Consider the following 57,671-nt stretch of genomic DNA (forward strand, 5'->3'; position numbering starts at 1 on the left):
TTTCAATACGGAGATGGTATTTAAATATAATTTAAATTAAAACTCCTGCTTTTTATTAAAAACATAATTTATATGTTATTATTATTTATTACAGAAGTTTTATTTTTTGACTATTTGATTGTAATATATAACATTAATCATCTAAAAAACTACGCAATACTTCTGATCTACTTGGATGACGTAGTTTTCTTAAGGCTTTTGCTTCTATCTGTCTTATTCTTTCACGAGTAACGTCAAATTGTTTTCCTACTTCCTCTAAAGTATGATCAGTATTCATATCAATACCAAAACGCATGCGAAGTACCTTAGCTTCACGAGCAGTTAGACCTGATAAAACGTCATGTGTTGCTGATCTTAAACTTTCTGATGTAGCTGAATCAAGTGGAAGTTCTAATGTGGTATCTTCTATAAAATCACCTAAATGAGAATCATCATCATCACCTATAGGAGTTTCCATAGATATAGGTTCTTTAGCTATTTTTAAAACCTTTCTAATTTTATCTTCAGGAATTAACATTTTTTCAGAAAGTTCTTCAGGTGTGGGTTCACGACCTGTTTCTTGAAGTATTTGTCTAGAAATACGATTTAATTTGTTAATAGTTTCTATCATATGAACAGGAATTCGAATTGTTCGTGCCTGATCTGCAATAGATCGAGTAATTGCTTGTCTGATCCACCAAGTTGCATAAGTTGAAAATTTATATCCTCTGCGATATTCAAATTTATCAACTGCTTTCATCAAGCCAATATTACCTTCTTGAATTAAATCTAAAAATTGTAATCCTCTATTAGTATATTTTTTAGCAATAGAAATAACTAGTCGTAAATTTGCTTCAACCATTTCTTTTTTTGCTCTTTTAGCTTTTGCCTCACCAATAGACATTCTTTTATTAATATCTTTTACTTCTTCAATTGTTAAACCTGTTTCTTTTTCGATTTTAATTAATTTTTTTATACTTATAAAAATTTTTTCTTCAATTTCTTTTAATTTTTTAGACCAAGGCTGATTTAAATTTTTTTCTTTTATAAACCAATCTATATCTGTTTCATTCCCAGAAAAAATTTTTATAAAATTTTTTTTAGGCATTTGACATTCTTCGACACATAATTGCATTATAATTCTTTCTTGTTTTCTAACTCGCTCCATCATATAACGCATATTATTAACTAAATGATCAAATTGTTTTGGAACTAATCTAAATTGTTTAAAAATCTCTGAAAGATTATAAATTTCTAATATTGAATCTTTATGATTTCTATTTTTAATTTTAATTGTATTACTTGTGTTAGTATATTGCGCACGTAAAGCAGAAAATTTTTCGTTTGCTAATTCTGGATCAATGCTATTTTCTTCATCATCTTCTTGATTATCTTCATCTTCACTCTCCTCATCTTGATCAAGTACTGCGTTAGTAGAAATTTCATCTAAAATTTCAGATCCGATATGAATATTGTTAATAGGTAAAACTTCTTCTATATTAGGATCAACAAATCCTGTTACTATGTCAGATAATCTTATTTGACCAGTTTTAATTTTATCATATTGTTCTAAAAGATAAGTAATAGCTTCAGGATATTCTGATACTGAAGATTGAACTTGATTAATTCCCTCCTCGATTCTTTTTGCTATATCGATTTCACCTTCTCTTGTGAGTAGTTCAACAGTTCCCATCTCCCGCATATACATACGAACAGGATCAGTTGTTCTTCCTAATTCAGATTCAACACTTGATAAAACTTGTGCAGCTTCTTCTACTGCATCTTCATCTGTATCTGTATTTATTTCATTTAAAATCAAATCATCTGCATCAGGTGCTTCTTCAACGACTTGAATTCCCATATCATTAATCATCTGAATAATGTCATCGATTTGTTCGGAATCAATAATGTCTTCTGGAAGATGATCATTAACTTCGGCATAGGTTAAATACCCTTGCTCCTTACCATGTGTAACAAGCAGCTTAAGTTGTGACTTTGGGTTTTGCTCCATAAGAAAATATCCAAATTTTGTTGATATAATAAATATTAATTGACTTTTTAGTCAAAAATGAATGAATAGAATTTTTTTAGTTTTAAGATGTACTATAAGATAATGTTCATGAATAATATAAAATATTATGAAATATTTTTTAACCTTTTGTTAATAGACCAAATTTCTTTTTTTTCATTTATTGTAAGTCCATTAATTTTTTCTTTAGAAATAAGATATTCTTGTCTTTTTTCAAGATCTTTCCTATATATATTGTTTAACAAATCTAAAAACATATTTTGAGTTTTTTCTTCAATTATCATGTGATCTAATGTAGATAGAGTTTTTAAAATATTAATTATTTTGCTGTTTCTATAAAATTCTAATAATTGACCAGTATTAAAATGTGGATTTTCTGAACATGTTTTTAAAATTTCTAAAAAAATAGTAATTCCTTTAATTTTAGAGTTTTTAAATTTCTTTATTGAAGTTACTAAATTTGATAAATTCGGATTTTGAATAAGTAAACTTATAAGAATTCGCATTGTAGTTTGTTTGTTTTTATATTTTATATTTTTATTTTTTTCTTTATTTTGATATAAAAATTTTTCGAATTGATAATCATCTACAATGCCTATTGTTCTTGCTAATATTTGTCTTAAATAAATTCGTATTGTATCACTAGATATACAGTTTATTAAAGGTAAAGCACGTGCACTTAAGTAAAATTTATCCTCATTAGACGATAAATCTACTCCTTTTAAAATATTTTTAAAAAAAAATTTAGACATTGCAAGAGCATTTTTAATACGTAATTGAAATTTTTTAGCTCCTTCTTTTTTGATGATAGTATCTGGATCTTCATTATCAGGTAATATAATAAATTTTACAGTTTTTTTATCCGAAATATATGGTAATGTAATTTTTAAAGTTCTCCAAGCAGCATTTTTACCTGCGTTATCACCATCATAACAATATATAACTGTATCAGTATTTTGGAAAAGTATTTCTACATGTTCTTTTGTAATTGATGTGCCTAAAGATGAAACTACATAATCAATTTTATTTTGTGTTAGCATAATAACATCAATATATCCTTCTACTACTAATAAATATTTTGGATGTAAGTTTTGTTGTTTTACTTGATATAATCCATAAATTTGTTTACTTTTAAAAAAAATACTTGTTTCAGTAGAATTTATATATTTTGGAAAAGTATTATTTATATTTCTACCACCAAATCCAACAATTCTTCCATGTTTATCATGTATAGGAAATATTATTCTACCTTGAAATGGATCATAAATTTTGTTATATTTGTTAATATAAATAATTTTATAAATCAATAATTCTTTTTCAAGTTCTTTTTTTATATTTAATTTTTTAGAGAATCCCTCCCAATCAAAATTTGAAAATCCAATATAAAAAAGTTGCATCATATCTCTACTAATTCCTCTGTTATTTAAATATTCAAGTGCGGAATTAGTTGATATTATATTTTTTTGATATAATTTAGACATTTGATCTGTTAAAAAATATAATTTTTGTTTTTTAAAATAATTATTTTTTTCAGATATTGTATTTTTTTTGAAAGGTATTGAAAGTCCATGTATTAGAGAAAGTTCTTCAATACTTTCCACAAAAGTTAAATTTTCATAGTTTATTAAAAAATCAATTGCATTTCCATGTATATTACATCCAAAACAATAATAAAATTGTTTTTCATAGCTAACTGTAAATGATGGTGTTTTATCATCATGAAAAGGGCAATTAGTTTGATAATTTTTACCGTTTTTTTTTAATTTTATTCTTGTATTAATAAGATCAACAATATTAGTTCGAAATAATAAATCGTTAATAAAATATTTAGGTATTTTCCCAGACATATATTTTTTTATTGATATAATGCCGTTCTTGTAACAGAACGGTTTTTAGTTTTTTATATGTTTAACACATTTTAATACATTCGTATTCGTTTTGCATTTTCTCGTGTTAGTTTTTTTGCTAAACGTTTTATAGCAGATGCCTTTGCACGTTTTCGTTCTGTTGTTGGTTTTTCGTAAAATTCCCTTCTTCGTATTTCTGCTAAAATACCAGCTTTTTCGCAAGATCTTTTAAAACGACGCAATGCAACATCAAATGGTTCATTTTCACGTACTTTTATTATTGGCATTAAATATTTACCTCAATTGTTTAATTATGTTATATATTGTGAATATATAATTTAGATATATTATTTTTTCAATAGTTTATCTAATTATATAAAATAGATTTTATCTTAAATTAAGATTATTTTGTAAAAAAGTTACTTTGTAAAGTATCATTTTTAAATTTAATTATTTTTTAAAAAATAATTATAATTATATTATTTAACTTTGAGTAGTAAGTAGGTGTTCAAATGAAAGTATTAGGTATTGAAACATCATGTGATGATACTGGAGTTGCTATTTATGATAGTATGCAAGGTTTATTGATAAACGAATTATATAATCAAAAAAAAATACACGTTCGTTACGGAGGAATTGTTCCTGAATTAGCATCACGAGAACATGCAAAAAAAATTATTTTTTTAATAAATAAAATTCTAAAAAAAATAAATATAAAAAAAGAAATTGATCTTATTGCATATACCGCAGGTCCTGGTTTAGTTGGTTCTTTATTAGTCGGTTCTACATTAGCATGTTCTTTAGGTTTTTCTTTAGATGTTCCTGTATTACCTATAAATCATATGGAGGCACATTTATTATCACCAATGATTGAGAATAAGTCAATGAAATTTCCATTTATTGGATTGCTAGTATCTGGCAAGCATACTCAAATTATTGCAGCTTATAAATTAGGAAAATACGAAATTCTTGGAAATTCATTAGATGATGCTGCAGGTGAAGCATTTGATAAAATATCGAAATTATTAGGATTAAAATATCCAAATGGTAGAGAATTATCTAAATTAGCAATGAAAGGTGTAGAAAGTAATTTGTATTTTCCTCGCCCTATGAAAAATCATCCTAATTTAAATTTTAGTTTTTCAGGTTTAAAAACTTTCACTTCTAACATTATTAAAAATAATGTTTTAGATATTCAACAAAAGGCAAATATTGCAAAAGCTTTTGAAGATGCAGTAGTTGATATATTATTAATTAAAACTAAAAAAGCTCTATTTCAAAAAGGATGGAATAATTTAGTTATAGCTGGTGGTGTAAGTGCAAATAAATTATTACGTAAGAATGCGTCAATAATGATGAAAAAAATTTTTAATGGCGACGTATTTTATGCTTCATCACATTTTTGTACAGATAATGGTGCGATGATTGCTTATTTAGGATCATTATATTATAAAAAATCATATATTTCTTCATTGGAAATTTTAATAAAACCAAAATGGTCCTTAGAAGATGTGTGTAAAAGATAAAAAATTTTATATATTTTATTTTTTATTTCAAAATATATTGAATTAAATCTCTTATAGTTAAAACAGTTATATTTTTTTCTTTTGAAAATCTAACAATTTCGGGTATACGAGACATTGAACCATCTTCATTGGTTAATTCACAAATTACTCCTGCTGGTTTAAATCCTGCAAGAGATACTATTTCAATAGCTGCTTCTGTATGACCAGATCTAGCTAAAATTCCGTCTATGTTTCCTATTAAAGGAAAAACATGACCTGGTCGATTTAGATCGTTAGGTTTGACATTATCCGCTATAGCTGTCTTAATAGTTGTTAATCTATCTTGAGCTGATACACCAGTAGAAACACCTTTAGATGCTTCTATTGTGACTGTAAAAGCTGTTTGATACCTACTTGTATTATTTTTTACCATCATTGGTAAATTTAATTTTTTTCGTTGATCCTCTGTTATACATAGACATACGATACCACTTCCGTAACGAATTGTTAAAGCCATTTGTTCTACTGTCATTTGTTCACAGGAGAAAACAAGATCTCCTTCATTTTCTCTGTTTTCGTCATCTATTATAATAACACCTTGTCCAGATTTTAAAGCTGCTATTCCTTTTTCTACACGTTCTATAGGGTTTCCAAATTCATAAAGTAGTATTTGATTCATTTTGAAAACCTTAATTAGTTTAGATTAAATAAAAATTTTACATATAAAAAAAATATTTTTATATATTATATCTCGAGTAAAAATTAAGAGCAATCTTAAAATATATAGCTAATATTATTTATATTTAAATATTACATATAAAATTTATTTTAATTTATTTAATAAATAATATGAATATTTTTTTAAATATTTCTTTATATATTTAAAATTGTATTTAGTTCATTTATATTTAAAGTTTCAGTGCCTATTTTTTTTATTACTATACTTGCTCCAATGTTTGCATAAAAACACGATTCTTCTAAAGAATATCCGTTAGATAAAGCCGCTGCTATAATAGAAATGACTGTATCACCTGCACCTGTTACATCTGATGCTATTTTAGATATTGCCGGAAAATGTATTGGTTTTTTTTTATTTTGAAATAATGTCATGCCATTTTTAGATCGAGTGACTAATAATGCTGATAAGTTTAGTTGAGATATTAATTGTATTCCTTTTTTTAATATTTCTTTTTCTTCATGACATTGTCCAACTATCTTTTCAAATTCAGAAAGATTAGGTGTTAATAAAGTAGCTCCAGAATATTTTTCGAAATCTATGCCTTTTGGGTCTATAAGTGTAATAATAGACATTTCATTGGCTAATCTAATAATTTTTTTAATATGACATAGTGTTCCTTTTGCATAATCTGATAATACTAAAATTTTATAACTTTTTAATGAATTAATAATTTTTTTATATAATAAATTGAAATTATTTAAACTATATTTTTCTTCAAAATCTAATCGCATTAATTGTTTTTTGTTTGATATGATTCTAATTTTCGTAATTGTTTTAGTATTTTTAATATTAATTAAATCAGAAGAGATTTTTTCATGTTTAAGTAATTTTTTTAATATTTCACCTTCATTATCATCACCAATTATACTAATTATTTTACATTTTCCACCTATTTCAGCAATATTTTTAGCTACATTACCTGCACCACCTGGTTGATTTTTAATTTTTTTAATTGATGCGACAGGTATTGATTGTTCTGATAGCATATAATAATTTTTACTGTACCAGTAACAATCTAGTATTAAATCTCCAACTACAAGAACAATTGCATTGTTAAAATCAATATTTTTTTTTTTCATTGTGAACCTCTTTAAGATATGGTTAAAATAATTATTATTTTTTAATATATTAATTTTATTTTTAAAATGATAATAATACCTAATTATTACAAATAATTTTTAAATATTTAAGTATTTTGTATTTTTATTTAAAATAAAATTTCATTTTTTTAAGTATGAGAAAATTTTTTATGAAAATTTATTTAGTTGGCGGCGCAGTTCGTGATCAATTATTAAAATTACCAATTAAAGATAGAGATTGGGTGGTAGTAGGTGCTACTAAAAAAGAATTATTAAAGAAAAATTTTCAACAAGTTGGTAAAGATTTTCCAGTTTTTTTGCATCCAGAAACACATGAAGAATATGCTTTGGCAAGAAAAGAAAGAAAATTAGGAAAAGGTTATAGTGGTTTTTATACTAATTTTAGTTCTAATATAACTTTAGAAGAAGATTTAATTAGACGTGACTTAACAATTAATGCTATTGCTCAAGATGAATTTGGAAATTATATTGATCCATATCAAGGTAAGAAAGATTTAGAAAATTGTCTATTACGTCATATTTCTGATGCGTTTATCGAAGATCCATTACGTGTTTTAAGAACAGCTAGGTTTGCTGCTCAATTAATGCATTTAGGATTTCGTATTGCAAATGAAACTATTCTTTTAATGCGGAAAATAGTGAAAAGTAAAGAACTATTATATTTAACTATAAATAGAATTTGGATTGAAACTGAAAAAGCATTTAAAACTAGAAATCCACATGTTTATTTTCAAGTTTTATATGACTGTAAAGCACTTCATTTAATATTTCCAGAAATACATTTTTTATATCAAAAAGAACTACTTTTTCCTAACGTATTAAATAAATTAAATAATTTTTTTTTATCAATTGGTTTGTCTAAGATATCCATGTTAACTGAAGACATTTCTATACGTTTTTCTTTTTTATTTCAATTTTTTTCTTTGCATGTTAATTATATGTCCGGAAAAAAGTTTTATGATGAAATTTCTGCATCTATTGTTAAAAATTTTTGTAATCGTTTTAATATTCCTATATATGTTAAAGAAATAGCTATATTGAGTGTTGGTTTTTATAAATTTCTAAATTTAATACAATATCAATCTTCTGAAGATATTATCAATTTTTTTTGTAAAATAGATGCTTGGAGAAAACCAGAACGTGTTAAAAAATTTTCATTTTTAAGCAATTTTAATTTTTTAAATAATCAAGGAAATAATATCTTAAATATTGATAATACACCTGGTTTTTTTCTTGAAACATCTTTTCATATTACAAAAAATATATCTATCAAATTAATTTTACAAAAAGGTTTTAAAGGAAAAGAAATAAAAAATGAGTTAAATCGATTAAGAGTTAAAAAATTAAATTTATGGAGAATAAATAAATTTTAAAATTATTTTTAATAAATTAGGTAAGTATTATTCATTAGTTTATAAAATAAATTAAACCAGCTAGTATAAAACGGTACAATCCAAAAATATTTAATGGAATTTTATTAAGTATTTGAATTAATTTTTTTATTGAAAATAAAGAAATTATTAAAGATATAAAAAATCCACTTAGGTAATAAGGTATATGGTGAATATTAATTTGATTTATATTTTTAAGTAAATCTAAAAAAGATGCTCCTATTGTTAAAGGTATCGAAATAATAAAAGAGAAGTCTATTGCGACAGAACGTTTGATACCCAATAATATTGCAGTTCCTATTGTAGCACCTGATCTTGAGAAACCTGGGTATAAACACAACGATTCAAAGCATCCAATAATTAGTGATTGTAATATATTTATGTCATTAATAGAATTTATTGTTGATTTTTTAGGTTTGAAAATTTCGCTAATAATAAGGAAAATACCTCCGAAAATTAATGCATACATTATATTCTTAGGATTAAATAATAATTTGATACTATCATAAAATATAAAACCTAAAGATACCGTAGGTATCAGAGATATTAAAATATGTATATTTTTATTTCTTTTTTTCTTTTTAAAATTTATTAAATTTATTATTTCTTTAAAAAAAAATATGAATATTGCTATTGATGATCCAAATTGAACAAATATTTTTAATATATCTATATTTTTGTTTGATATACCTAACCAGTGACTAATAACGACTATATGTCCGGTTGATGAAATAGGAAAGAATTCTGTTATTCCTTCTATGATTCCAATTACTATAGAAATAATTATTTTATAGATATAAAACATTTATTTTATCTCTTTAAGTAAAACGGCACTAAATAATAGCACCGTTTTTATTTTTCTAGGAATTAATTATATAAAGACATAATTATTGTTTCACCGGCAATAATAGAACCTGATGATTTTTCTATTTTTTTAAATTTTTCCATATTAGATATTACTACAGGTGTCAAAATAGAACGTGCTTTTTTTTCTAATATATTTAAATCGAATAAGATAATAGTATCTCCTATTTTTACTTTTTGATCATCTTTAGCTATTTGTTTAAAACCTTCTCCTTTTAATTGTATTGTATCAATACCAAAATGTACGAATAATTCCACACCATCTTCTGAAAAAATTGAAAAAGCATGTTTACTATTGAGTATTTTACTAATAGTTCCATTTACTGGTGATATTATTTTATTGCCTGATGGTTTAATTGCAATTCCATCACCTACAATTTTTTTAGAAAAAACAACATCTGGCACATCTTCAATATTTATTATTTCGCCTGATACAGGTGCAAAAATTTCTATTTTGTTTGAAAAATGAGATTTTTTGACATTAAAAAAATCTGATAAGAAACCCATTTTATTCTCCTAAGCACTTCTATTATTATTTCTTATTTTAAAAAATTAAATGACTCCTTAATTAAATTTATTTAATAAATTAAATATTTCTTTTGTCGTAGGTAAATCTAATATTTTTTTAGCTAAATTTTGAGCCTTTGAGAAAGAAGTTTTTCGAATTTTTTCTTTGATTTTAGGAATACTTGTTGAACTCATACTAAACTCATCTAAACCCATACCTAATAAAAGAGCAGTAATACGTTCGTCTCCTGCTAATTCTCCACACATACCAGTCCATTTTTTATTTTTATGAGAAACATCAATTACATTTTTAATTAATTTTAATATAGCTGGACTAATTGGATTATACAAATGTGAAATTAAATCATTACCTCGATCAACAGCCAAAGTGTATTGTGTTAAATCATTAGTTCCAATACTAAAAAAATCTACTTCTTTGATTAAATGTTCTGCTATTATGGCTGATGCAGGAGTTTCTATCATAATTCCAATTTTAATATTTTCATCAAACTTTATATTATTCTTACTTAATTGCTGTTTTAGTTTATTAATTTCTATTTTTAATATTCGAATTTCCTCTACTGATATGATCATAGGAAATAAAATATATATTTTACCAAAATCAGAAGCTCTTAGTATAGCTTTTAATTGAGTGTGTAAGATTTCTTTTCTATCCATTGAAATACGTATAGCTCTCCATCCAAGAAATGGATTTTCTTCTTTTGGTAAGTTCATATACGGAAGATCTTTATCACCTCCAATATCCATAGTTCTGATAATAACTGATTTATTTCCCATAGTTTCTGCAATTTCTTTATATGCTTGAAATTGTTCTTGTTCTGTCGGCAATGTATTTCGTCCCATAAATAAGAATTCTGTTCGATAAAGACCAATACATTCAGCTCCATTTTTTTTTGCTGATTCAACATCTTGAATGTTGCCAATATTAGAACCAATTTTAATGTTATGTCCATCAATTGTAGTTGCTGGTAAGTTTTTTAGTTTTATAAAACTATTTTTTTTAAGAAAATATTTTTTTTCTACTTCTTTTTTTTTATTTATTAATTCAATAGAAGGATTAATAAAAATTTGATTATTGATTGAGTCTAAAATAACATAATCGTTGTTTTTTACTGTGTTTGTAATATTACCAGTACCTACAATTGCAGGTATTTCCAGTGATCTTGCCATAATTGAAGTATGCGATGTTGGACCACCTAAATCTGTAATGAATCCTAAGATATATTTTAAATTAATTTGCGCAGTTTCTGAAGGAGTGAGATCTTTTGAAATTAAAATTACTTGATTTTTTATATTGTTTAAATCAACAATATTAATATTAAGTATATTTTTTAATAAACGTAATCCAATATCTCTTACATCAATTGCTCTGTTTTTTAAATATTCATCTTTTATTTTTTCTAATGATTTAGCTTGTTCTTCAATAACATATTCAGTTGCTTCTGCTGCGGATATTTTTTTTTCTTGAATTAAGTCTATTATTTCTTTTTCTAATTCTTCATCTTCAAGAAGCATAATATGACCTTCAAAAATGCCTTCTTGTTTTGTACCAAATTTTTTCCCTGTAATTAATTTGATTTCTGTTAATTGATTAATTGATTTTTTTCTTCCGTTAAAAAATTTATTGATTTCTGTTTTAATATTTTGAACAGAAATTGTTTTACGGTTAATAACAATATCTTCATTTTTTAATAAAAGAGCATGACCAAATGCGATACCCGGTGATGCCAAAATGCCTGAAATCATAACATTACCTTTAACTATAAATTTTATATTTGTTGTAGATAGGAGAACATTGAATGTCAGGCGAATATATTTTTTTTATAAAAGAAATCCGGAAGTAGGATTAAACCTCCGGTGTTTTATAAAAATTCATAAATTATTTTTTAATTATGATTTATTCTAATTCTGTCATTATTTTAGATAAATATTCAATTGCTTTTTTTTCGTCTTGTCCTTCTGCAGATAATGTAATTAAACTTCCGTGTACTAAACCAAGTGTTTGAATTTTAAATAAACTTTTTGCATTAACAGATTTTCCATTATAAATTATGTTAATATCAGAAATAAACTTTTTCGCTTCTTTTACAAATTCAGCTGCAGGTCGAGTGTGTAAACCATGCAATGCAGTGATTTTTATTTTATTTTGAAACATTTTTTTTTCCTTATTAATTCGAAATTTCAGAGAATATTTTCTATTTTAAATATTAAAATACAACTTCTATAATAAAATTTTTATTGTTTTTTATTAAAGAAGTTGTATTTTTTAATATTTATTTCTACTTTGAAATGATTTAGAAAATAATTCTGTACTTAGATAACGTTCTCCAGAAGAAGGAAGTATAACTACTATTTTTTTATTCATAAATTTTTTTTGATTCTGTATTTTTAAAGCTGCTGCAATAGCAGCACCTGAAGAAATGCCAGCCAGTATTCCTTCTTTTTTCATTATGTTTTGAGCATGTAATATTGATTCTTCACTTGATATTGTAATAACTTTATCAATCAAATTTAAATCTAAATTTTTAGGAATAAATCCAGCTCCGATACCTTGTATTTTATGTAATCCAGGCTCTATTTTTTTACCTGATAAAAATTGAGTAATTACAGGTGATTCTAAAGGTTCTACAGCAATGCTAATAAAGTCTTTTTTTCCTCTGATTTTTTTTATATATTTTGTGATTCCTGTAATTGTTCCTCCTGTTCCAACTCCTGCAACTAATATATCTATATCTCCATTTGTATCATTCCAAATTTCTGGTCCAGTAGTTTTTTCGTGTATTTCTGGATTAGCAGGATTCTCAAATTGTTTTAATAGAAAATAATCTTTTTTATTTAAAGATATAATTTCATTTGCTTTAGAAATAGCTCCTTTCATCCCTTTTTTAGCATCTGTTAAAATTAATTTTGCACCTAAATATTTTAATAATTTTTTTCTTTCAGTAGACATCGATTCAGGCATTGTAAGAACTAATTCATAATTTCTAGCAGCTGCAACATATGCTAAAGCTATTCCTGTATTTCCACTTGTTGCTTCAATTAATTTAATTTTTTTATTTAAATTTCCGTTTTTTTCTGCATTCCATATCATATTAGCACCGATTCTGCATTTAACACTAAAACTTGGATTTCTGGATTCTATTTTTGCTAAAATATTTCCATTTCCTATTCTATTTAAACGAACAATCGGTGTATTTCCAATAGTTAATGAATTATCTTTATATATTTTATTCATTTTGTTCCATTTTTAAAATTAATAGTTGTAATATAAATATTATTTGTTATTAAAAATTTTTATTTTATAAAATTTGTTAATTTTATATTTTTTTTATTATACTTTGTTAAATGATTATTAGAAAAATCTATTTTTATTAATTAATAAAATTTGATTTTCTATTTTTTTGTATTTTTTTATAGCCATCAATAAACATTATATTTTAATTTAAATATTTAATTTTTATTTTATCTTTTATATATATTTAGTGTATAAAATAATATTCTTTTAACCCATTAATATAATAAAACTTTTATTTTTTTATAATCTATTATTTTCTCAAAATAAAATATTTTTTATATCTCCTTAATTATATAATAAAAAATATTAATATTTTTGATTAAACTTTTTAATAAAATTTTTATTTTTTATATTAATCTTTTATTTAACATTTATGAAAAAAATTAAATATCAAATTAACGAACTACGAAAAAAAATTTCTAAATATAATTACTTTTATCATACTTTAGATAATCCAATTGTTTCTGATACTGAATATGATTATTTATTAAATCAATTGTATAATTTAGAATCAAAATATAAAGAATTTATTACTCCTGATTCTCCTACTCAAAAAATAGGCGCAAATTTACTTGATAGGTTTAAAAAAGTAACACATTTTTTTCCTATGCTTTCTTTAGAAAATACATTTGATTTACATGGATATTTAAAATTTGAAAATAGAATTAAAAAGTTTTTTATTACTAATGCTATAATAGAATTTTGTTGCGAATTAAAAATTGATGGAATAGCAGTTAGTTTAATTTATGAAGAAGGTATTTTAATTCGAGCTGCTACTAGAGGCGACGGTTATTTTGGAGAAAATATTACAAGTAATGTAAAAACAATTAAATCTATTCCAACAAAATTAAAAGGATCTAATATACCAAAAAGATTAGAAATACGAGGTGAGATTTTTATGTTAAAATCTGATTTTTCAAATTTAAATTTTCAATCTTTTCAAGGGAAAAAAAAATATTTTTCTAATCCTAGAAATGCAGCTGCTGGATCATTACGACAAATTGATTCAAAAATTACTGCTAAAAGAAAATTACAATTTGTTTGTCATGGATTTCATTTTTTTGAAAAAACAAAAATTTTTAAAACTCATTATGATGTACTTATTCAATGTAAAAATTGGGGCATACCTATTAATGCAGAAATATCAATTTTTTCTAATTATTCAGAAATATTAAAATTTTATAAGAAATTTGAAAAAAAACGTTTATTATTTGATTTTGATATAGATGGTATTGTAATTAAAGTTAATTCACTGTATTTTCAAAAAAAGTTAGGATCTAATAATAAATCACCAAAATGGGCTATTGCTTTTAAGTATTTTACTAAAGAAGAAATAACAAAGTTAAATGATATAAAATTTGAAGTAGGAAGGACAGGAATTATTACCCCAGTAGCTTATTTTAATCCTGTTTATATTTCAGGAGTAATGATTAAAAAAGCTTCTTTGTATAACAAAAATGAAATTGATAGATTAAATTTACATTTTAATGATTACATTACTATACAACGTTCTGGAGACGTGATACCGAAAATTATAAATGTGATTAACAATAAACGTTTACAGAATGCAAAGAAAATAATTTTTCCAGTTTGTTGTCCAATTTGCAATTCAGAATTATTAAAAAATCGAAAAGATAAAATAATACGTTGTCCTTCTGGACTAAGATGTAATGCTCAGAAAAAAAAAATATTTTGTCATTTTTTTTCAAAAAATGCATTAAATGCTACTGGATTAGGACCTGAAATTATTAATGAACTAATTCAAAAAAAAATCGTTTCAAATTTAGTAGATTTTTTCTATTTAACACAAGATCATTTTAAGAACATAGAAAATATAAGAGAAAAAAAAAGTATTAAAATTATTAAAACTATTTATGAATCTAAAAAAACTACTATGCATCGTTTTATTTATGCTCTAGGCATTCTTTCTGTTGGTGAAGTTATAGCAGAAAAATTGTCTAATTATTTTAATACTGTAAACAATTTAATAAATGCTTCTACAAAAGAATTAGAATCAATAGATGGTATAGGAAAAGTAGTTGCTAATAACATATTTACTTATTTTAATATTCTTGAAAATAGACAATTAGTAGAAAAATTAACACAAATATTAAATATTAAAAAATATAATCAAGTCTCATATTATTTAAATAGTATTTCTAATAAAAATGTTGTTATAACAGGTATATTTCAAAAATACTCTAGGAATCAATTAAAAGAAGTCTTAATTAAATTAGGCGCTCGCGTTAGTAGTAAAGTTTCTAAAAAAACAGAATTATTAATATTTGGAGAAAAATTTGGTAATAAGTTTTTTGAAGCAAATAAATTAAATATAAAAATGATTGATGAAAAAGAATTTAATTTTTTAATTAATAATATAAATTAAAATGTTTTTATTTGGGTCGTGCAGGATTTGAACCTGCGACCAATTGATTAAAAGTCAACTGCTCTACCAACTGAGCTAACGACCCCAAATATTTTTTGGGTGATGACGGACTCGAACCGCCGACTTCCTCCGTGTAAAGGAGGAGCTCTACCAACTGAGCTAATCACCCTTTTATTCATGTATCTATTTCATTTTATAGATCAAAAAAATCTTAGTCAATCTTTTTTTGAAAAATTATTTATTTTTTATATTTTAATCATTTTGATCAATAATTATCTGTTTTTTATTATATAAAATTTATTTTAAACTTTTCATACAAATTTTTAAAATATTTTAAGGAATATATGAAAGTAAAAACTCGTTTTGCTCCTAGTCCTACTGGAGATTTGCATATTGGTAGTATTCGTACAGCATTATATTCTTGGTTATTTGCACGTCGTTATAATGGAAAATTTGTACTTCGTATAGAAGACACTGATGTTGAAAGGTCTCAAGAATTATCAGTAAAATCTATTTTACAAGGACTAAAATGGTTAGGATTAAATTGGGATGAGGGTCCTTATTTTCAGAGTCAAAGATTAGAAAGATATAAAGAAGTAATTGAAATAATGTTACAAACAGGAAATGCATATAAATGTTTTTGTTCTGCAAAAGAAATAGAAGAAGAACGTCTTAAACAGCTTTCTGAAGGTAAAAAACCGCGTTATAATAGATTTTGTAGAAATTTAAAAAAAAAATATAGTTCTAATAAAAAATATGTAATCCGATTTAAAAACCCTACTTTTGGAAAGGTATCATTTGAAGATAAGATTCGAGGAAAAATCACTTTTAACAATTTTGAATTAGATGATCTTGTGATTCAACGTTCGAATGGAATTCCAACATATAATTTTTGTGTTGTAATAGATGATTTGGATATGAATATTACACACGTTATTCGTGGTGAAGATCATATCAATAATACACCTCGTCAAATTAATATTTTAAAATCTTTAAAAGCAGAAATACCTATTTATGCTCACGTTTCTATGATACTTGATGAAAATAAAAAAAAATTTTCTAAAAGGAATAATTCTGAAAATATTATTGAATACTATAAAAAAGGTTTTTTACCAGAAGCGTTAATTAATTATATCATAAGACTAGGTTGGTCCCATGGTGATCAAGAAATTTTTAACATTTCAGAATTAAAAAAATTGTTTAACTTAGATACTATCAGTAAATCTTCTAGCGCTTTTAGTATGAAAAAACTTTTATGGTTAAATAAATATTATATTAATACTTTACCATCGAGTTATATTACCAATTTGTTACAAGATTATATGAAAAATGAAAATATTAATATAGCAAATGGTCCTAATTTAAAATGTTTATTAAAACTATATAAAAATCGTTATCATACTTTAAAAGAAATTGCATGTTCCTTTAGATTTTTTTATGAAGAATTTGAACTTTTTAATATTAAAGAAGTTAATAAATATTTAATTTCAAAAAATTTATATATTTTAAAAAATATTTATACTCAATTAAATGAATTATCTTCTTGGACAATTAAAATATTGTCTGAATTTTTTAATAATCAATCTATAGTATTAAATCTCGAAATAAGAGAAATAAATGTATTATTACGAGTGGTATTAACTGGAAATGTACATTCACCAAATATACATTCTATAATATTATTACTTGGAAAAGAAAAAACTTTATTAAGAATAAAAAAAGCAATTTTTTTTATACAAGCAAAAAAATAATATGAAATTTTAGTTTAAATATTTTTGCACTTTATTAAATTCATTTAAATTCATTAGTTTTTAATATAAAAAGCATTTTACAGAAAAATAAATTGACAGAATTCATGTGTTTTTATATTGTAATAATTTTGGGGCTATAGCTCAGAAGGTAGAGCATTTGCATGGCATGCAAAATGTCAGCGGTTCGATTCCGCTTAGCTCCAGAAAAATTAATTAATTTTTAATTAAATAAATTTAAGATTTTTTTAAATTTTACTTAAAATGCTGTGCGAAATATGATTCAGCACAGCATTTTAAGTTAGATTTGTTGACTCATTATTTCTTTGTAAGCTGACATAACTTTATTTCTAATTTGAATAGCTAATTCTATAGAAATAGAAGATTTTTGTAAATTTATCATTACGTCATTTAAAGACATAGAAGATGGATTTAATTCAAATTTTTCAATATTTTTTTTTGCATTATTTTGAATACTACTGACTTCTCCTAATGCTTTTTGAAAAAATTGAATAAAGTTATTAGATTCTTTAATATTTTTTGTATTTTCATCTAAAAAATTAATCTTGGTATAAATATTTTGATTATGAATGTTATCAATAAACATATTTTCCTCTAAATTTTTTACTAAGAATTTTTTAATAATATCATATCTTTTATAAACATGAACATTTTATGTTATAGGTAAATTTATCAGGAAATATTTTTATTTCAAGTGAAATTTAATTGTTGTTCAATTATAGTTAAGATTATCTACTAGATCAGGAATATGTCATGAATTTTAGTACTATAGAAGAATCAAATTCAGAAGAGAAAAAAAAATTTAGTAATTTTCTACCTTATTTTTTTAAAAATGCACGTATTTTAATAATTTTATTAGTATTGGCAGTAATTACTACAATTTCAATTTCTGTATGGAGAAAATCTTCTGATTATCAAGTTTTATATAACAATTTATCTACCGAAGATGGAGCATTTATTATTGATTATTTAAATCAAATGAAAATTCCTTATCAGTTTTCTGAAGATTCTGGGAAATTATTAGTACCGAAAAACAAAATTTATGATCTACGTTTATATTTATCAGAAAAAAAATTGCCTAGTAGTGGAATAGGTTTTGAAATTTTAGACAAAGAAAAATTTGGACTTAGTCAGTTTAATGAGCAAGTGAATTATCAACGTGCTTTAGAAGGTGAATTGGCACGCACTATAGAAAGAATTAATATTGTAAAAAGCGCGAGAATACATATAGCAATGCCAAAAAATTCTTTATTTTTACAAGATAAAAAAAAACCATCAGCTTCAGTAATTTTAAGTTTAAAACTTGGAACTCAGTTAAATTCAAGCCAAACAAATGCTATATTACATTTACTTTCTAATAGTGTATCTGATTTATCTGTAGATAATATAACTATAGTTGATGAATTTGGTAAATTATTAAATAATTCTGCATTCACGTCAGAGCAAATAAATGATGCTAAATTAAAATATTCTGAACAAATTGAATTAAGATATACCAATAAAATTCAAAGTATTCTAGAACCATTATTTGGTTTTGGAAATGTACACGCTCAAGTAACTGCACAAATTGATTTTAATTCACAAGAGAAAACAAGAGAGCAATATGAACCTAATACTAATCGTAAAAATCAGTCAATACGTTCATATCAAACCGCTATTAATGATAAAATAAAAAGTAAAAAAGAAAACGATCACAACAGTAATACTTTAACTAAAAATAATAGTAATTATAATGTAAAAAACAAACAACCTAATATAATAGACAATCATAAATCATTCAAGGATAGTTTTATTATCTCTGATTCAAATATTAATCATGACAATACGATAAATTATGAATTAAATCATACTTTATCACATATAAAAATGAATATGGGAGAAGTAAAAAGATTATCTGCTGCAGTAGTTATCAATTTGATTAAAGATACAAATGGAAAAGCAGTTCCATTGAGTAAAAAACAAATAAAAAATATCAAAAATTTAGTTTGTGAATCAATAGGTTATTCTAAAATTAGAGGTGATAGTGTACATATAATTAATGAGTCCTTTTCTCAAAATAAAAATACTTTTATTCCATTTAATAAATTTAATCAATCTAATGTTTTTAATACTTATTCAATTTTAATTCCATGGTGTATTTCTGCATTATTTATTTTATATTTTTTAAAAAAATATATTTGTTCTTTTATAAAAAATGTTTTAAAAAATAAAATATTAGATAAAAACATTGTAAAAAAAGAAACTAAAAATTCAAATATTCATGAAAAAGAAATAGTTGATGATATTGAATCCAAAATTGTGAGTACTTCGAACATAGAAAATACAGATAATTTAATTCATCAAATTTGTAATATATCTAATCAGAATCCGCGTGTTATAGCGTCGATTATTCGTCAATGGATGAGTGATAAAAAATGACTTTAAATGGTACCAATAAAAGTGCACTTTTATTAATGTCTATAGGAGCTGATCAAGCATCAGAGGTATTGAAATACTTAACTCCTTTTGAAGTTCAAGAATTAGTTACTTCTATGGTTAATATTAAGCAGATATCTAACACATTATTAAATAATGTATTGACTGAATGTTATGATCTTTTTATGAAAAATAATAATTTAGTGTATAATAACAATGATGAATATATATCTCATATGTTAAATAAAGCATTGGGTGACAAAAAGGGAAATATTTTATTCAATGATGCATTAGAAGTAAGAAATATTAAAATGTGTATTGAATCTCTTAATTCTATGGAACCAGAAAAACTAGCTGATTTATTAAAAAAAGAACATTCTCAAATTATTACAACAATACTTATATATTTAGATAAAAATCAAGCAGCTAAAATTTTATCTTATTTAAATATAGAAAAACGTTCTGAAATTATAATAAAAATCTCTGAATTTAATGGTTTAGAAGAAAATAAATTTCTTGAATTAAAAAATATTATTAATAATTTAATAAAAAATAAAAAGTTAATCTTTTCAAATAAAGGAGGTATAAAAACTGTTGCTAATATTTTAAGTTCTATGAAAATAGAAAATCAAAAAGATTTGCTAAAAAAACTTGAAGTCTCTAATAACAATTTATCTAAAAAACTTATTAAGGAAATTTTTTTATTTGAAAATATAGTTAATGTTAATGATAACGTTATTAAATGTTTAATGAATGATTTAGAAGAAGAAAAATTATATATTGCACTTCAAAACAGTAGTGAAACTATAAAAAATAAATTTTTTAATAATATGACTGAATCAAAATTAACAAAGTTATTATTTTATTTAGAAAAGAAATCTTATATTTCTAATATTTCTATAGAAAACGAACAAAAATTAATTTTAATGATGATTAAAAATATTTTAGATTATGGTGTTTTTTCATTAGAAAATTTAGGAAAATATTATGTCTAATTTAGACGTTAAAAAAGACTGGAAAAAGTGGTATCCAGAAGAAATTTCTTTAAATCATCCTAAAAAAAATTATAATGTTTTTTGGAACATAAGTACTTTAAAAGAATCAGACTTTTATGTTATAAAAAAACCTAAATTAAATCATAAATTTAAAGAATCAAATCAAATTAAAGATAATTTTTTTAAAAATGAATCATATCTTTTAAATATAAAAAAAAATCTTATAGAAAAAGAAAAAAAATATGTTCTTTTAAATAAAAATTTAAAAGATTTATGTGTTAATTTTGAATCTACAATCACTTTATTTGAAAAAACATTATTTTCACGTTTGTTAAAAACCACTTTAATAATTTGTTCTTATATCATTGGAGAAAAAATTTCAATTAATGAATCAAGTTTATTAAAAAAAGTTAATAAAATTGTTAAAAATGATGATTTTTTTTTAAAAAAACCTAAATTAGTTATACATCCTAGTAATAAAAAAATATTTGAAAAAATTTTAAAACAATCCATAAATAATAAATGGGAATTCATTTATAGTGAGAATATTGATATTAATGGTTTTAAAATTCAATCTGAAAATAGTAATATAGATTCGACTATTAATGCTAGATGGAAAGAAGTATATCGTATGATTCTTGAAGAAGAGAAGAATTAATGAAATTAAAATATTCTAAATTATTGAATCAAATTACTTCTTTTGAAAATAAATTTAATGATCTTTCCGATATTATTATATACGGTCGTGTAGTTAGTATAAACGGTTTAATACTAGAAGTATTAGGTTTAAAGGTTCCTATTGGATCTGAATGTATTATTGAAAGGAGAATAGGTAATAAATTATCAAACGTGTTAGCTGAAGTTATTAAATTTGATGAAGAAAAAACATTGTTATTTTCTTTACAGGAAACTTATGGTATTTTGCCTGGTGCAAAAGTTTTTTTAAAAATACCTAAAAATATTAATAAATTTACAAAAAAAATTCCATTAGGATTCAATTTATTAGGTAGAGTATTAAATAGTAAAGGAGAACCATTAGACGGACTACCGAAGCTAGATTTAGAATGTTTTACTACAATTACAAAAAAATATATTAATCCATTACAAAGAAAACCAATTAGTGAAATATTAGATACAGGAATATGTGCTATAAATGGATTATTAACTATTGGTAGAGGACAAAGAATAGGAATTTTTTCAAGCTCAGGAATTGGTAAAAGTATTCTTCTTGGTATGATGGCAAAATATACGAAAGCAGATGTGGTAGTGATAGGATTAATTGGAGAGAGAGGTAGAGAAGTAAAAGATTTTATAGAAAATATATTAGGAGTAGATGGATTGTTAAAATCAGTAGTAATAGCTGCTCCAGCAGATGTATCTCCTTTAATACAAATTGAAGCGGCATCATATGCTACAAGTATAGCTGAATATTTTCGAGATAAAAATAAAAATGTATTGTTAATTATGGATTCTTTAACTCGCTACGCGATGGCTCAGAGAGAAATATCATTATCTTTAGGTGAATTACCAGTTTCTAGAGGATATCCATCTTCTGTTTTTTCAAAAATTCCTATTTTAGTAGAGCGCTCAGGAAATATAGACAATCAAGGATCTATTACTTCTTTTTATACTGTTTTAACTGAAGATCAAGAAGAACAAGATCCTATTTCACAAATTTGTCGTTCTATACTTGATGGTCATATTATATTATCTCGATATTATGCAGATTTAGGACATTACCCTGCTATTGATATTGAATCTTCTATAAGTCGTGTTATGCCAGAAATTGTTAGTAAAGAACAATATTTACAAGCTTGTTATTTTAAAAAATTATTCGCATCTTATCAAAGAAATAAAGATTTGATTAATATTGGCGCTTATGTTAAAGGTAATGATCAGATTTTAGATGATGCAATTAAAAAATGGATAAATTTAGAAAAATTTTTACAACAACAACCGTCAGAACAAAGTGATTATTTAGTTTCTTGTGAAAAATTAAATAAAATATTCATTTAAATTATTTTTATTTTTTAGTTTAATTAATACTCAATAGGATATTTTATGAAAAATAAAAAAAATTTATTTTTTATTTTAGAAAATATAGAAAAACAAAAAATAAAACAAGAAACAATTAATATCAAAAATTTATATATACAAAAAAAAGAACATATTAAACAATTAAAATTATTAATAAAATTTCGTAATGAATATATTACAAAATTAAATATTAAACTTAAATCAGGAATATCTATAGATTGTTGGAAAGTATATAATAATTTTATTTTTATGTTATATGTTGCAATTAAAGAAAATAATAATATAGTTAAAAAACATGAATATATCATTAAAAAAAACATAGATCAATGGTTAAAAAATCATGTTAAACTAAAAACTTGGAATTTTTTGAATCAAAAAAATAAAATATTATTTAAAAATCGTCAAATTTTAAAAGAGAATATTGTTAGTGATCAATTTTCTCAATTTGAATTTTTTAAAAAAAGGCAATTATTATAATGTTAAATCATCTTAATAATATAGAATTTAAAAAAAATGTTACAGTAAGTTTAGATAATCGTATTTCTTCTAATTTTGATGAACTAAATTTATATCAATCTATTTTCAATGAATGTAAAAAAAAATTGTTAAACAAAGAAATTAAATTTGATAATATTTCTACGAAAGAAAAGAAAAAAGATGATGAAAATAATATATCTACTAATTTTGTAGTAAATAACTTACTAAATATTTTAAATTCAAAAAATATACAACAAGATTTTTATATTCAAAAAAATAATAATTTAAAACAAGAAAAAAAAAAATTAGATCAGAATATTAAATTAAGATCTAATATTTATTTAAAAAATAAAGATAATGTTAATATAGAAAAAAATGAAAAAAAACATAAAATTTTTCAAAATCATGAAATATACAAAAATTTAACATTTCTTAAAAATAAACATTTTTTATTTTATAATTATAATACTATTGATTTATCTAAAAAATCCCATAATCAACATATCTTCAATAAATTTAATAATTTAAATATTGTAAAAAATAAAAAAAATTGTATTAAATGCAGTAAGAATTTTATATATTTTAAAAATCATAAAAATAATGCATCTAGTATATTTTCTTCTAAAAATATACAAAAAAACCAAAATTCTATTTATGAACTAAATTATTTTAAAAAAATAAATGAAAATAATTCTTTTAAATCAAATAAAAAATCAATATTTTTTTCAAATCTTAAAGAAAATATTCAATGGAAAAAAGCAATTAGTCAACAAGTTTTATTATCTATTTCTAATAAAAATAACCGAGCTGAGATTCGTTTAAAACCAGAATATCTTGGTTCAGTATATATAACAATTAATATGAAAGATGATCAAGCAAAATTGAAGTTTATTTCTGATAATAAGGAAGTAAAAAATTTTTTAAATAATTGTGTTCCATTTTTAAAAGATTCTTTAATTAAGAATGGTATTTTTTTAAAAAAAATTAATATTTGCAGCTCTTTTAATTCGGGTAAAAGTACAAAATTATTTATTTCACAAAATAAAATAAGATCATCTAATTCAATTAAACAATTTTATAAAAATATAACACAGAAAAAAGTAGTTGATATGTATATTTAATTGTTTTTTTTAATATATTTAAAATGCTGATTCTTTTTAAAACTAGAATAATAAGTTTTAAAATAATCTTTAATCACTTTTACCTATAAGGTATATAATAAATGGGCGAAAGTAATCGTGTAAATATTATAAGTCAAAATTCTAGTAATAAAAAAGAAGAGATATATAATATTTTAAGTTCTAGTGAAATTAAAATATTAGAAAAAATTAATAAAAAATTCATAGATAAGACAATTAAATATTTTGCAGACTTTATTAAAAGTAATATAAAATTGAATTTTTTTACTATTAAATTAAATTCTTATACAGATAATGATAAATATATAAAATATTTGTTTTCCAATGAAATAAAAATATTAGATTCAAAAAATCAGTGTTTTATATTTTTTTCAGACAATTTTTTACCTGTTTTTATAGATTTATTATTTGGAGGAAAAGGAACATATATAAAAAAAATTAGTAAAGAAAGAAATATTACGTATACTGAAGAAGTTATTTCTCAAAAAGTTTTAAAAATAATTTTTAGTGCTTATTGTAAGTCTTTTCAAAAAGTTTTTTTTATTGATACAAAAACTATCAATATAAAAATTATTGATATTCAAAAAAAAGATTTTTTAAAAGAAAATTTTATAACTAATTGTTTTAATTTAAGTTTAAATAATGTAAATATTTTTTTAAGTATTTTATTTCCTATTTCAATAATTAAAAAAAATTTAAACGAATTAATATCTTTAGAAATGAATAAAAAATCTTTTATAAACAATGTAGATACTAAAAAAAATATTTCTATTAATAATTTATATGATATTGAATTAAATATTATTATGAAATTGATAATGTTAAAGGAAGTAAATTATAAAAGTTTAGCTATAGGAGATATTTTAACCATTCATAAACCTGATAAGGTCATTGGTTATATAGATAAAAGACCTATATTTTTAGGTCATTACAAAAATTTTAATAAAAAATCTATTGTTTTTTTAGAAAAATTTATACATAAAGATTTAGATTTAAACAAACATAAGGATTTTTTTAATGAATAAATTAAAAAAAAAATATAGTTCTGAAAAAGTCAATGATTCTATTGAAAACAATATAGACACTAATGATGATAATACTTTTAAAGAAAAAATGTCTGATTTTAATTCTGATAAAGTATTAAATAATGAAAAAATAATATTTGATATACCAGTAAATATAACTATCGAATTAGGTAAATCAAAAATAAAAATAAAAGAATTATTAAATTTTTCTAAAGGAAGTACATTTTTTTTAAATAAACACAAAGAAGATCCTCTAAAAATCTTTGCAAATGGTAAATTAGTTGCATTAGGTGAAATTATTATGTCAGAAAATACATATGGCGTAAGAATTATTAGTATAAAAAATTCTTTAAATACTATGAATTGATAACTTTGAATTTTATGAAAAATAATATTGAATCACATTTGGCTTTGAATAATTCTCAATCAGTATTTAATGGAACAAATTTTCTTCAAATAGCTAGCTCATTAGTACAAATAATATTATTAATATTAATTTTAAGTTGGATTTTAAAAAAATTCACATTAATAAGAAAAAATAAAAATAATTCTTATATAAATATTATAGAAAAAATATCAATAGGATCAAACGAATCTATCGTTTTAATAGATATAAAAGAGGTAAAATTAATATTAGGTGTTACAAAAACTAATATTACTCATCTATATACATTAACATCTCAATTAAAAGACGAGTTGCCTAGTAAAGAAGAAAAAATTATGTTGCCAAAAAAAAATTTTTGTAATTTTTTCAGGAATTTGACTAAAAATTTTTTGAAAAAATTCACGTTTTATCAAACTTTTCCATTTATATTTTTACTATTATTTTGTCCTTTGGTTTATGCTGATATACCAGGACCAACAATTCATAATTTAAGTAATGGTACTCAAATTTGGTCGCTACCTGTACAAACTTTAGTTTTTTTAACTGGACTTACTTTTCTTCCAGCTTTTCTTTTAATGATGACAAGTTTTACCCGTATTATAATTGTTTTTGGATTGCTCAGAAATGCTTTAGGAACTCCATATGCACCACCTAATCAAATATTATTAGGTTTGGCACTTTTTTTAACTTTTTTTATAATGTCTCCAACGTTTGAAAAAGTTTATGAAGAAGCATATCTTCCATTTAGTAAGGAACAAATTAATATGGATGAAGCTATTTCAAAAGGTGCAATTCCATTAAAAAAATTTATGTTAAATCAGACAAGAATATCTGATTTAGAGTTATTCTCAAAAATAGCGCATATTTCATCTTATAAAGATAAACAAGATATACCTATGCGTATTTTGTTGCCTTCTTTTATTACAAGTGAATTAAAAACAGCTTTTCAAATTGGTTTTACTATTTTTATACCTTTTTTAATTATTGATTTAATTATTGCGAGTGTTTTAATGTCTCTTGGTATGATGATGGTACCACCTTCAACAATTTCATTACCTTTTAAATTAATGTTGTTTGTATTAGTAGATGGTTGGCAATTGTTAGTAACTTCTCTATCGCAAAGTTTTAATATGTAATTTTTAATGGAATTTTTTATGACTCCTGAATATATAATGATTTTATTTAGTCAAGCTATTAAAGTTGCATTAATGATTGCTTCGCCATTGTTATTATCTGCTTTAATAAGTGGCTTGATTGTTAGTATATTACAAGCTGCTACGCAAGTAAACGAACAAACTCTTTCATTTATTCCTAAAATAATTTCAATTTTAGTTACAATTGTTATACTTGGTCCGTGGATGTTGGGTGTTATGTTGGATTATATGCATAATTTATTTAATAATATACCAGTAATTATAAAATAATGTTAACATTTAATAATTTACAACTATTAACGATTATAAGCAATTTTTTTTGGCCTTTAGTCCGTATTTTAGCGTTCTTTTCAACTGCTCCAATTTTTAATGATCAACATATAAATATAAAAACTAAAATATTTCTATCTATATTAATTAGTTGGATAATTTTTCCATTTTTACCTAATATAAACATAGAGTTGTTTTCTTTCATTGGTTTATTGCTTTTATTGAAGCAAATTTTAATTGGTATTTCTTTAGGTTTTACTTGTCAATTTTTGTTTGCTACAATTAACTTTTCAGGTGAATTAATAGGATTGCAAATGGGTTTATCATTTGCAACATTTTTTAATGCAAATAATAATATTGGTATTTCTATAATATCGCGTTTATTAAATATTTTAATGCTATCTTTCTTTATATCGCTTGATATTCATCTCTATTTAATATCAATATTAATTGATAGTTTTTATAGTATACCTATTGATATTGTTTTTTTTAATAGAAATGTTTTTTTTACTTTATTAACATTTTCAAGTAGTATTTTTTTAAATAGTATAATGTTTATTATACCAATTATGATTTTTTTGTTATTATCTAATTTAATAATGAGTATTTTAAATCGACTATCTCCTCAAATATCTATTTTTTCTATTGGATTTCCGTTGAATTTATTAATAGGATTAGTAATATTATATTATTTAGTATCTATTTCATTTCCTATTTTTAATAAATTATTAAATCAGTTAGTTTTATTCTTATCTTCTACTTTTTTAAAAGTATGATAATAGTTTATAAATGAACATGTTAAAGTATACTAAACTATTTATAAAGTATAATTTAGTATAAATTATACTTTATTTTTAAAAAATATCATTGAAAAATTTTTTTATTATTTAATTTTTCCTTCATTATATAATACATGTTTCCGAATAGTTGGATCATATTTTTTTAGTACTAATTTATCAGGTGTATTTCTTTTATTTTTAGTAGTAGTGTAATAATGGCCTGTACCTGAAGATGAAATCATTTTTATTTTTTCTCTATTTTTTTTAGCCATATTAATTACCTTTATTATTTATTTTTTGTATAATTGACTCTATTCCATTTTTATCAATACAGCGCATTCCATTAGCAGATATGCGTAATTTAATAAATCTTTTTTCTTCTGGAATCCAAAAACGATGATTTTGAATATTTGGTAAAAATTTTCTTTTTGTAGCATTTAAAGCATGTGATCTATTATTACCAACCATTCGCTTTTTTCCTGTTACTTGACATATACGAGACATATAAATTTTTCCCTAAAATTTAATTTTTTATTATTTCATTACATATAACTAAATAAGTTACTAAAATAGTCTGTATTATATAAAATAATTCTATGTTTTTTAAATTTTTTATGATAAAGAACATAAATAAATTTAAAAATACTTTATTTTTAAAATATAAAAATTTTTTTTATTTAAATTAATATAATATACAAATTCATATTTGCAAGTGCTAATTCATATTTAATCAGGATCACTTATATGAATATATATCAGAGATATTTCTCTAAATCTTTGATTTTGTTTTCTATCCTATTATTTTTGATAGTATTACTTTTAGAAAGTAATTTTGGATTTAAATTGTTTTTTAATGTTACTAACTATTTTTTATGGGGATTGAAAACCAAAAAAATATCAGGCAATTGGCGTGATTTTACATTAAAAAAAATTACTTATAATTTTTCTGGATTATCTATTAAAGCTGATAATATTCATATATTAATAGATCCAATATCTTTATTTAAAATAAATAAAATTTTTAAAAGAATTGAAATAAAAAATTTAATTTGCTTTTTTAACGAAAAAAATTTATTTCATTTAGGAAAAAAAACTTTCACAAAAAAGATATTAAAAAAAAATATATTTTTCAAAAACATCATTTTAAAAAAAATTTATTTTAATAAAATTTTAATAAAATCAAATCATGTTAATGTATTTTTATCAAATGTTCATAGTGGTGTAAAATTAACTAATAATAATTTGACTATATTTAATACTTACATTAATTTTGTTTCTTTAAATTCAAATAAAAATAACCAAGAACATTCATTAAGAAAAAAACAATTTAGTGTAAAGAACAAAGTAAGTCATTTTTTATCCGTTGTTTTAAATCATAAAAAAATTTTATGTCCAATAAAGATAAATTTATTATTTTTAAAATGTAAAAAAATTCAATTTTTTGATCATTCATTTAAAAATATTTTATTTATGGGTACTTTTAATAAAGCATTTATATTTAAATTAAAATTTAATAATTTTTGTAAATTTAGTTTATATGGAAAAATATTATTAAATAATTTAAATCATCCTTTATATATTAACTTATATATGCATCGTTTTTCATTTCCAATAAATAAAAATTTAAAATTTGTTTCAAAGAGTTTTAGTTTGATTTTAAAGGGAACAGTGAATCAGTATAACTTATCATTAAAAAACATTGTTAATATATCTGGTATGCCTTCAGTTATTTTGAATATTTTTGGTGGTGGTAGTTTGAAAAATATTTATTTAAGTAAAATTCATTGTATTCCATTATTTAAAAAAATTAAAAATAATCAATTAATTAGTTTAAAAAAAAATAATGATAACCAGTGTATTTCTCAATTAAAAGGCAATATTAATATATTAAATAATTTTAATAAAGGAATAAATAATATCAATGTTCCTGATTTTAATATAACGGCTAATATAATAAATAAAAAATTTTTAATATTAGGTTCATTATATTATAATGAAATAAATAATTTAAAAATACCTAAAATAATGTTTTTTTCAGGTAAAAATGTTGGATTTATATCCGGTTCAATATCAAAAAATATTAATATAAATTCATCTATTAATATTAATAATTTAAATTATTTTATACCTAATTTAAAAGGTGCAATTACATCTACATTAAATATTTATGGTTTTTATCTATCACCTATTACTTCTGGTTTTATTTTAGGAGAAAAACTAAATTGGAATAATATAATATATTTAAATAGCATGAAAATGATTATTGATATAAATTCTGAAAAAAAATTTACAAAAAATATTTTTCTTACTATCAAAAAAATTAAATTTTTTAAATTTTATATGGATTTTTTAAATTTAAATTTGAATTGGAACGAGAGAAATCAAAAATTATATTTTTTTTTAAAAAATAAAGATTTAACTATAGATTTTATTGTAAACGGTAGATTTGATTATCAAATAGGAGCTTGGAAAGGTTGTTTTGAGAAAATAAATATTTTGACTTTTAATAAAACATTGATTATGGGTAAAAATCCAATTATTTATTCTTTTAATAAAAATACAAAAATAAATCAAAAAAAGAAAATTAAAGATATAAATTCTGTTTTTGATATTATAAAGAAATCTAAAAAAATTTTATTTTCATCTATTTTTAATTCATCTGTCAATTTTAAAGCTAATTTGTTTTTTAAAGTAAATTTTATATCAAAAATTAATGAAAAATACTCTAATATAAAAGTATTTTTATGCAGTAATAATATCCAATTTAAAAAAAGAATAAAACATAAAAATTTTATTAAAAATATAGATTCTTTAAAATTATATATTAATTTTAAGAAAGATTGTCTTCTAACTAAATTGATTATATATCCATTAAAAAATCAAAATAGTAGATTATTTGGATTTTTCAACATTTATGATATTTTTAATAAAAAAAATATACGAGGTAAATATTTTCTATTTAATTGTCCATGTTTTATTTTAAATTTTTTTATTTCAAACTCTATAAAAGTAAAAGGAACATGTACTGGTTATATAAAATTTTTAAATACTTTATATCAGCCTAATATATTGGCTGATATTCATTTAAAAGATTTCTGTTTCAAAAGCGATAAAATATTAAAATATATTATTTCGTTTTTTTATCCTTCTTTGAATCCTATTAAATATATAAAAATTAATCAATCAATTTTTATAAGTAAAGGAGATATATTTTTACAATTAAATTCATCTACAAAAAATAATTTTACAAATTCTATAGAATGGAATTGTTTGTTTAATAGTAATCAAATTCTTTTTTTTATGCTTCCAAAAATAAAATTAAAACTTTCTTCTCAAATAAATTTACATTATTTTTTATTAAGATATGATTTAATTGGGTATTTAAAATCATGTTTATTTTATTTTAAAATTAATGAAAAAAATTTTATTTTTTAAAAAATAAAAAATGATTTTTTATATTTTATTTTTATTTTTAAAGCGATGACATGAAGAAGTAATTTCTAATTTTGCAGCTGTTTGATTTTCCCATCCTATAATTTTTGTCCATTTTTCTTTTTCTAGTTTTTTGTAATGTTTAAAAAAATGTTCTATTTGTTTTTTTAATAATTGGGATATATCTGTAATATTATTTATATACTTATATTCTTCACAAACTTTAGTTTTTGGTACAGCTATAATTTTAGCATCATCTCCTGATTCATCTTGCATTCTAAGCATCCCAACAGGTTTACAATGAATAACAGAGTTAGACTGTACAGGATATGGAGATGGTACTAAAACATCTAAAGGATCTCCATCCATGGATAATGTTTGATTAATATATCCATAGTTACAGGGATAAAACATTGGTGTAGATATAAAACGATCTACAAAAAGTAAACCTGATTCTTTTTCTATTTCATATTTCACAGGAGATGAATTATATGGTATTTCAATGATAACATATATATCATTTGGTATATTATCACCTGCAATGATTTTATTATAATTCATTGATATTTACCTTATATTATTTAAAAATACATTACTAATATTTCATTATTATATTTTTTAAAATACAATAAATATTATTTTTTAAATGAGCAACTTATTTTAACAAGAGTTATTTTTTATATAGTTGTCTGTATAATAATATTAATATATCTTACTTATATATTATATATGTTATTAAGGAGTTACAAATGAAATTAATTAACCAAATTAATACTGAAGAAAATTTATTAATAAATACAGTCAATAATACTCTACAATTAGCTAAAAAAATAGCTAATTGTTCTGTTGAAGTTTTCGTTAAAAAAACGATAGGAATTAATATTAATATTAGAAATAATATTGTAGAAAACATAGAATTTAATAGTGATGGAGCATTGTTTATTACTGTGTATAATAAATTTTCCAAAGGCAGTGTATCATCAAGAGATTTTAGTATAAATGGTATTGAAAAAATGCTTAAAATAGCTATTGATATTTCAAAACATTCTTCTTCTGACTTTTTTTCAGGATTACCAAATATAGAATTATTATGCTTTCATGCTGATGAACTTGATTTATTTTACCCTTCGGAGTTAAATATAAAAAATGGAATTAATTTTGCTTCTATAGTAGAAAAAGAAGCATTTAAATTCGATAAAAGAATTATAAATAGTGAAGGAAGTTTTTTTAGTAATCATGTTACTATGAACGTTTTCGGTAATAGTTTGGGAATGTTGGAGAAATATAAATCTACTCTTTATTCAGCTTATAGTTGTATGATTGCAAAAGAAAAAAATTCAATGCAAAGAGATTTTGATTATTCTACATCTAGAAAAATAGAAGATTTAGAAAAACCTGATATATTAGGTAAAAAAACTGCAAAACGTGCTATTTCTCGATTATGTTCTAAAAAAATTAATACGATGAAATCTGCAGTTGTATTTTCAAAAGAAATATCTAGTACTTTTTTCTCCTATCTTGTTTCTGCTATTAGTGGAGATAATGTTTATCGTAAATCTACTTTTTTACTTAATGATTTGAAAAGAAAAATTTTTCCAAATTGGTTAAATATTTTAGAAAATCCACATATAAAACAAGGTTTAGGTAGTAAACCATTTGATAATGAAGGTGTAAAAACTACTGTAAAGTATATCGTTGAAAATGGAATATTAAAAACATGGTTACTTAATAATTATAATGCTCGTAGATTAGGTTTAATCAGTACTGGAAATTCTGGAGGTATTCATAATTGGATTGTATCTAATAAAAATATATCTTTTAAAGAATTATTAAAAAATATGAATACTGGTTTATTAGTTACTGAGTTAATGGGACAAGGAGTAGATATCATTAGTGGAAATTATTCACAAGGTGCAATAGGATTTTGGATTGAAAATGGAATAATACAATATCCAGTAAACGAAATTACTATATCTGGTAATTTAAGAAATATGTGGAATGATATTCTTACTATTAGTAACGATATTGATATGCGAAACAATATCCAATGTGGTTCTATTTTAATATCAGAGATGCAAATTTCAGGAAACTAATTTTTTATAATTTTAATAGAAAAAATAAATAAAAAGGTAATAAATTTATTACCTTTTAAAAGTATCCATTGTGTTTTTAATGATTATATTTATAAGAAGTTGACTGATAAGCCGGGTTCTGTTTTAAACAGTCATTCATCTAGATTAGTAATTTCTTACTAATTCAAGCAGTCTACCCAGGTTTTTTTTTAGTACGAGCAATACCTAATAACCTATATTTGACTTTGCTCCAGGTGGAGTTTACCATGCCATAGTTGTTGCCAATTATGCGGTGTGCTCTTACCACACCTTTTCACCCTTACCATGTTAAAAACTTTCATTTAAACATGGCGGTTTTTTTTCTGTTGCACTAGTCATAAGTTTACACTTTCCAGGTGTTACCTGGCACCTTGCTCTCAGGAGCCCGGACTTTCCTCTCTTTAGTAAATAACTAAACAGCGACTGTTTTAATCAACTTCTTAAAAATATTATACGTTATTTTAATAAAAATGTCATTTTTCTTCTTTTTTTATTGCATATTTATATAAATTATTTTTATTCATTTTATGAATTTTAGAAGTAAGAAGTACTGATTGTTTTAATGATAAAACACTTCTTAATATTGAAAAAGTATTTTTTATATTTTCTGAAATATTTACTTTTTTAGGTTCTTGATAACCATCTATAATAACAACATTTTCTCCTTTATTATAACGGTTTTGATCTTCTTTTATCCAAGAAAGTATGATTTCTGCTTTATTAGAATAAATCATTTCCCATTTTTTTGTTATTTCTCTAGCAATGACGATATGTCTATTTTTTCCAATTTCATTTATTATATCGGTTATAGTATCAATTATTCTATACTTTGATTCATAAAAAATCATTGTTCGTTTTTCTTTTCTTAAAGAATATAATAAATCACATCTTGTTTTTTTTTTAGAAGGTAAAAATCCTTCATAACAAAAACGATCTGAAGATATACCAGAAGCACTTAGTGCAGTGATAGCCGCACATGGCCCAGGAAGTGGAACTATTTTAATATTAAATATATGACATTGTTTTATTAATAAATAACCTGGATCATTAATTACTGGTGTCCCAGCATTAGATACTAACGCAATTGTTTTTCCTTTTTTTAATTTTTTAATTAAATAACTACTTTGTTCAATTTCATTATTTTTATTAAAAGATATTAAAATATTTTTAATATTGAAATGTTTTAGTAAAATATTAGTATGTTGAATATTTTCGCAAGCTATTATATCGACTTCTTGTAATGTTTTTAATGCACGATAAGTAATATCTGATAAATTACCAATAGGTGTGGGTACGATATAAAGAATTCCAGTATTATTAAATAAATTCACTTTTTTATCCAAATATATTTTATATTTATTCTAATTTAAAAATTAATTATCTGTTATATGAATCATATCAAATTTATTTTTTTTTTATATCTCATTTAATAAAAATTTATTATTTATAAGGAATATAAATGCAAAGAGTAGTGATTACAGGATTTGGTATAATTTCTAGTATTGGAAATAATAAAAAAGAAGTTTTAACTTCTTTATACAATGGTTATTCTGGAATTACATTCTCAGAAGAAATGAAAGAATTAGGTATGCGTAGTCAAGTATGGGGAAATATTAAATTAAAATATAAAAATTTAATAAGTAAAAAAATATCTCGTTTTATGACTGATGGTGCTATTTATGCTTTACTATCAATGCAACAAGCGATTAAAGACGCTAATTTAGAAGATAAATATTATCAAAAAAATTCTCGTGTTGGATTAATTATTGGTTCTGGAGCAGGTTCACGTAAGGATTACTTTAAAAATATAAAAATTATAAATAATCATTTTAGTTTCCGTTCTTTAAGTCCGTATACTGCTATTAAATCTATGACATCTAGTATTGCTGCAAATTTATCAACTATATTTAAAATTTATGGAGTTAATTATTCTATTAATTCTGCTTGTGCAACTTCTAGTCATTGTATTGGAAATGCTTTTGAATTAATTAAATTAGGCAAACAAGATTTAATTTTTGCCGGTGGAAGTGAAGAAGTAAGTTGTGAGTTAGCCGCAGAATTTGATGCAATGAAAGCTCTTTCTTCAAATTTTAATCAAACTCCTACTAAAGCATCTCGTGTATATGATTTAAACCGAGATGGATTTATAATATCAGGTGGTGGAGGTGTTGTAGTAATTGAAAGTTTACAGTCTGCAGTTGCTCGTTCTGCTCGTATTTACGCTGAAATTATTGGATATGCTGCGACGTCTGATGGTGATAATATAGTAATACCTTCTGGAGTAGGTGCTTTAAGATGTATGAATTTAGCAAAAGGTAAACAAAAATTGTCTATTGATTATTTAAATGTTCATGGAACATCAACTAAAATTGGTGATTTAGTTGAATTAAAAGCCATTTCAAAATCTTTTATAAGTCAAAAAAAACCAATGATTTCAGCAACAAAATCTATAACAGGGCATTCTTTAGGCGCATCCGGAGTACACGAAATTATTTATACTTTATTAATGCTACAATATAATTTTATAGCTCCTTCAATTAATATTGAAATGTTAGAACCTTATGCACAAAATATGAACATTATTCAAAAAACTATTTCTAAAAAAATTACAACTGCAATGTCTAATAGCTTTGGGTTCGGAGGAACTAACGTTTCATTAATATTGAAAAAATACTAATTTTTAAAAAAATATTATTTAAATTATATATGAAATGTATGTATTATTTATGAAAATATATTTTATTAATTTTATTAATAAGGATTATATATGAATCAGTTGGAATTACTAAAAAAATTTACAATAATTGTCGCAGATACAAGTGAAATAAATTCTATTTGTAAATATAAACCTCAAGATGCAACTACAAATCCATCTTTAATATTGAAAGCAGTAGAGCTAAAAGAAAATAGAAAGTTTCTCAATAAAGCAGTAGAATATGCTAAAAAAAATGGTGGATCTAAAAAAAATCAATTAACAAATGCAAGTGATAAAATTTTAGTGGATCTTGGTATAGAAATTTTAAAATATATACCAGGTTATATTTCGAGTGAAGTAGATGCACGTTTATCTTTTAATACAGAAGAATGTATTTTAAAAGCAAAAAAAATAATTCAAATGTATGAAGAGCAAGGTATTTCAAGAAAAAGAGTCTTAATTAAATTAGCAGCTACATGGGAATGTATTAAAGCAGCAGAAGAATTAAAAAAAGATAATATTTTTTGTAATTTAACTCTTTTATTTTCTTTTGCTCAAGCACGTGCTTGCGCAGAATCAAATGTTTTTTTAATATCCCCCTTCGTTGGTCGTATTTATGATTGGTATGTATCTAAAAATTTAATATCAACTTTTTCTTATAATGAAGATCCAGGTGTTACTTCTGTCTGTAAAATATACAATTTTTACAAAAAACATAATTATAAAACTATTATTATGGGTGCTAGTTTTAGAAATATTCAACAAATTTTGTTACTTTCCGGATGTGATCGATTAACTATTTCGCCTGTATTATTAAAAGAACTTGAATTAAATAATACAGTTTTTAATAGAAAATTAATCCCACCTACTATTTTTTTAGAACCACCTCGTCCTCTTACTGAAGATGAATTTAGATGGGAGCATAATCAAGACGAAATGGCTGTTCAAAAATTATCGGAAGGTATACGAAATTTTGGAAAAGACCAACTGCTTTTAGAACAAATTATTTCAAAATTAATATAAATATTTAGTAAAGTATAATCTTTAAAATAAAATATTCAGGAAAATTTATGTGTTCAGAAAAAGAATTATCAAATGCAGTTCGTATGTTAAGTATAGATGCAGTTCAAAATGCTAAATCAGGTCATCCCGGCATGCCTATGGGAATGGCAGATATTGCAGAAGTATTATGGAGGAATTTTTTAAAACATAGTCCAACAAATCCTAATTGGCATAATAGAGATCGATTTATATTATCTAATGGTCATGGTTCAATGTTGCTTTATAGTTTATTACATCTTACTGGATATAATTTATCAATCGAAGAAATTAAAAAGTTTAGAACATTTAATTCTAAAACCCCAGGACATCCAGAAATAAAAGAAACACCAGGTGTTGAAACTACAACCGGTCCACTAGGTCAAGGTTTAGCTAATGCTGTTGGAATGGCTATTGCAGAAAAGACATTGGGCGCTTATTTCAATAGGTTAAATTACGATATAGTAAATCATTATACTTGGGTTTTTGTAGGAGATGGATGTTTAATGGAAGGAATCTCTCATGAGGTTTGTTCTTTAGCTGGAACTTTGAAATTAGGAAAATTAATTGTTTTTTATGATAGTAATGGTATTTCAATTGATGGTAAAATATCCAATTGGTTTACAGATGATACAGTAATGCGTTTTAATGCTTATAATTGGCATGTTATTGATAAAGTTAATGGTCATGATTCTAAATCTATTATGAATAGCATTCAAAAAGCAATTTTAGTAAAAGATAAGCCTTCTCTCATTATTTGTAATACTATTATTGGTTTTGGTTCTCCAAATAAATCAGGTACATCAGAATCTCATGGAGCTCCTCTTGGAGAATCTGAAATAGATTTAACAAGGAAATATTTAAAATGGAAATATTCACCTTTTGAAATTCCTCAGAAAATTTATAAAAAATGGAATTTTGTTAAACAAGGGCTGAAACTAGAACAAGAATGGAATAAAAAATTTTCTTTATATAAATCAAAATATCCTGAACTTGCAGACGAATATTTAAGACGATTGAAAAAAGATTTGCCTCCAATATGGTATAAAAAAACTAGTGATTATATTATTAAATTACAAAAACATCCTAAAAATATTGCAAGTCGGAAAGCTTCTCAAAATATTTTAGAAAAATTTGTAAAATTATTACCTGAGTTAATTGGTGGATCAGCAGATTTATCTCCTAGTAATTTAACTACTTGTTCTTTTTCTAGTTCTATTGTAGAAAATATTTCTGGTAATTATATTCATTATGGTGTTCGTGAATTTGGAATGACTGCTATTGCTAACGGTATTTCACAACATGGTGGTTTTATTCCATATACTTCAACATTTTTGATGTTTGTTGAATATGCTCGAAATGCTGTTCGAATGGCTGCTTTGATGAATACTAAACATATTTTTGTATACACTCATGATTCCATTGGACTAGGTGAAGACGGTCCTACACATCAACCTGTAGAACAATTAGCAAACTTAAGAATGACTCCGAATATAGATGTTTGGAGACCTTGTGATCAAGTTGAAACTGCTATAGCATGGAAATTTGCAATTGAAAAAAAAGAAGGTCCAACCGCATTGATTTTATCTCGTCAAAATTTATCTCAGCTTCATAGAAATAACGACCAATTGAATGCCATTTCATATGGAGCATATATATTGTATGATTCTAAACAACCTATTGATGTTATTTTTATATCCACTGGTTCAGAAGTTGAAATTACTTTGCTAGCTGCAAAAGAAATTTTTTCTTTAGGTTATTCTGTACGTGTAGTTTCAATGCCTTCTAATAATGTTTTTGATCAACAAAATAAAACATATAAAGAATTTGTATTACCTTCTAATGTTACTAAAAGAATTGCAATAGAAGCAAGTGCAAAAGATTTTTGGTATAAATATGTAGGAATAAATGGATTAATTATTGGTATGGAAACATTTGGAAAATCAGCTCCAGCCGATGTTTTATTTGAAGAATTTGGTTTTACTGTAAAAAATATAGTAAATAAATCAAAAAATTTTTTAAAACATTAATTTTTAACTATTATAAATAGTTAGCAGGGGCTATTTAGCTAGCCCCATCTAAAAACAATTTTAAAATATTTAAAGTTATAAAAATTATTTTAAAGAGAAGAATATGATTTGTTCAGTAACTGAATTAGCAAAAAAATTAATTCGGATTCCATCTATTAGTCCAAAGGATTTAGGATGTCAAGATATTATGATAGACTTTTTGTCTAATCTAGGTTTTAAAATAAAAAAGATTAATGTTAATGATACAAAAAATTTTTGGGCTACTAGAGGTGTAGGTAAAACTTTAACATTTGCAGGTCATACAGATGTAGTACCCCCGGGCGAATATGAAGATTGGAATAATAATCCATTTGATCCGATAGTACAAAATGGGTTTTTATTTGGTAGAGGTGCATCAGATATGAAAGGTGCATTATCAGCTATGTTAATAGCAGCAAAAAGATTTATAAAAAAACATCCTTATTATAATGGTAGATTATCTTTTTTAATAACTTCAGACGAGGAGTCTTCTGCTATTAATGGTACTACAAAAGTAGTGGATTATTTAATTGATAAGAAAGATCCAATTGACTATTGTATCATAGGAGAACCCACTAGTTATGTTAAAGTTGGTGATTGTATAAAAAATGGACGAAGAGGATCTTTGACAGCTGATTTAAAGATTTTTGGTGTTCAAGGACATATTGCGTATCCGCATTTAGCAGATAATCCAATTCATAAAGGTTTACCTATTATTTTAAAGTTATTATCAATGTCATTAGACTCTGGTAATCGTTTTTTTGCTCCTACCAGTATAAATATTGCGAATATTCATGCAGGAAATGGAAGTAATAATATGATTCCGGGAACTTTATTTGTACAATTTAACTTTAGATTCAGTAATGAAATATCTGAAAATGAAATACAATTAAAATTTATAGAAATACTTAAAAAAAATAACATTGATTATTCTATAAAATGGCATTTATCGGGATTACCATTTATTACAAAAACAGGATTATTAACAAAAACTGTCATTAAATCTATTGTAAATTTTACTAAAGAAAAACCTATTTTATCTACAGATGGTGGAACTTCTGATGGACGTTTTATTTCTAAACTTGACGCGCAAATAATAGAATTAGGATTAACTAATAAAACTATTCATAAAATTAATGAATATGTTAAAATATCTGATTTACAAATATTAACTTTAATTTATGAAAGTATTATGGAAAAATTGCTTATTTAAATGATAACAATTCATAGATTATTTAAGTTCACATGATGCAGAATATCTACAAAGATAATCTGCACCTATATTTTTTTATATAAATAATAATTTTTATATTTTTAAATTTCGTTAATTTATACAGGAGGAAATATATCAATTTTTTCTTTTTTTAAATCTTCTTCTGTATAAGGTATCTTATATTCTAAATCTTCGTCAGGAAGTTTTATTCCGTTAGGTGTAATTATTTTTTTAAAATTATTTTTATCATTTTCATCAAAAAAAAAGTTATGATTTTTTTGAAAAATATTTAAATTACAAGAGGTTATTATAAGTATAATAAAAATGTGTAAAATGATTATTTTATATTGAAAAAAGAATTTTTTTTGCTTAAAATTTAGCATGTTGAAAGGCTTTTTCAAGTTGAATCTGTCCATTATATGAAATTGGAGTCATAGGTAATCGAAGTGTGTCGTTTTTTATTAAACCCATTTTTTTAGCAAGCCATTTAATTGGAATTGGGTTTGGTTCTATAAATAACGCTTCGTGTAATAAAGACAAACGTTTGTTTATAGATCTTGCTTTGGAAAAATCACCCCTTAGTGCATATGAACACATTTCAGTCATTTCTTTAGCAGCAATATTTGCCGTAACTGATATTACTCCCTGACCACCTAACTGTATAAAATCTAATGCTGTAGCATCATCGCCACTAATTAGTAAGAAATCATTTTTTACTATGCTTTTAATTTGATTAATTCTCGATAAATTCCCAGTTGCTTCTTTTATTCCGATAATATTGTTTAATTTAGATAGTCGAGCAATAGTTTTTGGAAGTAAATCACATCCTGTACGACTAGGAACATTATATAAAATTTGTGGTAATTCTGTACTTTCTGAGATAGCTTTAAAATGTTGATATAATCCCTCTTGAGTAGGTTTATTATAATATGGGGTTACAGTAAGACAAGCTGCAATTCCAGAATTTTCAAATCTTTTTGTTAATGATATAGCTTCAGTTGTTGCATTTGCACCTGTTCCTGCAATAATAGGAATTTTTTTATCTGCCATTTCTAACGTTAACATAACAACTTCAATATGTTCTTCTTGACTTAAAGTTGCTGACTCTCCAGTTGTTCCAATAGAAACGATAGCTGTTGTTTTATTTAATATATGATAGTTGATTAAATTTTTTAAACTAGATCGACAAATTTTACCTGATTTATTCATTGGTGTAATCAAAGCTACAATACTTCCCGTAAACATTATTTTTATTTCCCTTCATAAAAAAAATTTTATGGTATATTTTTGAAAAATTTAAAATCAATTCAAATATATTATATAGTTAATTAAATAAATTTAATTTATTAATACAATATTTATATTTATTATTTAATAATATTATTAATGATATACTTTAAAAAATTATTTTTAAATATTTAAGTAATACTTATTTAACATTAAAATTTTCAAAAATATATTTTAGTTGTAACATTTTTATATTTTATTTTTTATACCACTAAACGTATTTTTAGTATGGATAAATTATTTTAAATATTATGTATTAGTTTATTTTTTATCACATTGTGCTCTATATCTTAATAAATGATCCATTATTACAATTGCAACCATTGCTTCAGTTATTGGTATCGCTCTAATTCCTACGCATGGATCATGTCGACCTTTTACAATTATTTCTGTTGTTTCATTATTTATATTAACTGTTTGTCCGGGTATTCGTATACTTGAAGTAGGTTTAAATGCTGCTTTTAATATAATATTTTCACCATTGCTAATGCCTCCTAAAATTCCACCACAATGGTTACTTTTAAAACCTTCTGGAGTGATTTCATCTCGATTTTGACTTCCGTTCTGACTAACTACTAAAAAACCATCTCCAATCTCTACACCTTTAACAGCATTAATACTCATTAATGCATGCGCTAAGTCTGCATCTAATCTATCGAAAACTGGTTCTCCGAGTCCTATAGGAACATTTTCAGAGATAATTGTTATTTCAGCACCAACTGAATCTCCTGATTTTTTTAATTGTTTAATTAATTTTTTTATATCTTCAACTTTTTTTGAATTAGCACAGAAAAAGGGATTATTATTTACTTCTTCCCATGATTCAAATGAGCATTGAATATGGCCTATTGCTGATAAATATGCTCTAATTATTATTCCATATTTATGTTTAAGATATTTTTTTGCAATAGCTCCTGCTGCAACTCGCATAGCAGTTTCACGTGCCGAAGCTCTTCCTCCTCCTCGATAATCTCTAATACCATATTTTTTTTCATAAGTATAATCTGCATGCCCTGGTCTGAATAAATCTTTTATTTCTTTATAATCCTGAGATCTATGATCAGTATTATTAATAATTAAACCAATACTAGTTCCTGTAGTTATACCATGAAAAACTCCAGAAAGTATTTGAACTTTATCTAATTCATTTCTTTGTGTCGTATATCTGGAAGTACCTGGTCTTCTTCTATTTAAATCATTTTGTAAATCACTAGAAGATAGTTTCAATCCTGGTGGCACACCATCTATTATACATCCCAATGCTATTCCATGTGATTCACCGAAAGTTGTAACGCAAAAAATTTTACCAATTGTATTACCAGCCATTATTTTGTCTTCTTTTTATTTGATTTATATTTACATAGTTAATATTTAATAATATAAACTATACAGAAAAAATAAAAAAATAATTTTTTTATTAAATAAATTAATGATAAGTTTTTTATTTGTTGTTTTTGTAAAAACTAAATTATATAATCAAAAAAATATTTATTAAAACAATAATTTTAAACAATATGAATTTATTTAAGCTTTGGTAATAAATAATTATGAATAAAAATCGAGCATGTATTAATGATAGTAATTTTTCTTTTCGTCAATATTTAAATGGTACACGTGAAATAGTTCAAGATACCATATTTCATTCAAGAATAAATAAGGTAATAAATCAAAATACAATATCAAAAAAAAATCTTATTGAACAAGAAGCTCATAGTTATTATTTTTCTTGTTTTCCAAATGAAACAAATGTTTTTAAAGAAAACCCAGTTTCTTATATACGTAGTAAAAATTCAAATAATATTTTGCAAGGATTAAAAAAAGGTAAATATTTACCTGATATTTCTCTTGATTTACATGGCTTAACACAATATCAAGCACAAAAAAAATTAGGTCAATTAATTACTATATGTCAAAAAGAAAAACTTTTTTGTGCACATATTATTCATGGATATGGAAAAAATATTTTAAAACAGCAAATACCTTTTTGGTTATCTCAACATCCTGATGTAGTTGCTTTTCATCAAGCTCCTAAAATTTTTGGAAACGATGCTGCTATTATAGTTATTATTGAAGTTTACAGTTAGGAATTAAATAATTTCAAAATATTTTTTTTAAATATATTTTAATAAAAAATATTTAAAAATTAATTTTAAAACAAAATACTGTATTAAATAGTACATATTTTAAAAATTTTTAAAATATTTTTACTTTTTAGAAATTTATCAAAAAATTAATATTTATATAAAATAAAAATAATTCTTTTTAAAACCCTTATTTTTTTGGGTTTTTTTGTTTTATAGAAATTAGTATTTTATAAATTTAATTCTACATATAAAATAACGCAGGATTTTTAAGATGTTAAATAATAATCGTTTACGTATCGCTATGCAAAAAACTGGCCGTTTAAGTAGTGAATCTATAAAATTATTAATGCTATGTGGAATTAAAATTAATTTAAAACAACAGAAATTAATAGCTTTTGCTGAAAATATGCCCATTGATGTCATGTTAGTACGTGATGATGATATTCCAGGTTTGGTAATGGATAAAGTGGTTGATTTAGGTATAGTAGGAGAAAATGTTTTAGAAGAAGAATTATTGAATCGAAAATCACGAAATTTAGATAGTTCATATATTACTTTAAGACGTCTCGACTTTGGTATCTGTAGGTTGTCTCTTGCAATTCCTATTAATACTTCATACATTGATATAGAATCTATAAAAGATTTCAGAATAGCTACTTCATATCCTTATCTATTAAAAAAGTATTTAGATAAAAAGAAGATTAATTTTAAATCTTGTATGTTAAATGGTTCTGTAGAAGTGGCACCTAGAGCAGGACTAGCTGATGCTATTTGTGATTTAGTTTCAACAGGAGCTACATTGGAAGCTAATGGATTACGTGAAGTAAAAGTTATATTTCGTTCACATGCATGCCTTATTTGTAAAACAGGAAATATTAATATTTCAAAAAAAGAAGTAATTAATAAATTGATGACTCGTATTAAGGGAGTAATTAAAGCAAGAGAATCAAAATATATTATGTTACATGCTCCTGTTGATAAGCTCGATCAAGTAATATCTCTACTACGTGGTGCAGAAAGACCTACCATTTTAAATTTAGCTGGAGATAAGAACAGAGTAGCCATGCATATGGTGAGTAGTGAAACATTATTCTGGGAAACAATGGAAAAACTAAAATTATTAGGAGCTAGTTCAATTTTAGTTTTACCTATAGAAAAAATGATGGAATAAATTTTTATGAAATATTTTAATAATATTGTTAATTGGAATCAACTGAATTCTAATGAACAAAAAAAAATTTTATCAAGACCTGTTTGTTTAGAAAATAATACAATTAAAAAAAAAGTAAAAGATATAATTAAAGATGTACAAGTTTTAGGAGATGAAGCTCTAAAAAAATATACTAATTTATTTGATAATTATCGATTAAATACATTTCAATTATCTGAAAAATATATATCATCCTCTTTGCTAGGAATTAATCCAATATTACAAAAAGCTATTGCAATAGCAAAAAAAAATATCACGTCTTTTCATGAAGCGCAAATTTTACCTGAAACAGATATTGAAACACAATCTGGTATACGATGTCAGCAAATATATTTACCTTTGAATTCTGTTGGAATATATATTCCAAATGGAATAGCACCTTTATTATCTACTGTGTTAATGTTAGGAATACCTGCTAAAATTGCTGGTTGTAAAGAAATAATATTATGTTCACCGCCTCCAATTAGCCAGGAAATCACTTATGCTGCACATATTTGTGGAATTAATAAAATATTTCAAGTAGGTGGTGCGCAAGCTATTGCTGCGCTTGCTTTTGGTACTGATAGTATTCCAAAAGTAGATAAAATTTTTGGACCTGGTAATGCTTATGTTACAGAAGCAAAATTACAAGTTAGTTCTATTTTAAATGGACCAGAAATAGATATGTTAGCAGGTCCTTCTGAACTATTAATTATTGCAGATGAAGTTTCTAATCCAGATTTTATTGCAGCAGATTTATTATCTCAAGCGGAACATGGTATATCTTCTCAAGTAATATTATTAACCTCCTGTAGTCAATTAGCTAAAAAAGTAGTTTTATCTATTAATAAACAATTAAAAAATTTGTCTAGATCATCTCAAATATATATCGCATTAAAAAATAGTTCGATTATTTTAACTAAAAGTTTGTTTCAATCTATTGATATATGTAATACATATGCACCAGAACATTTAATTATTCATACAGAAAATGCAAGATCATTACTTAATCATATATTAAATGCTAGTTCAATTTTTTTAGGACCTTGGTCCCCTGAATCAGCAGGTGATTATGCTTCTGGAACAAATCATGTTTTACCAACATATGGTAAATCGCTTTCAAGTTCTGCTTTAGGTTTATCTGATTTTAAAAAACGTATATTAGTACAAGAATTAACAGCTAAAGGATTTATGGATTTATCACATACGCTTGAAACTTTATCTCAAGCAGAAAAATTAGAGGCACATAATAATGCTGTTAAAATTAGAATAAATTTTTTGAAGGATAAATATGAAAGATAGTATAATAAATTTAGTTAGATCAAATATAAAAAATTTAGAGCCTTATCAATCAGCAAGACGTATTGGAGGAAATGGTGATATATGGTTGAATGCGAATGAATCTCCAATATCTAGTGTATTTATAACAAATATTACATCGTTTAATCGATATCCCGAATGTCAGCCTCAAGATTTAATTATGTCTTATGCTAATTATGTTGGTTTATCAAAAGACGAAATTTTAGTAACTAGAGGTGCTGATGAAGGAATAGAATTATTAATTAAAGCTTTCTGTGATCCTGCTAAAGATTCAATTATTTGTTGTCCTCCGACTTATGATATGTATTCTGTAAGCGCAAGAATTGCAAATGTTCAAATAAAAGAAATTCCGACATTTAAAAATACCTGGGGAATAGATTTAAAAAATATTCAAGATAATCTAAATCAAGTTAAATTAATATATATATGTAATCCCAATAATCCTACTGGTAATCTTATTTCAAAACAAGATATCATAAATTTATTAAAAATAACTTCAAAGTCTGCTTTAATAGTAATAGATGAAGCATATATAGAATTTTCCCCTAAAGATAGTATGGTTAGTTTTTTAAAAAAATTTTCAAATTTAATTATTTTACGAACTTTATCTAAAGCATTTTCATTAGCAGGTATTAGATGTGGTTTTACTTTAGCAAATAAGAATATTATTAATATTTTAAATAGAGTAATTAGCCCATATCCTATTTCTACAATTGTTGCTGATATTGCAACTCAATCTTTGAATAAAATTTCAATAAAAAATATGAAAGATCGTGTTTTAACACTCAATTTAAATCGTAATTGGTTAGTGGGTAAATTAAAAAAGATTTCTTTAGTAGAAAAAATTTTTGATAGTCATGCTAATTATATTTTAGTTAAATTCCATATGTCTGAAAAAATTTTTCAGCATTTATGGAAGAAAGGTATAATTTTAAGAAATCAAAATCATAAAATTAAAGATTGTTTGAGAATATCGGTTGGTTCTCATTTAGAATGCTCACATTTAATTAAAGAAATTAAGATTTTATCTTATGCATAAGATTTAAAATATAAGGTTTTAAAAATGAAAGAAAAAATATTATTTATTGATCGTGATGGCACTTTAATTGATGAACCTAAAGATAATTTCCAAGTTGATACAATTAATAAAATTATATTTAAAAAACATGTGATCTCGTCATTATGTAAATTAATGAAACTTGGGTATAAATTTGTTATGATTACCAATCAAGATGGATTAGGCAGCCCATCATTCCCATTAGAAAAATTTAATATACCTCATTTTTTCCTTTTAAGTATTTTAAAATCAGAAGGAATAATATTTAAAGATATTTTTATTTGTCCACATTTTGAATATGAAAATTGTGAATGTAGAAAACCTAAAATTAAATTATTAAAACCATGGTTAAATAAAATTGAGACAAAAATGAGTTATGTTATTGGTGATCGAATAACAGATATGGATTTAGCAAAAAATATAAATTTGCAGGGTATACAATATAAAGAGAATGAATTTACTTGGAAAAATATTGTTAAAGAAATTACAAAGAAAAATCGTTTTGGAGAAGTTTTTAGAAAAACAAAAGAAACTTGTATACATGTTAAAGTATGGTTGGATTTAGAACATTCTAGTAATATTAAAACAGGAATAAATTTTTTTGATCACATGTTAGAACAGTTATCAATACATAGTGGTATTTCAATTTATATAAAAGCTAAAGGAGATTTAGAAGTTGATGATCATCATACTGTAGAAGATACAGGTATTGCTTTGGGAGAAGCATTATTAAAAACATTAAAAAATAAAAATGGAATATCTAGATTTGGTTTTGTTTTACCTATGGACGAAAGTGTATCAAAATGTATAATTGATGTATCAAATCGTCCATATTTAAATTTTCAAGGTTCATTTCGATATCAGATGGTTGGGGATTTAAGTACCGATATGGTAGAACATTTTTTTTATTCTCTTTGTCAATCTATGAAAGTTACTTTACATTTATCTTTTAAAGGTAGTAATGATCATCACTCTGTTGAGAGTTTATTCAAATCTTTTGGAAAGGCATTACGTCAAGCAATAAAAATAGAAGGAGAAACATTACCAACATCAAAAGGAATATTATAATGAAAATAGTTATATTAAATACTGAATGTGCTAATTTAACTTCAATTAGAATAGCTATTGAAAGATTAGGATATACTCCTAAAATTACTTGTGATCCTGATTTTTTATTAACATGTAATAAACTTATAATACCAGGTGTAGGTACCGCTGCATCAGCTATGAATGTTTTACATCAAAAAAATATTGTTAATATTGTGAAAAATATAAAACAACCTGTATTAGGTATTTGTCTTGGAATGCAAATTTTTTGCAAGTTTAGTGAAGAATGTAATGGAATAAATACAATTGGTATTTTGAATAATTGTTCTACGATTTTTTTAAAAAGTTCACATTTGTCTTTACCACATATTGGCTGGAATTGTATTTCTTTCAATACATCACATCCATTGTTTAAAAATATCAAAACAAATTCTCGATTTTATTTTGTTCATAGTTATATTGTACCAATTAATGAATATACTCTAGCAGAAACTAATTATGGAGTTTCTTTTAGTTCTGTTATTCAAAAAGATAATTTCTTCGGAGTTCAATTTCATCCAGAAAAATCAGGTGATATAGGTTCTCAATTACTAAAAAATTTTTTAGAGATATAATTTAATGATTATTCCAGCATTTGATTTTTTAGATGGTAAAGCAGTTCGTTTATATCAAGGTAATTATTTAAATAAAAAATTTTATGATATAAATTTGTATGAACGTTTTATAGATTATAAAAAAAAGGGAGTCAAAATTATTCATTTAGTAGATTTAAGTGGAACAAAAAATATAGCAAACAAACAATTAAGTTTTTTTAAAGATATAATATATTGTACTCAGATTCCCATTCAAATTGGTGGTGGAATAAGAACAGAAAAAGATATAAATACATTTTTTGAATTAGGTGTTAAGAGAGTAATTCTTGGTTCTTCTGCAATAACAAACAAAAATGCAGTAAAAAAATGGTTAAAAATCTATGGTTCTAATAAAATTGTTTTAGCTTTAGATATTAATATCATAAATAATATTAAAAAAATTGCAATTAATGGTTGGTTAAAAGAAACTAATTCAACTTTAGAAGAAATAATCGATTTTTTTTCTTCTGAAAATTTAAAACATGTACTTTGTACTGATATATCTAAAGATGGTACTTTATCTGGACCAAATATTATATTGTATGAAGAAATTGTAAAAAAATTTAAACATATTAAATTTCAAGCATCGGGTGGAGTATCAAAATTATCTGATATAATTGCTTTAAAAAAAACAGGAGTCAATAGTGTGATTATTGGTCGTAGTTTATTAGAAAAAAAATTCACGATAAAAGAGGCATTAGAATGTTGGCCAAACGAATAATAGCATGTCTTGATGTTAGTAATGGAGTAGTAGTTAAAGGAGTTCAATTTAAAAATCATAAAATTGTAGGTGATATAGTTCCATTAGCTAAACGTTATGCTAAAGAAGGTATTGATGAATTGGTTTTTTATGATATTACAGCTGCAACTAGTAATAAATTGGTAGATAGAAGTTGGATAGAAAAAATTGCAGAAGTAATTAATATTCCCTTTTGTGTGGCTGGTGGAATTAAAAGTGTAGATGATGTAAAAAATATATTATCCTTTGGTGCTGATAAAATATCAATTAATTCTGCTGCGTTAATTGATCCTAGTTTGATAACAAGAATTGCAGATTGTTTTGGTGTACAATGTATGGTCGTAGGAATTGATTCATGGTTTGATAAATCAAAACAATTTTATATGGTACAACAATATACAGGTGATATTAATCGTACCTATCAAACTAACTGGAAAACATATGATTGGATTAAAGAAGTTCAAAAAAATGGTGCTGGAGAAATTGTTTTAAATATGATGAATACAGATGGGTTACAAAATGGATATGACTTAATTCAGTTAAAAAAAATGAGAAAAATATGTAAAGTACCATTAATCGCATCGGGTGGAGCAGGGAATGTAGAACATTTTTATGAGGCATTACATTTTTCTAATGTTGATGGAGTATTGGCGGCTTCTGTTTTTCATAAAAATATTGTAAATATAAAATTATTAAAAAATTTTTTAATTAAGAAAGGATTGGAAATTCGAAAATGTTAATAAAACAAAAAAAAATATTTAAGTTAGATTGGGATAAAACTAATGGCATGATTCCAGTCATAATACAAGATCATTTGTCTAATGAAGTTTTAATGCATGGTTATATGAATAAAGATGCATTTTTAAAAACACAAAAAGAAGGTTTTGTTACTTTTTATTCTCGTAGTAAAAAAAGATTATGGATGAAAGGTGAAACATCTGGAAATTTTTTAAGAGTAATAGAAATAACTACAGATTGTGATTGTGATTCATTATTGATTTTAGTCGAACCTACTGGAAAAACATGTCATTTGAATAAAAAAAGTTGTTTTTTTTTAAAAAATAATTATTTATCTTTTCTTTATGAATTAGAAAGAATAATAGAAGATAGAAAAAAAAATAATATAAAAAATTCATATACATCTAGTTTGTATCAATCTGGAACTCAACGAATAGCACAAAAAGTCGGTGAAGAAGCTGTGGAAACAATATTAGCTGCCATGAAAAAAGATACAAATGAATTAATCAATGAATCTTCAGATTTAATTTATCATTTAATTGTATTATTACATGATCAGAATTTAAATTTTAATTTAATTATTGAAAACTTAAAAAAAAGAAGACAATAAGATTATAAAATTTTTACTCTTGAATTAATTAAATTAATATTTTTATAAAATAATTAATAAAAAATATTTAGCTTATAATATTTTAACTTTATTTTAATTTCAAAAAATTTCAATAAAATTAACATATATATAATATATGTAATTTTCTCTTATTGTTCAAATCAAATCAGATAAAAAATATAAAAAATTTGTAGGATCATAAGATATACAACTAAATTTTATTATTGTAGCATTCTTATTTTTTTCAATGTTTATTAAAATTTTTTATGTACTAAAAATGAAAAATTGAAAATATTTATAATATCATTTATTGTGTAATGTATATAATTTAATAGTTTTGAAAAATAATATCTTTTAAAACCGGAGAAAAAAATGTCAAAACAACAGATTGGTGTTATAGGTATGGCTGTTATGGGTCGTAATTTAGCATTAAATATTGCAAGTAAAAATTATCGTGTATCTATTTTTAATAGAACTAGATCAACAACAGAAGAAGTAATAAAACAAAACAAAGGAAATAATCTTTTTCCATATTTTTCTATTAAAGATTTTATAAATTCGTTAATTAAACCAAGATGTATTTTATTGATGGTAAAAGCAGGATCTCCTACAGATAATACTATTTTATCTATTCTTCCGTATTTAGAGAAAGGAGATATATTAATTGATGGAGGAAATACTTTTTATAAGGATTCTATTAGAAGAAATAATGATCTTTATGAAAAAGGTATACATTTTATTGGAATGGGTGTTTCTGGGGGTGAATTTGGAGCATTGCATGGTCCGTCTATTATGCCAGGTGGATCAAAAGAAGCATATAACCTTGTTTCTTCTATTTTAAAAGAAATATCTGCTAAATTTAATAAAGAATCTTGTGTTTCTTACATTGGTCCTAATGGTTCAGGTCACTATGTAAAAATGATTCATAATGGAATTGAATATGGTGATATGCAATTAATTTCAGAATCATATTTTATTTTAAAAAATTTATTAAATTTAAATAACGAAGAACTTTCAAATATATTTTCTGATTGGAATAAAGGTGAATTAAATAGTTACTTGATTGAGATAACAAAAAATATTTTTGTTAAAAAAGATGAAAATAATTGTTATTTATTAGATTCAATCGTAGATGAAGCAGAAGACAAAGGAACTGGTAAGTGGATTAGTAAAAATGCTTTAGAGTTAAGAGAACCTCTTACATTAATTACAGAATCTGTTTTTTCAAGATATTTATCTGTACTTAAAGAACAGCGTATTAAAGCTTCAAAGATTTTGAAAGGTCCTGCGTTGATTTATATATCTTATGAAAATAGAAAACAATTCATTGAAGAAGTTCGAAGAGCTTTATACTTAGGAAAAATTATTTCTTATGCACAAGGTTTTGCTCAATTAAAAAAAGCATCAGAAAAATATTTTTGGAATTTAAAATACGGCAAAATTGCTAAAATTTTTAGAGCTGGGTGTATTATAAGAGCTAATTTTTTAGAAAAAATAATAGATGCATTTGATATGGATAATAATATAATTAATTTATTATTAACACCTTATTTTTCAAAAATATCTAATGAATATGAAAAATCTTTACGAAATATTGTTATATATGGAATAAAATATGGAATTCCTATTCCTGCTTTTACTTCTGCTATATCATATTATGATAGTTATAGAACTGCATCATCATCAGCTAATTTAATTCAAGCTCAAAGAGATTATTTTGGTGCACATACTTATAAAAGAAATGATAAAATAGGATATTTTCATACAGATTGGTTAGTTAAAGAATAATTTAAACTATAAATATTTTAGTTTTCTATAAATTAAGTTAATTATATAATTTATTATGATTTTTATATTTTTTAATATAGCAGAAGATGTTTAAATATATCTCTCTGCTACTAATTTGTAAGATAGAAAAATATAAATATATATTGAAAATATAGGTAAAATAATGCGTTTATGTGATCAAGATATTGAGCAATGGTTAATTAATAAAAAATTAATTATTCAACCATATCCTAAAAAAGAACTTATTAATGGAATTACTGTCGATATACATCTTGGAAATACATTTCGTATTTTTTATGATCATACTATATCTTGCATCGATCTTAGTAGTTCACAAAAAAAAATATCCAAAAATCTAAATAAATTAATGAGCAACGAAAAATCATTTTCTAAAAAAAATCCGTTTTTTTTAAAACCAAAAACTTTAGTATTATTTTCAACTTTAGAAAGTATAACCTTGCCAAATAATTTAGTTGGTTGGTTAGATGGTCGCTCTTCTTTAGCTAGACTTGGCTTAATGATTCATGTAACGTCTCATCGAATTGACCCTGGCTGGAATGGTAATATAGTTTTAGAAATTTTTAATGCTGGAAATTTAACATTAGTATTAACTCCAAAAATTAAAATTGCAGCATTAAGTTTTGAATTACTTTCAAAATCAGTCGATAGACCTTATAGTAATCGCAGTGAATCAAAATATAAAATTCAAAATGGAGTTGTTCCTAGTCTTATTTATAAAGAAGAGATATTATAAACATATAATATTTTTTAAAAATTTATTTATATATTTTAAAATAAATTCTTTATTATTATTTTTTTGTATATTATATTGTTGGTTTTAACAAATAAAATATTATTTATGTCTATTGAACCTAGAAAAATACTAGTTACTTGTGCTTTACCATATGCAAATGGTCCTATTCATATAGGACATATGTTAGAGCATATTCAAGCAGATATTTGGGTACGTTATCAAAGAATGCGAGGCCATGAAGTTTGGTTTATTTCTTCAGATGATGCGCATGGTACTGCTGTTATGTTACGTGCTAAAGACCTTGGCATTTCAGAAAAACAATTGATAAGAAAAACTCAAAAAGAACACAAAATAGATTTTATGAATTTTAATATTTCTTATGATAATTATCATACTACACATAGTACAGAAAACTTGTTTTTACTTAGAAAGATATTTTATTGTTTAAATAATAAAAAACTTTTAAATAAAAAAACAATTATTCAATTATATGATAATAAAGAAAAAATATTTCTTCCAGATAGATTTATAAAAGGAACTTGTCCTGTTTGTTATTCAGAAAATCAATATGGAGATGTTTGTGAAGTATGTAGTGCAATTTATGATCCTGTAGATTTAATTAATTCTGTTTCCGTGATTTCAAATACAGCTCCAATTTTAAAAAATACTGAACATTTATATTTTAATTTACCTGTTTTTACAGATATGTTAAATAAATGGATACATTCTGGTGTTTTAGATGAGTCTATAATTAAAAAAACAGAGGAGTGGTTAAAGTTAGGATTAAAAACTTGGTGTATTTCTCGAGATTATCCATATTTTGGTTTTAAAATCCCAAATTTTTATAATAAATATTTTTATGTTTGGTTAGATGCTCCTATCGGTTATATAAGTGCATTTAAAAATCTTTGTTTGAAAAATAAAAATTTAAATTTTAATGATTTTTGGAATGAAAAATCAAAATATGAACTCTATCATTTTATTGGTAAAGATATTATTTATTTTCATACATTATTTTGGCCTTCAATATTAGAAGCGTCGTCTTTTCGAAAACCAAACGGTATTTTTGCACATGGTCATCTTACAATAAATGGATTAAAATTATCAAAATCCAAAGGTCTCTTAATTAAAGCATCAGATTGGCTAAAATGTTTTGATTCTGATAGTTTACGTTATTATTATGCAAGTAAATTAACAAATAATATTAATGATATTGAAATGAATTTAGATGATTTTGTCTATAAAGTAAACAGTGATATTGTAAATAAATTAGTAAATTTAGCTTCAAGAAGCGCAAGTTTTATTAATAAATATTTTAATGGATATTTATCTGATAAATTAGACGATTTTTCTTTATATGAAGTTTTTATTAATTCAAACAAAGAAATTGAAAGTTTTTTTGAAAATAGAAAGTTTAGTTCTATTGTCAAAATTTCCATGAAATTATTAGATTTAGCTAATCAATATATTAATGACAACAAACCTTGGAAAATTCAAACAAAAATTCAAAAAAATAATAGATTACATGTGATTTGTACTATGGGGATTAATCTATTTAGAATTATTATGATTTATTTAAAACCTATTATTCCTGTTTTATCTGAAAAAACAGAATCATTTTTAATGTCAAGTTTAGTTTGGAATGAAATTAAAAAACCATTATTATCTAAAAAAATCAAAAATTTCCCAAGATTATACGAAAGAATAAGTTCTGATAAAATATTACAATTATTTACATTATCTAAGTAATTTTTAAATATTTTAATTTATATTTATTGAATTAGACAAAAAAATAATCATATTTTAATTTTGTAGTATGTATCCAAGATATTTTCCATTTATGTTTGTTGTTTTCTGTATTTTTTTGATTAACAACAAAAACTCCTAATGCACTGATTAATTTATTGTCATAAAACAAAAGAGGAATTTGATGACGTAACCAAGGTGGAATATTATGTTCTTGCCAGATTTTTTTAATGCTTTTTTGTCTATTTTCTCCTAAAATTAATATTTTTCCATCATATTGAAAACGAATATTAATTAATTCATTATTTCCAGGCATTGGTATGCTAATGCCTTCTTTTTTATTTTTAACAATATATCCAAAATTATTTGGAAGAGTTAATTTATAATGAACGTTATGCCAAAATATTATCATATTTTTTATATTTTTTTTTGTTTCAATAAAATATAAAGACTCTTTATAACATCTAATTTCGTTTTTTTTAATAATTATTTTGATGTTGTATTTTTTTTTACTATGTATAATTTCATTGTATATAGATTGAATAGTTTTATATGATGGTGATTTTATATTTTTTAAAAGAATCCAATATCGAATTAATCCTTTACATACTTCTTCTGTTAAATTTTTAAAATTTTTAATATTTAAACATTCATGAAAATGAAGAAATTTTTCAATTTTTTCTTTTAAAAGTATATTTTTTAATTTTGTTTCTTCATTACATATTTTTGTAGTGCGAAAACAATTTTTTAAAAAAAAAGGCCATTTTTTTTCTAAAACTGAAATTATTTTATGTCGTATAAAATTACGATCATAATTTGTGTTAAAATTTGTAAAATCTTCAATCCATATTAAATTATTATATTCAGCCCACTTTTTCAATTCATTTTTTGTTTTTGTTAAAAACGGACGAATAATTTTAGTTTTTCCAAAGGTTCTTTCAGAAGACATTGCAGATAATCCAGTAGGACCACTACCGCGCTTTAAAGATAAAAATAATGTTTCACATTGATCATTTAAATGATGAGCTGTTAATAGTATCTCGTTATGTAATAAATGCTTATAAATTAAATTATATCTTTTAATACGTAATTGTTCTTCAATATTTTTAGTAATTTTTGTATTTATTTCTTCAATAATCAATGGTATGTAATTTTTTTTACAAGTATTAATACAATGTATTTGCCATTTTTTTGAATTTTCATGAAGATTATGATTAATATGAATTGCACGTATATTAACATCAGTATTTATTTCTTTGAATTTTAATAATTGATATAATAGTACTGTAGAATCCATTCCACCACTATATGCTATTAAAAATAATTTATATTTTTTAATTATATCTGTAATCAAAGTAATAATTGCCTAATGTTAAATATTTTAAATTTTTATTACGTTCGAGTGGACTTGAACCACCAACTTCCACCATGTCATAGTGGTGCTCTAACCAATTGAGCTACGAACGTAAAATTTAGAATAATTATTTAAATTAAATATATCATAAAAATATTTTTTCCTCTATATTAAATTTATTTTTAGTAATAAATATTATTACATTTAGGGGTTTTTATGTTTACAGGTATTGTTAATGGTATTGTTCAAATTATTTGTATAAATAAGAAAAAAAAATTATATACATATACTATGTCTTTTCCATCTGTTTTATTAGAAAAATTACAACTCGGTGCTTCAGTGTCACATAACGGATGTTGTTTAACAGTTAAAAGTATCGATAATTATTATATATCTTTTGATGTTGTAAATGTAACACTTGAACATACAAATTTAGGATATTTTAATGTAGGTGATTATCTCAATGTTGAAAGGTCTGTAAAATACGGTGATGAAATTGGTGGTCATATTGTATCTGGTCATATTATAAATACAGGAGTAATTTCTAAAATATTGCAATCAGATAATAATTATATTATATGGATTAAAATAAAAGATTTATCTTTAATAAAATATATTTTTCATAAAGGTTTTATTTGTTTAGATGGAATAAGTTTAACAGTTGTAAATATTATTAAAGAT

The 57,671-nt window shown here is 23.5% G+C and carries 54 protein-coding genes, 4 tRNA genes and 1 other RNA gene (2 of these 59 cut by a window edge); 36 read left to right on the forward strand and 23 right to left on the reverse strand.

Translation table 11 applies throughout. The features are described from left to right. Positions 1–24: the 3' end of a serine O-acetyltransferase gene (gene cysE / locus D9V64_RS00275; RefSeq protein WP_158366251.1), read on the forward strand. It extends 804 nt beyond the left edge of the window; 24 of the gene's 828 nt are visible here — the last part of the coding sequence; its start codon lies off the left edge, out of view; its stop codon occupies positions 22–24. A gap of 109 nt (positions 25–133) precedes the next feature. Here cysE and rpoD read toward each other — a convergent pair whose 3' ends face one another. From rpoD to rpsU, 3 genes are all read right to left on the reverse strand, one after another. Further along, positions 134–1,990: an RNA polymerase sigma factor RpoD gene (gene rpoD / locus D9V64_RS00280; RefSeq protein ID WP_158366252.1), complete on the reverse strand. Its 1,857-nt coding sequence runs from the start codon at positions 1,988–1,990 to the stop codon at positions 134–136. Positions 1,991–2,115: 125 nt separating this feature from the next. Beyond that, positions 2,116–3,855, reverse strand: coding sequence for a DNA primase (gene dnaG, locus D9V64_RS00285; protein ID WP_158366253.1), 1,740 nt, complete (start codon positions 3,853–3,855; stop codon positions 2,116–2,118). Between the two features lie 71 nt (positions 3,856–3,926). Then, complete coding sequence (rpsU, locus tag D9V64_RS00290) at positions 3,927–4,142, reverse strand: 30S ribosomal protein S21 (protein WP_053940044.1); 216 nt, start codon at positions 4,140–4,142, stop codon at positions 3,927–3,929. Positions 4,143–4,367: 225 nt separating this feature from the next. On the opposite strand from rpsU, the gene tsaD reads away from it, so the two are divergent. Continuing rightward, the gene (gene tsaD, locus D9V64_RS00295) at positions 4,368–5,381 is read left to right on the forward strand and encodes a tRNA (adenosine(37)-N6)-threonylcarbamoyltransferase complex transferase subunit TsaD (RefSeq protein WP_158366254.1); all 1,014 of its coding nucleotides are present in this window, start codon (positions 4,368–4,370) and stop codon (positions 5,379–5,381) included. Positions 5,382–5,403: 22 nt separating this feature from the next. On the opposite strand, the gene ribB is transcribed toward tsaD, so the two are convergent. Beyond that, positions 5,404–6,039, reverse strand: a complete 636-nt coding sequence (gene ribB, locus D9V64_RS00300; RefSeq protein ID WP_158366255.1) for a 3,4-dihydroxy-2-butanone-4-phosphate synthase — start codon at positions 6,037–6,039, stop codon at positions 5,404–5,406. Positions 6,040–6,233: 194 nt separating this feature from the next. Continuing rightward, complete coding sequence (rfaE1, locus tag D9V64_RS00305) at positions 6,234–7,178, reverse strand: D-glycero-beta-D-manno-heptose-7-phosphate kinase (RefSeq protein WP_158366256.1); 945 nt, start codon at positions 7,176–7,178, stop codon at positions 6,234–6,236. A 170-nt stretch (positions 7,179–7,348) separates the two neighbouring features. Between rfaE1 and D9V64_RS00310 the strand changes: the two genes are divergently transcribed. Beyond that, complete coding sequence (locus D9V64_RS00310) at positions 7,349–8,572, forward strand: tRNA CCA-pyrophosphorylase (protein WP_158366257.1); 1,224 nt, start codon at positions 7,349–7,351, stop codon at positions 8,570–8,572. A 34-nt stretch (positions 8,573–8,606) separates the two neighbouring features. Here D9V64_RS00310 and D9V64_RS00315 read toward each other — a convergent pair whose 3' ends face one another. The 5 genes from D9V64_RS00315 to cysK form a co-directional block, all read right to left on the reverse strand. Further along, complete coding sequence (locus D9V64_RS00315) at positions 8,607–9,395, reverse strand: undecaprenyl-diphosphate phosphatase (RefSeq protein ID WP_158366258.1); 789 nt, start codon at positions 9,393–9,395, stop codon at positions 8,607–8,609. 62 nt (positions 9,396–9,457) lie between these two features. Continuing rightward, positions 9,458–9,961, reverse strand: coding sequence for a PTS glucose transporter subunit IIA (gene crr, locus D9V64_RS00320; RefSeq protein ID WP_158366259.1), 504 nt, complete (start codon positions 9,959–9,961; stop codon positions 9,458–9,460). Between the two features lie 57 nt (positions 9,962–10,018). Beyond that, positions 10,019–11,728 (reverse strand): phosphoenolpyruvate-protein phosphotransferase PtsI, encoded by a 1,710-nt coding sequence (ptsI, locus tag D9V64_RS00325; protein WP_158366260.1) that lies wholly within the window; start codon positions 11,726–11,728, stop codon positions 10,019–10,021. 151 nt (positions 11,729–11,879) lie between these two features. Next, positions 11,880–12,137, reverse strand: a complete 258-nt coding sequence (locus tag D9V64_RS00330; RefSeq protein WP_158366261.1) for an HPr family phosphocarrier protein — start codon at positions 12,135–12,137, stop codon at positions 11,880–11,882. Between the two features lie 111 nt (positions 12,138–12,248). Further along, on the reverse strand, positions 12,249–13,217 hold the full coding sequence (gene cysK / locus D9V64_RS00335; RefSeq protein ID WP_158366262.1) for a cysteine synthase A: 969 nt from the start codon (positions 13,215–13,217) through the stop codon (positions 12,249–12,251). A gap of 433 nt (positions 13,218–13,650) precedes the next feature. Here cysK and ligA point away from each other — a divergent pair, with 433 nt between their 5' ends. Then, on the forward strand, positions 13,651–15,663 hold the full coding sequence (gene ligA / locus D9V64_RS00340; RefSeq protein ID WP_158366263.1) for an NAD-dependent DNA ligase LigA: 2,013 nt from the start codon (positions 13,651–13,653) through the stop codon (positions 15,661–15,663). Positions 15,664–15,675: 12 nt separating this feature from the next. Here ligA and D9V64_RS00345 read toward each other — a convergent pair. Then, a tRNA-Lys gene (locus D9V64_RS00345) sits at positions 15,676–15,748 on the reverse strand. Positions 15,749–15,759: 11 nt separating this feature from the next. After that, a tRNA-Val gene (locus D9V64_RS00350) sits at positions 15,760–15,832 on the reverse strand. A 175-nt stretch (positions 15,833–16,007) separates the two neighbouring features. On the opposite strand from D9V64_RS00350, the gene gltX reads away from it, so the two are divergent. Together gltX and D9V64_RS00360 are read left to right on the forward strand one after the other, a co-directional pair. Beyond that, entirely contained in the window at positions 16,008–17,414 is a 1,407-nt protein-coding gene (gltX, locus tag D9V64_RS00355) for a glutamate--tRNA ligase (protein ID WP_158366264.1), read from the forward strand. A gap of 130 nt (positions 17,415–17,544) precedes the next feature. Then, positions 17,545–17,617 (forward strand) — tRNA-Ala (locus D9V64_RS00360). A 95-nt stretch (positions 17,618–17,712) separates the two neighbouring features. On the opposite strand, the gene fliE is transcribed toward D9V64_RS00360, so the two are convergent. Then, positions 17,713–18,018, reverse strand: a complete 306-nt coding sequence (fliE, locus tag D9V64_RS00365) for a flagellar hook-basal body complex protein FliE (protein ID WP_158366265.1) — start codon at positions 18,016–18,018, stop codon at positions 17,713–17,715. A gap of 167 nt (positions 18,019–18,185) precedes the next feature. On the opposite strand from fliE, the gene fliF reads away from it, so the two are divergent. The 11 genes from fliF (at position 18,186) to fliR (ending at position 28,105) form a co-directional block, all read left to right on the forward strand. Continuing rightward, on the forward strand, positions 18,186–19,850 hold the full coding sequence (gene fliF, locus D9V64_RS00370; RefSeq protein ID WP_158366266.1) for a flagellar basal-body MS-ring/collar protein FliF: 1,665 nt from the start codon (positions 18,186–18,188) through the stop codon (positions 19,848–19,850). Further along, positions 19,847–20,842 (forward strand): flagellar motor switch protein FliG, encoded by a 996-nt coding sequence (gene fliG, locus D9V64_RS00375; RefSeq protein WP_158366267.1) that lies wholly within the window; start codon positions 19,847–19,849, stop codon positions 20,840–20,842. Before fliF ends, fliG begins: the two co-directional genes overlap by 4 nt. Continuing rightward, complete coding sequence (locus D9V64_RS00380) at positions 20,835–21,500, forward strand: FliH/SctL family protein (RefSeq protein ID WP_158366268.1); 666 nt, start codon at positions 20,835–20,837, stop codon at positions 21,498–21,500. Before fliG ends, D9V64_RS00380 begins: the two co-directional genes overlap by 8 nt. Then, the gene (locus tag D9V64_RS00385) at positions 21,500–22,858 is read left to right on the forward strand and encodes a FliI/YscN family ATPase (RefSeq protein ID WP_158366269.1); all 1,359 of its coding nucleotides are present in this window, start codon (positions 21,500–21,502) and stop codon (positions 22,856–22,858) included. The genes D9V64_RS00380 and D9V64_RS00385 overlap by 1 nt, the downstream gene beginning before the upstream one ends. A 45-nt stretch (positions 22,859–22,903) precedes the next feature. After that, a complete protein-coding gene (locus D9V64_RS00390; RefSeq protein WP_158366270.1) occupies positions 22,904–23,356 on the forward strand; it encodes a flagellar export protein FliJ in 453 nt (150 codons plus the stop codon). Further along, positions 23,356–24,477 carry a flagellar hook-length control protein FliK gene (locus tag D9V64_RS00395; RefSeq protein ID WP_158366271.1) on the forward strand — a complete coding sequence of 374 codons (1,122 nt, stop codon included), beginning with the start codon at positions 23,356–23,358 and terminating at the stop codon, positions 24,475–24,477. Before D9V64_RS00390 ends, D9V64_RS00395 begins: the two co-directional genes overlap by 1 nt. A gap of 101 nt (positions 24,478–24,578) precedes the next feature. Beyond that, entirely contained in the window at positions 24,579–25,520 is a 942-nt protein-coding gene (locus D9V64_RS00400) for a hypothetical protein (protein ID WP_158366272.1), read from the forward strand. After that, a complete protein-coding gene (gene fliN, locus D9V64_RS00405; protein ID WP_158366273.1) occupies positions 25,513–25,887 on the forward strand; it encodes a flagellar motor switch protein FliN in 375 nt (124 codons plus the stop codon). The genes D9V64_RS00400 and fliN overlap by 8 nt, the downstream gene beginning before the upstream one ends. Positions 25,888–25,901: 14 nt before the next feature. Continuing rightward, on the forward strand, positions 25,902–27,041 hold the full coding sequence (gene fliP, locus D9V64_RS03270; RefSeq protein WP_158367248.1) for a flagellar type III secretion system pore protein FliP: 1,140 nt from the start codon (positions 25,902–25,904) through the stop codon (positions 27,039–27,041). Between the two features lie 18 nt (positions 27,042–27,059). Continuing rightward, on the forward strand, positions 27,060–27,329 hold the full coding sequence (fliQ, locus tag D9V64_RS00415) for a flagellar biosynthesis protein FliQ (protein WP_158366274.1): 270 nt from the start codon (positions 27,060–27,062) through the stop codon (positions 27,327–27,329). Then, on the forward strand, positions 27,329–28,105 hold the full coding sequence (fliR, locus tag D9V64_RS00420; protein WP_158366275.1) for a flagellar biosynthetic protein FliR: 777 nt from the start codon (positions 27,329–27,331) through the stop codon (positions 28,103–28,105). Before fliQ ends, fliR begins: the two co-directional genes overlap by 1 nt. 107 nt (positions 28,106–28,212) lie before the next feature. On the opposite strand, the gene rpmG is transcribed toward fliR, so the two are convergent. Together rpmG and rpmB are read right to left on the reverse strand one after the other, a co-directional pair. Next, entirely contained in the window at positions 28,213–28,380 is a 168-nt protein-coding gene (rpmG, locus tag D9V64_RS00425; RefSeq protein WP_158360400.1) for a 50S ribosomal protein L33, read from the reverse strand. Position 28,381: 1 nt separating this feature from the next. Next, complete coding sequence (gene rpmB / locus D9V64_RS00430) at positions 28,382–28,612, reverse strand: 50S ribosomal protein L28 (RefSeq protein WP_158366276.1); 231 nt, start codon at positions 28,610–28,612, stop codon at positions 28,382–28,384. A 240-nt stretch (positions 28,613–28,852) separates the two neighbouring features. On the opposite strand from rpmB, the gene D9V64_RS00435 reads away from it, so the two are divergent. Further along, entirely contained in the window at positions 28,853–31,543 is a 2,691-nt protein-coding gene (locus D9V64_RS00435) for a hypothetical protein (protein ID WP_158366277.1), read from the forward strand. An 18-nt stretch (positions 31,544–31,561) separates the two neighbouring features. Here D9V64_RS00435 and ppa read toward each other — a convergent pair whose 3' ends face one another. Beyond that, positions 31,562–32,101 carry an inorganic diphosphatase gene (gene ppa, locus D9V64_RS00440; protein ID WP_158366278.1) on the reverse strand — a complete coding sequence of 180 codons (540 nt, stop codon included), beginning with the start codon at positions 32,099–32,101 and terminating at the stop codon, positions 31,562–31,564. Between the two features lie 188 nt (positions 32,102–32,289). Between ppa and pmbA the strand changes: the two genes are divergently transcribed. Next, on the forward strand, positions 32,290–33,633 hold the full coding sequence (pmbA, locus tag D9V64_RS00445; RefSeq protein ID WP_158366279.1) for a metalloprotease PmbA: 1,344 nt from the start codon (positions 32,290–32,292) through the stop codon (positions 33,631–33,633). Between the two features lie 91 nt (positions 33,634–33,724). On the opposite strand, the gene rnpB is transcribed toward pmbA, so the two are convergent. Together rnpB and rsmI are read right to left on the reverse strand one after the other, a co-directional pair. Beyond that, positions 33,725–34,091: RNase P RNA component class A (gene rnpB, locus D9V64_RS00450), an RNA gene on the reverse strand. Positions 34,092–34,124: 33 nt separating this feature from the next. After that, positions 34,125–34,982: a 16S rRNA (cytidine(1402)-2'-O)-methyltransferase gene (rsmI, locus tag D9V64_RS00455; protein ID WP_158366280.1), complete on the reverse strand. Its 858-nt coding sequence runs from the start codon at positions 34,980–34,982 to the stop codon at positions 34,125–34,127. Positions 34,983–35,110: 128 nt separating this feature from the next. Here rsmI and D9V64_RS00460 point away from each other — a divergent pair, with 128 nt between their 5' ends. From D9V64_RS00460 to dapE, 4 genes are all read left to right on the forward strand, one after another. Next, complete coding sequence (locus D9V64_RS00460) at positions 35,111–36,328, forward strand: beta-ketoacyl synthase N-terminal-like domain-containing protein (RefSeq protein ID WP_158366281.1); 1,218 nt, start codon at positions 35,111–35,113, stop codon at positions 36,326–36,328. 90 nt (positions 36,329–36,418) lie between these two features. Next, positions 36,419–37,369, forward strand: coding sequence for a transaldolase (gene tal, locus D9V64_RS00465; RefSeq protein WP_158366282.1), 951 nt, complete (start codon positions 36,419–36,421; stop codon positions 37,367–37,369). Between the two features lie 47 nt (positions 37,370–37,416). Next, positions 37,417–39,414, forward strand: coding sequence for a transketolase (gene tkt, locus D9V64_RS00470; RefSeq protein ID WP_158366283.1), 1,998 nt, complete (start codon positions 37,417–37,419; stop codon positions 39,412–39,414). 103 nt (positions 39,415–39,517) lie between these two features. Then, a complete protein-coding gene (dapE, locus tag D9V64_RS00475; protein ID WP_158366284.1) occupies positions 39,518–40,645 on the forward strand; it encodes a succinyl-diaminopimelate desuccinylase in 1,128 nt (375 codons plus the stop codon). 116 nt (positions 40,646–40,761) lie between these two features. Here dapE and D9V64_RS00480 read toward each other — a convergent pair whose 3' ends face one another. The 3 genes from D9V64_RS00480 to aroC all read right to left on the reverse strand — a co-directional run bounded on the left by D9V64_RS00480 (position 40,762) and on the right by aroC (position 43,258). Then, positions 40,762–41,028: a hypothetical protein gene (locus D9V64_RS00480; protein WP_187308566.1), complete on the reverse strand. Its 267-nt coding sequence runs from the start codon at positions 41,026–41,028 to the stop codon at positions 40,762–40,764. Then, positions 41,015–41,890, reverse strand: coding sequence for a 4-hydroxy-tetrahydrodipicolinate synthase (dapA, locus tag D9V64_RS00485; RefSeq protein WP_158366286.1), 876 nt, complete (start codon positions 41,888–41,890; stop codon positions 41,015–41,017). Before dapA ends, D9V64_RS00480 begins: the two co-directional genes overlap by 14 nt. Before the next feature lie 303 nt (positions 41,891–42,193). Beyond that, the gene (gene aroC / locus D9V64_RS00490) at positions 42,194–43,258 is read right to left on the reverse strand and encodes a chorismate synthase (protein ID WP_158366287.1); all 1,065 of its coding nucleotides are present in this window, start codon (positions 43,256–43,258) and stop codon (positions 42,194–42,196) included. A gap of 221 nt (positions 43,259–43,479) precedes the next feature. On the opposite strand from aroC, the gene smrB reads away from it, so the two are divergent. The 12 genes from smrB (at position 43,480) to metG (ending at position 55,639) form a co-directional block, all read left to right on the forward strand. Continuing rightward, positions 43,480–44,016, forward strand: a complete 537-nt coding sequence (smrB, locus tag D9V64_RS00495; protein ID WP_158366288.1) for an endonuclease SmrB — start codon at positions 43,480–43,482, stop codon at positions 44,014–44,016. A 271-nt stretch (positions 44,017–44,287) separates the two neighbouring features. Then, the gene (gene hisG / locus D9V64_RS00500) at positions 44,288–45,187 is read left to right on the forward strand and encodes an ATP phosphoribosyltransferase (RefSeq protein WP_158366289.1); all 900 of its coding nucleotides are present in this window, start codon (positions 44,288–44,290) and stop codon (positions 45,185–45,187) included. 6 nt (positions 45,188–45,193) lie between these two features. After that, on the forward strand, positions 45,194–46,507 hold the full coding sequence (gene hisD, locus D9V64_RS00505) for a histidinol dehydrogenase (RefSeq protein WP_158366290.1): 1,314 nt from the start codon (positions 45,194–45,196) through the stop codon (positions 46,505–46,507). Continuing rightward, positions 46,497–47,564: a histidinol-phosphate transaminase gene (gene hisC, locus D9V64_RS00510; protein WP_158366291.1), complete on the forward strand. Its 1,068-nt coding sequence runs from the start codon at positions 46,497–46,499 to the stop codon at positions 47,562–47,564. The genes hisD and hisC overlap by 11 nt, the downstream gene beginning before the upstream one ends. Before the next feature lie 24 nt (positions 47,565–47,588). Further along, the gene (gene hisB / locus D9V64_RS00515) at positions 47,589–48,650 is read left to right on the forward strand and encodes a bifunctional histidinol-phosphatase/imidazoleglycerol-phosphate dehydratase HisB (protein WP_158366292.1); all 1,062 of its coding nucleotides are present in this window, start codon (positions 47,589–47,591) and stop codon (positions 48,648–48,650) included. Next, positions 48,650–49,243, forward strand: a complete 594-nt coding sequence (gene hisH, locus D9V64_RS00520) for an imidazole glycerol phosphate synthase subunit HisH (protein WP_158366293.1) — start codon at positions 48,650–48,652, stop codon at positions 49,241–49,243. Before hisB ends, hisH begins: the two co-directional genes overlap by 1 nt. A 4-nt stretch (positions 49,244–49,247) precedes the next feature. Further along, positions 49,248–49,982 carry a 1-(5-phosphoribosyl)-5-[(5-phosphoribosylamino)methylideneamino]imidazole-4-carboxamide isomerase gene (gene hisA / locus D9V64_RS00525; protein ID WP_158366294.1) on the forward strand — a complete coding sequence of 245 codons (735 nt, stop codon included), beginning with the start codon at positions 49,248–49,250 and terminating at the stop codon, positions 49,980–49,982. Continuing rightward, entirely contained in the window at positions 49,964–50,740 is a 777-nt protein-coding gene (gene hisF / locus D9V64_RS00530; RefSeq protein ID WP_158366295.1) for an imidazole glycerol phosphate synthase subunit HisF, read from the forward strand. The genes hisA and hisF overlap by 19 nt, the downstream gene beginning before the upstream one ends. Then, positions 50,734–51,348, forward strand: coding sequence for a bifunctional phosphoribosyl-AMP cyclohydrolase/phosphoribosyl-ATP diphosphatase HisIE (hisIE, locus tag D9V64_RS00535; protein ID WP_158366296.1), 615 nt, complete (start codon positions 50,734–50,736; stop codon positions 51,346–51,348). Before hisF ends, hisIE begins: the two co-directional genes overlap by 7 nt. Positions 51,349–51,720: 372 nt before the next feature. Further along, positions 51,721–53,136, forward strand: a complete 1,416-nt coding sequence (gene gndA, locus D9V64_RS00540) for an NADP-dependent phosphogluconate dehydrogenase (protein WP_158366297.1) — start codon at positions 51,721–51,723, stop codon at positions 53,134–53,136. Positions 53,137–53,299: 163 nt separating this feature from the next. Beyond that, positions 53,300–53,890 (forward strand): dCTP deaminase, encoded by a 591-nt coding sequence (gene dcd / locus D9V64_RS00545; RefSeq protein ID WP_158366298.1) that lies wholly within the window; start codon positions 53,300–53,302, stop codon positions 53,888–53,890. Between the two features lie 105 nt (positions 53,891–53,995). After that, on the forward strand, positions 53,996–55,639 hold the full coding sequence (gene metG, locus D9V64_RS00550; RefSeq protein WP_158366299.1) for a methionine--tRNA ligase: 1,644 nt from the start codon (positions 53,996–53,998) through the stop codon (positions 55,637–55,639). 31 nt (positions 55,640–55,670) lie between these two features. Here the strand turns inward: metG and tilS are convergent, their stop codons facing one another. Together tilS and D9V64_RS00560 are read right to left on the reverse strand one after the other, a co-directional pair. Beyond that, positions 55,671–56,990: a tRNA lysidine(34) synthetase TilS gene (tilS, locus tag D9V64_RS00555; RefSeq protein WP_158366300.1), complete on the reverse strand. Its 1,320-nt coding sequence runs from the start codon at positions 56,988–56,990 to the stop codon at positions 55,671–55,673. A 39-nt stretch (positions 56,991–57,029) separates the two neighbouring features. Continuing rightward, positions 57,030–57,103: transfer RNA gene (locus D9V64_RS00560), tRNA-Val, on the reverse strand. A gap of 103 nt (positions 57,104–57,206) precedes the next feature. On the opposite strand from D9V64_RS00560, the gene D9V64_RS00565 reads away from it, so the two are divergent. Then, on the forward strand, positions 57,207–57,671 hold the 5' portion of the coding sequence (locus D9V64_RS00565; RefSeq protein WP_158366301.1) for a riboflavin synthase subunit alpha. The gene runs 162 nt beyond the window's last position; the window shows 465 of its 627 coding nt (coding positions 1–465); its start codon is at positions 57,207–57,209; its stop codon lies off the right edge, out of view.

The organism is Buchnera aphidicola (Aphis nerii) (assembly GCF_005083105.1).
GTDB classification, from domain to species: Bacteria; Pseudomonadota; Gammaproteobacteria; order Enterobacterales; family Enterobacteriaceae; genus Buchnera; species Buchnera aphidicola_AS.

Bases quoted from the DNA above. Each gene is read 5' to 3' on its own strand.
- rpoD (WP_158366252.1), bottom strand. From the start codon at position 1,990: ATGGAGCAAAACCCAAAGTCACAACTTAAGCTGCTTGTTACACATGGT.
- dnaG (WP_158366253.1), bottom strand. From the start codon at position 3,855: ATGTCTGGGAAAATACCTAAATATTTTATTAACGATTTATTATTTCGA.
- rpsU (WP_053940044.1), bottom strand. From the start codon at position 4,142: ATGCCAATAATAAAAGTACGTGAAAATGAACCATTTGATGTTGCATTG.
- tsaD (WP_158366254.1), top strand. From the start codon at position 4,368: ATGAAAGTATTAGGTATTGAAACATCATGTGATGATACTGGAGTTGCT.
- ribB (WP_158366255.1), bottom strand. From the start codon at position 6,039: ATGAATCAAATACTACTTTATGAATTTGGAAACCCTATAGAACGTGTA.
- rfaE1 (WP_158366256.1), bottom strand. From the start codon at position 7,178: ATGAAAAAAAAAAATATTGATTTTAACAATGCAATTGTTCTTGTAGTT.
- D9V64_RS00310 (WP_158366257.1), top strand. From the start codon at position 7,349: ATGAAAATTTATTTAGTTGGCGGCGCAGTTCGTGATCAATTATTAAAA.
- D9V64_RS00315 (WP_158366258.1), bottom strand. From the start codon at position 9,395: ATGTTTTATATCTATAAAATAATTATTTCTATAGTAATTGGAATCATA.
- crr (WP_158366259.1), bottom strand. From the start codon at position 9,961: ATGGGTTTCTTATCAGATTTTTTTAATGTCAAAAAATCTCATTTTTCA.
- ptsI (WP_158366260.1), bottom strand. From the start codon at position 11,728: ATGATTTCAGGCATTTTGGCATCACCGGGTATCGCATTTGGTCATGCT.
- D9V64_RS00330 (WP_158366261.1), bottom strand. From the start codon at position 12,137: ATGTTTCAAAATAAAATAAAAATCACTGCATTGCATGGTTTACACACT.
- cysK (WP_158366262.1), bottom strand. From the start codon at position 13,217: ATGAATAAAATATATAAAGATAATTCATTAACTATTGGAAATACACCG.
- ligA (WP_158366263.1), top strand. From the start codon at position 13,651: ATGAAAAAAATTAAATATCAAATTAACGAACTACGAAAAAAAATTTCT.
- gltX (WP_158366264.1), top strand. From the start codon at position 16,008: ATGAAAGTAAAAACTCGTTTTGCTCCTAGTCCTACTGGAGATTTGCAT.
- fliE (WP_158366265.1), bottom strand. From the start codon at position 18,018: ATGTTTATTGATAACATTCATAATCAAAATATTTATACCAAGATTAAT.
- fliF (WP_158366266.1), top strand. From the start codon at position 18,186: ATGAATTTTAGTACTATAGAAGAATCAAATTCAGAAGAGAAAAAAAAA.
- fliG (WP_158366267.1), top strand. From the start codon at position 19,847: ATGACTTTAAATGGTACCAATAAAAGTGCACTTTTATTAATGTCTATA.
- D9V64_RS00380 (WP_158366268.1), top strand. From the start codon at position 20,835: ATGTCTAATTTAGACGTTAAAAAAGACTGGAAAAAGTGGTATCCAGAA.
- D9V64_RS00385 (WP_158366269.1), top strand. From the start codon at position 21,500: ATGAAATTAAAATATTCTAAATTATTGAATCAAATTACTTCTTTTGAA.
- D9V64_RS00390 (WP_158366270.1), top strand. From the start codon at position 22,904: ATGAAAAATAAAAAAAATTTATTTTTTATTTTAGAAAATATAGAAAAA.
- D9V64_RS00395 (WP_158366271.1), top strand. From the start codon at position 23,356: ATGTTAAATCATCTTAATAATATAGAATTTAAAAAAAATGTTACAGTA.
- D9V64_RS00400 (WP_158366272.1), top strand. From the start codon at position 24,579: ATGGGCGAAAGTAATCGTGTAAATATTATAAGTCAAAATTCTAGTAAT.
- fliN (WP_158366273.1), top strand. From the start codon at position 25,513: ATGAATAAATTAAAAAAAAAATATAGTTCTGAAAAAGTCAATGATTCT.
- fliP (WP_158367248.1), top strand. From the start codon at position 25,902: ATGAAAAATAATATTGAATCACATTTGGCTTTGAATAATTCTCAATCA.
- fliQ (WP_158366274.1), top strand. From the start codon at position 27,060: ATGACTCCTGAATATATAATGATTTTATTTAGTCAAGCTATTAAAGTT.
- fliR (WP_158366275.1), top strand. From the start codon at position 27,329: ATGTTAACATTTAATAATTTACAACTATTAACGATTATAAGCAATTTT.
- rpmG (WP_158360400.1), bottom strand. From the start codon at position 28,380: ATGGCTAAAAAAAATAGAGAAAAAATAAAAATGATTTCATCTTCAGGT.
- rpmB (WP_158366276.1), bottom strand. From the start codon at position 28,612: ATGTCTCGTATATGTCAAGTAACAGGAAAAAAGCGAATGGTTGGTAAT.
- D9V64_RS00435 (WP_158366277.1), top strand. From the start codon at position 28,853: ATGAATATATATCAGAGATATTTCTCTAAATCTTTGATTTTGTTTTCT.
- ppa (WP_158366278.1), bottom strand. From the start codon at position 32,101: ATGAATTATAATAAAATCATTGCAGGTGATAATATACCAAATGATATA.
- pmbA (WP_158366279.1), top strand. From the start codon at position 32,290: ATGAAATTAATTAACCAAATTAATACTGAAGAAAATTTATTAATAAAT.
- D9V64_RS00460 (WP_158366281.1), top strand. From the start codon at position 35,111: ATGCAAAGAGTAGTGATTACAGGATTTGGTATAATTTCTAGTATTGGA.
- tal (WP_158366282.1), top strand. From the start codon at position 36,419: ATGAATCAGTTGGAATTACTAAAAAAATTTACAATAATTGTCGCAGAT.
- tkt (WP_158366283.1), top strand. From the start codon at position 37,417: ATGTGTTCAGAAAAAGAATTATCAAATGCAGTTCGTATGTTAAGTATA.
- dapE (WP_158366284.1), top strand. From the start codon at position 39,518: ATGATTTGTTCAGTAACTGAATTAGCAAAAAAATTAATTCGGATTCCA.
- D9V64_RS00480 (WP_187308566.1), bottom strand. From the start codon at position 41,028: ATGCTAAATTTTAAGCAAAAAAAATTCTTTTTTCAATATAAAATAATC.
- dapA (WP_158366286.1), bottom strand. From the start codon at position 41,890: ATGTTTACGGGAAGTATTGTAGCTTTGATTACACCAATGAATAAATCA.
- aroC (WP_158366287.1), bottom strand. From the start codon at position 43,258: ATGGCTGGTAATACAATTGGTAAAATTTTTTGCGTTACAACTTTCGGT.
- smrB (WP_158366288.1), top strand. From the start codon at position 43,480: ATGAATAAAAATCGAGCATGTATTAATGATAGTAATTTTTCTTTTCGT.
- hisG (WP_158366289.1), top strand. From the start codon at position 44,288: ATGTTAAATAATAATCGTTTACGTATCGCTATGCAAAAAACTGGCCGT.
- hisD (WP_158366290.1), top strand. From the start codon at position 45,194: ATGAAATATTTTAATAATATTGTTAATTGGAATCAACTGAATTCTAAT.
- hisC (WP_158366291.1), top strand. From the start codon at position 46,497: ATGAAAGATAGTATAATAAATTTAGTTAGATCAAATATAAAAAATTTA.
- hisB (WP_158366292.1), top strand. From the start codon at position 47,589: ATGAAAGAAAAAATATTATTTATTGATCGTGATGGCACTTTAATTGAT.
- hisH (WP_158366293.1), top strand. From the start codon at position 48,650: ATGAAAATAGTTATATTAAATACTGAATGTGCTAATTTAACTTCAATT.
- hisA (WP_158366294.1), top strand. From the start codon at position 49,248: ATGATTATTCCAGCATTTGATTTTTTAGATGGTAAAGCAGTTCGTTTA.
- hisF (WP_158366295.1), top strand. From the start codon at position 49,964: ATGTTGGCCAAACGAATAATAGCATGTCTTGATGTTAGTAATGGAGTA.
- hisIE (WP_158366296.1), top strand. From the start codon at position 50,734: ATGTTAATAAAACAAAAAAAAATATTTAAGTTAGATTGGGATAAAACT.
- gndA (WP_158366297.1), top strand. From the start codon at position 51,721: ATGTCAAAACAACAGATTGGTGTTATAGGTATGGCTGTTATGGGTCGT.
- dcd (WP_158366298.1), top strand. From the start codon at position 53,300: ATGCGTTTATGTGATCAAGATATTGAGCAATGGTTAATTAATAAAAAA.
- metG (WP_158366299.1), top strand. From the start codon at position 53,996: ATGTCTATTGAACCTAGAAAAATACTAGTTACTTGTGCTTTACCATAT.